Origin of the sequence: Bradyrhizobium sp. 190, from assembly GCF_023073415.1 — a bacterium.
GTDB lineage: Bacteria > Pseudomonadota > Alphaproteobacteria > Rhizobiales > Xanthobacteraceae > Bradyrhizobium.
The window spans coordinates 1-56,200 of sequence record NZ_JADPJL010000063.1; the positions used below are offsets into that span (position 1 = coordinate 1).

At 61.2% G+C, this 56,200-nt stretch carries 55 protein-coding genes and 3 pseudogenes (1 of these 58 cut by a window edge); 27 read left to right on the top strand and 31 right to left on the bottom strand.

Annotation, left to right across the window (positions count from 1 at the left end; all coding sequences use genetic code 11):
* The 3 genes and pseudogenes from IVB22_RS31035 to IVB22_RS31045 form a co-directional block, all read left to right on the top strand.
* Positions 1-327, top strand: a pseudogene (locus tag IVB22_RS31035) (hypothetical protein); the annotation flags it as partial.
* On the top strand, positions 306-494 hold the full coding sequence (locus tag IVB22_RS31040) for a carbamoyltransferase C-terminal domain-containing protein (protein ID WP_247521095.1): 189 nt from the start codon (positions 306-308) through the stop codon (positions 492-494). The pseudogene IVB22_RS31035 and the gene IVB22_RS31040, both read left to right, overlap by 22 nt.
* 426 nt (positions 495-920) lie before the next feature.
* The gene (locus IVB22_RS31045; protein WP_247520977.1) at positions 921-1,388 is read left to right on the top strand and encodes a VanZ family protein; all 468 of its coding nucleotides are present in this window, start codon (positions 921-923) and stop codon (positions 1,386-1,388) included.
* A gap of 131 nt (positions 1,389-1,519) precedes the next feature.
* Here the strand turns inward: IVB22_RS31045 and IVB22_RS31050 are convergent, their stop codons facing one another.
* The 6 genes and pseudogenes from IVB22_RS31050 to IVB22_RS31075 all read right to left on the bottom strand — a co-directional run.
* Entirely contained in the window at positions 1,520-1,792 is a 273-nt protein-coding gene (locus IVB22_RS31050) for a hypothetical protein (protein WP_247520978.1), read from the bottom strand.
* 153 nt (positions 1,793-1,945) lie between these two features.
* Complete coding sequence (locus IVB22_RS31055) at positions 1,946-2,548, bottom strand: DsrE family protein (RefSeq protein WP_247520979.1); 603 nt, start codon at positions 2,546-2,548, stop codon at positions 1,946-1,948.
* 33 nt (positions 2,549-2,581) lie between these two features.
* Positions 2,582-3,109 carry a hypothetical protein gene (locus tag IVB22_RS31060; RefSeq protein ID WP_247520980.1) on the bottom strand — a complete coding sequence of 176 codons (528 nt, stop codon included), beginning with the start codon at positions 3,107-3,109 and terminating at the stop codon, positions 2,582-2,584.
* A 104-nt stretch (positions 3,110-3,213) separates the two neighbouring features.
* Positions 3,214-4,218, bottom strand: coding sequence for a TAXI family TRAP transporter solute-binding subunit (locus IVB22_RS31065; protein ID WP_374207752.1), 1,005 nt, complete (start codon positions 4,216-4,218; stop codon positions 3,214-3,216).
* 38 nt (positions 4,219-4,256) lie between these two features.
* The gene (locus IVB22_RS31070) at positions 4,257-4,673 is read right to left on the bottom strand and encodes a hypothetical protein (RefSeq protein ID WP_247520982.1); all 417 of its coding nucleotides are present in this window, start codon (positions 4,671-4,673) and stop codon (positions 4,257-4,259) included.
* Positions 4,674-4,994: 321 nt separating this feature from the next.
* Positions 4,995-5,481, bottom strand: a pseudogene (locus tag IVB22_RS31075) (SDR family NAD(P)-dependent oxidoreductase); the annotation flags it as partial.
* Between the two features lie 481 nt (positions 5,482-5,962).
* Between IVB22_RS31075 and IVB22_RS41265 the strand changes: the two are divergent.
* The 3 genes from IVB22_RS41265 to IVB22_RS31080 all read left to right on the top strand — a co-directional run bounded on the left by IVB22_RS41265 (position 5,963) and on the right by IVB22_RS31080 (position 7,645).
* Positions 5,963-6,124 (top strand): thiamine pyrophosphate-dependent enzyme, encoded by a 162-nt coding sequence (locus tag IVB22_RS41265; RefSeq protein WP_253075349.1) that lies wholly within the window; start codon positions 5,963-5,965, stop codon positions 6,122-6,124.
* Between the two features lie 73 nt (positions 6,125-6,197).
* Positions 6,198-6,395, top strand: coding sequence for a thiamine pyrophosphate-dependent enzyme (locus IVB22_RS41270; protein WP_253075350.1), 198 nt, complete (start codon positions 6,198-6,200; stop codon positions 6,393-6,395).
* Between the two features lie 656 nt (positions 6,396-7,051).
* The gene (locus IVB22_RS31080) at positions 7,052-7,645 is read left to right on the top strand and encodes an NYN domain-containing protein (protein ID WP_247520983.1); all 594 of its coding nucleotides are present in this window, start codon (positions 7,052-7,054) and stop codon (positions 7,643-7,645) included.
* A gap of 176 nt (positions 7,646-7,821) precedes the next feature.
* Here the strand turns inward: IVB22_RS31080 and IVB22_RS31085 are convergent, their stop codons facing one another.
* The 3 genes from IVB22_RS31085 to mddA form a co-directional block, all read right to left on the bottom strand.
* On the bottom strand, positions 7,822-9,084 hold the full coding sequence (locus IVB22_RS31085; protein ID WP_247520984.1) for a CaiB/BaiF CoA-transferase family protein: 1,263 nt from the start codon (positions 9,082-9,084) through the stop codon (positions 7,822-7,824).
* A 301-nt stretch (positions 9,085-9,385) separates the two neighbouring features.
* On the bottom strand, positions 9,386-9,808 hold the full coding sequence (locus IVB22_RS31090) for a GFA family protein (RefSeq protein WP_247521096.1): 423 nt from the start codon (positions 9,806-9,808) through the stop codon (positions 9,386-9,388).
* Positions 9,809-9,836: 28 nt separating this feature from the next.
* Positions 9,837-10,613 carry a methanethiol S-methyltransferase gene (mddA, locus tag IVB22_RS31095; protein ID WP_247520985.1) on the bottom strand — a complete coding sequence of 259 codons (777 nt, stop codon included), beginning with the start codon at positions 10,611-10,613 and terminating at the stop codon, positions 9,837-9,839.
* Between the two features lie 172 nt (positions 10,614-10,785).
* Between mddA and IVB22_RS31100 the strand changes: the two genes are divergently transcribed.
* Positions 10,786-12,294 carry a winged helix-turn-helix domain-containing protein gene (locus tag IVB22_RS31100; protein ID WP_249805509.1) on the top strand — a complete coding sequence of 503 codons (1,509 nt, stop codon included), beginning with the start codon at positions 10,786-10,788 and terminating at the stop codon, positions 12,292-12,294.
* A gap of 21 nt (positions 12,295-12,315) precedes the next feature.
* Here IVB22_RS31100 and IVB22_RS31105 read toward each other — a convergent pair whose 3' ends face one another.
* Positions 12,316-13,368, bottom strand: a complete 1,053-nt coding sequence (locus tag IVB22_RS31105) for a hypothetical protein (RefSeq protein WP_247520987.1) — start codon at positions 13,366-13,368, stop codon at positions 12,316-12,318.
* A 236-nt stretch (positions 13,369-13,604) separates the two neighbouring features.
* Between IVB22_RS31105 and bamA the strand changes: the two genes are divergently transcribed.
* On the top strand, positions 13,605-15,950 hold the full coding sequence (gene bamA, locus IVB22_RS31110) for an outer membrane protein assembly factor BamA (protein WP_308200482.1): 2,346 nt from the start codon (positions 13,605-13,607) through the stop codon (positions 15,948-15,950).
* Here the strand turns inward: bamA and IVB22_RS31115 are convergent.
* Genes IVB22_RS31115 through IVB22_RS31125 form a run of 3 tightly spaced genes read right to left on the bottom strand, consistent with a single transcriptional unit; the run spans position 15,931 to position 17,256 of the window.
* Complete coding sequence (locus tag IVB22_RS31115; RefSeq protein ID WP_247520988.1) at positions 15,931-16,506, bottom strand: DUF6456 domain-containing protein; 576 nt, start codon at positions 16,504-16,506, stop codon at positions 15,931-15,933. The genes bamA and IVB22_RS31115 overlap by 20 nt on opposite strands.
* 46 nt (positions 16,507-16,552) lie before the next feature.
* Positions 16,553-16,723 (bottom strand): hypothetical protein, encoded by a 171-nt coding sequence (locus IVB22_RS31120; protein ID WP_247520989.1) that lies wholly within the window; start codon positions 16,721-16,723, stop codon positions 16,553-16,555.
* Positions 16,720-17,256, bottom strand: coding sequence for a GcrA family cell cycle regulator (locus tag IVB22_RS31125; RefSeq protein ID WP_247520990.1), 537 nt, complete (start codon positions 17,254-17,256; stop codon positions 16,720-16,722). Before IVB22_RS31125 ends, IVB22_RS31120 begins: the two co-directional genes overlap by 4 nt.
* A 130-nt stretch (positions 17,257-17,386) precedes the next feature.
* Here IVB22_RS31125 and IVB22_RS31130 point away from each other — a divergent pair, with 130 nt between their 5' ends.
* From IVB22_RS31130 to IVB22_RS31140, 3 genes and pseudogenes are all read left to right on the top strand, one after another.
* Positions 17,387-18,025 carry a S24 family peptidase gene (locus IVB22_RS31130; RefSeq protein WP_247520991.1) on the top strand — a complete coding sequence of 213 codons (639 nt, stop codon included), beginning with the start codon at positions 17,387-17,389 and terminating at the stop codon, positions 18,023-18,025.
* A 169-nt stretch (positions 18,026-18,194) separates the two neighbouring features.
* Positions 18,195-18,469: pseudogene (locus IVB22_RS31135) on the top strand (hypothetical protein).
* Between the two features lie 178 nt (positions 18,470-18,647).
* Positions 18,648-19,820 carry an OpgC domain-containing protein gene (locus IVB22_RS31140; RefSeq protein ID WP_374207749.1) on the top strand — a complete coding sequence of 391 codons (1,173 nt, stop codon included), beginning with the start codon at positions 18,648-18,650 and terminating at the stop codon, positions 19,818-19,820.
* Between the two features lie 40 nt (positions 19,821-19,860).
* Here the strand turns inward: IVB22_RS31140 and IVB22_RS31145 are convergent, their stop codons facing one another.
* On the bottom strand, positions 19,861-21,162 hold the full coding sequence (locus IVB22_RS31145) for a glycoside hydrolase family 3 N-terminal domain-containing protein (RefSeq protein ID WP_247520993.1): 1,302 nt from the start codon (positions 21,160-21,162) through the stop codon (positions 19,861-19,863).
* Positions 21,163-21,455: 293 nt separating this feature from the next.
* On the opposite strand from IVB22_RS31145, the gene IVB22_RS31150 reads away from it, so the two are divergent.
* From IVB22_RS31150 to IVB22_RS31160, 3 genes are read left to right on the top strand one after another with little or no spacing between them, the layout of a single operon-like run.
* A complete protein-coding gene (locus IVB22_RS31150; RefSeq protein WP_247520994.1) occupies positions 21,456-22,946 on the top strand; it encodes a DUF4173 domain-containing protein in 1,491 nt (496 codons plus the stop codon).
* Positions 22,947-22,980: 34 nt separating this feature from the next.
* Positions 22,981-23,685 carry a response regulator transcription factor gene (locus IVB22_RS31155; RefSeq protein WP_247520995.1) on the top strand — a complete coding sequence of 235 codons (705 nt, stop codon included), beginning with the start codon at positions 22,981-22,983 and terminating at the stop codon, positions 23,683-23,685.
* Positions 23,682-25,274 (top strand): ATP-binding protein, encoded by a 1,593-nt coding sequence (locus tag IVB22_RS31160; protein ID WP_249805503.1) that lies wholly within the window; start codon positions 23,682-23,684, stop codon positions 25,272-25,274. The genes IVB22_RS31155 and IVB22_RS31160 overlap by 4 nt, the downstream gene beginning before the upstream one ends.
* Positions 25,275-25,394: 120 nt before the next feature.
* Here IVB22_RS31160 and IVB22_RS31165 read toward each other — a convergent pair whose 3' ends face one another.
* From IVB22_RS31165 to IVB22_RS31210, 10 genes are all read right to left on the bottom strand, one after another.
* The gene (locus IVB22_RS31165; RefSeq protein WP_247520996.1) at positions 25,395-26,627 is read right to left on the bottom strand and encodes an acetyl-CoA C-acetyltransferase; all 1,233 of its coding nucleotides are present in this window, start codon (positions 26,625-26,627) and stop codon (positions 25,395-25,397) included.
* A 122-nt stretch (positions 26,628-26,749) separates the two neighbouring features.
* Entirely contained in the window at positions 26,750-27,607 is an 858-nt protein-coding gene (locus IVB22_RS31170; RefSeq protein WP_247520997.1) for a CoA ester lyase, read from the bottom strand.
* Positions 27,608-27,611: 4 nt separating this feature from the next.
* Positions 27,612-27,749: a hypothetical protein gene (locus tag IVB22_RS31175; protein ID WP_247520998.1), complete on the bottom strand. Its 138-nt coding sequence runs from the start codon at positions 27,747-27,749 to the stop codon at positions 27,612-27,614.
* Entirely contained in the window at positions 27,749-28,525 is a 777-nt protein-coding gene (locus tag IVB22_RS31180) for an enoyl-CoA hydratase/isomerase family protein (protein ID WP_247520999.1), read from the bottom strand. Before IVB22_RS31180 ends, IVB22_RS31175 begins: the two co-directional genes overlap by 1 nt.
* Positions 28,522-29,736: a CaiB/BaiF CoA-transferase family protein gene (locus tag IVB22_RS31185; protein ID WP_247521000.1), complete on the bottom strand. Its 1,215-nt coding sequence runs from the start codon at positions 29,734-29,736 to the stop codon at positions 28,522-28,524. The genes IVB22_RS31180 and IVB22_RS31185 overlap by 4 nt, the downstream gene beginning before the upstream one ends.
* A 24-nt stretch (positions 29,737-29,760) precedes the next feature.
* The gene (locus tag IVB22_RS31190) at positions 29,761-30,477 is read right to left on the bottom strand and encodes an ABC transporter ATP-binding protein (protein WP_247521001.1); all 717 of its coding nucleotides are present in this window, start codon (positions 30,475-30,477) and stop codon (positions 29,761-29,763) included.
* The gene (locus IVB22_RS31195; protein WP_247521002.1) at positions 30,474-31,232 is read right to left on the bottom strand and encodes an ABC transporter ATP-binding protein; all 759 of its coding nucleotides are present in this window, start codon (positions 31,230-31,232) and stop codon (positions 30,474-30,476) included. Before IVB22_RS31195 ends, IVB22_RS31190 begins: the two co-directional genes overlap by 4 nt.
* 2 nt (positions 31,233-31,234) lie before the next feature.
* The gene (locus IVB22_RS31200; RefSeq protein WP_247521003.1) at positions 31,235-32,251 is read right to left on the bottom strand and encodes a branched-chain amino acid ABC transporter permease; all 1,017 of its coding nucleotides are present in this window, start codon (positions 32,249-32,251) and stop codon (positions 31,235-31,237) included.
* Complete coding sequence (locus tag IVB22_RS31205) at positions 32,248-33,150, bottom strand: branched-chain amino acid ABC transporter permease (RefSeq protein WP_247521004.1); 903 nt, start codon at positions 33,148-33,150, stop codon at positions 32,248-32,250. Before IVB22_RS31205 ends, IVB22_RS31200 begins: the two co-directional genes overlap by 4 nt.
* Positions 33,151-33,248: 98 nt before the next feature.
* Positions 33,249-34,508: an ABC transporter substrate-binding protein gene (locus IVB22_RS31210; RefSeq protein WP_247521005.1), complete on the bottom strand. Its 1,260-nt coding sequence runs from the start codon at positions 34,506-34,508 to the stop codon at positions 33,249-33,251.
* 169 nt (positions 34,509-34,677) lie between these two features.
* Here IVB22_RS31210 and IVB22_RS31215 point away from each other — a divergent pair, with 169 nt between their 5' ends.
* From IVB22_RS31215 to IVB22_RS31235, 5 genes are all read left to right on the top strand, one after another.
* A complete protein-coding gene (locus tag IVB22_RS31215) occupies positions 34,678-36,174 on the top strand; it encodes an AMP-binding protein (RefSeq protein ID WP_247521006.1) in 1,497 nt (498 codons plus the stop codon).
* Complete coding sequence (locus IVB22_RS31220; RefSeq protein WP_247521007.1) at positions 36,171-36,827, top strand: TetR/AcrR family transcriptional regulator; 657 nt, start codon at positions 36,171-36,173, stop codon at positions 36,825-36,827. Before IVB22_RS31215 ends, IVB22_RS31220 begins: the two co-directional genes overlap by 4 nt.
* Entirely contained in the window at positions 36,817-37,590 is a 774-nt protein-coding gene (locus IVB22_RS31225; RefSeq protein WP_247521008.1) for an SDR family NAD(P)-dependent oxidoreductase, read from the top strand. Before IVB22_RS31220 ends, IVB22_RS31225 begins: the two co-directional genes overlap by 11 nt.
* A gap of 14 nt (positions 37,591-37,604) precedes the next feature.
* Positions 37,605-39,515 carry an NAD(P)/FAD-dependent oxidoreductase gene (locus IVB22_RS31230; RefSeq protein ID WP_247521009.1) on the top strand — a complete coding sequence of 637 codons (1,911 nt, stop codon included), beginning with the start codon at positions 37,605-37,607 and terminating at the stop codon, positions 39,513-39,515.
* Positions 39,516-40,060: 545 nt separating this feature from the next.
* Entirely contained in the window at positions 40,061-40,663 is a 603-nt protein-coding gene (locus tag IVB22_RS31235; protein ID WP_247521010.1) for a hypothetical protein, read from the top strand.
* A 130-nt stretch (positions 40,664-40,793) separates the two neighbouring features.
* On the opposite strand, the gene IVB22_RS31240 is transcribed toward IVB22_RS31235, so the two are convergent.
* The gene (locus IVB22_RS31240; RefSeq protein WP_247521011.1) at positions 40,794-41,969 is read right to left on the bottom strand and encodes a phosphotransferase; all 1,176 of its coding nucleotides are present in this window, start codon (positions 41,967-41,969) and stop codon (positions 40,794-40,796) included.
* A 309-nt stretch (positions 41,970-42,278) separates the two neighbouring features.
* Here IVB22_RS31240 and IVB22_RS31245 point away from each other — a divergent pair, with 309 nt between their 5' ends.
* Positions 42,279-43,472 carry an ABC transporter substrate-binding protein gene (locus tag IVB22_RS31245; protein WP_247521012.1) on the top strand — a complete coding sequence of 398 codons (1,194 nt, stop codon included), beginning with the start codon at positions 42,279-42,281 and terminating at the stop codon, positions 43,470-43,472.
* Between the two features lie 60 nt (positions 43,473-43,532).
* Here the strand turns inward: IVB22_RS31245 and IVB22_RS31250 are convergent, their stop codons facing one another.
* Both IVB22_RS31250 and IVB22_RS31255 read right to left on the bottom strand, forming a co-directional pair.
* Entirely contained in the window at positions 43,533-44,723 is a 1,191-nt protein-coding gene (locus IVB22_RS31250) for a CaiB/BaiF CoA-transferase family protein (protein WP_247521013.1), read from the bottom strand.
* Between the two features lie 30 nt (positions 44,724-44,753).
* Positions 44,754-46,052 (bottom strand): enoyl-CoA hydratase-related protein, encoded by a 1,299-nt coding sequence (locus tag IVB22_RS31255; protein WP_247521014.1) that lies wholly within the window; start codon positions 46,050-46,052, stop codon positions 44,754-44,756.
* Positions 46,053-46,181: 129 nt separating this feature from the next.
* Between IVB22_RS31255 and IVB22_RS31260 the strand changes: the two genes are divergently transcribed.
* The 5 genes from IVB22_RS31260 (at position 46,182) to IVB22_RS31280 (ending at position 51,180) form a co-directional block, all read left to right on the top strand.
* A complete protein-coding gene (locus tag IVB22_RS31260; protein WP_247521015.1) occupies positions 46,182-47,363 on the top strand; it encodes an acyl-CoA dehydrogenase family protein in 1,182 nt (393 codons plus the stop codon).
* A gap of 103 nt (positions 47,364-47,466) precedes the next feature.
* Entirely contained in the window at positions 47,467-48,225 is a 759-nt protein-coding gene (locus tag IVB22_RS31265; RefSeq protein WP_247521016.1) for an SDR family oxidoreductase, read from the top strand.
* Positions 48,226-48,240: 15 nt separating this feature from the next.
* Complete coding sequence (locus tag IVB22_RS31270) at positions 48,241-49,035, top strand: enoyl-CoA hydratase-related protein (RefSeq protein WP_247521017.1); 795 nt, start codon at positions 48,241-48,243, stop codon at positions 49,033-49,035.
* 46 nt (positions 49,036-49,081) lie between these two features.
* Positions 49,082-50,011: a 3-keto-5-aminohexanoate cleavage protein gene (locus tag IVB22_RS31275; RefSeq protein WP_247521018.1), complete on the top strand. Its 930-nt coding sequence runs from the start codon at positions 49,082-49,084 to the stop codon at positions 50,009-50,011.
* Positions 50,012-50,034: 23 nt separating this feature from the next.
* Complete coding sequence (locus IVB22_RS31280; RefSeq protein WP_247521019.1) at positions 50,035-51,180, top strand: acyl-CoA dehydrogenase family protein; 1,146 nt, start codon at positions 50,035-50,037, stop codon at positions 51,178-51,180.
* Between the two features lie 19 nt (positions 51,181-51,199).
* Here the strand turns inward: IVB22_RS31280 and IVB22_RS31285 are convergent, their stop codons facing one another.
* The 3 genes from IVB22_RS31285 to IVB22_RS31295 are packed head-to-tail and all read right to left on the bottom strand — an operon-like array spanning position 51,200 to position 53,707.
* The gene (locus tag IVB22_RS31285; RefSeq protein ID WP_247521021.1) at positions 51,200-52,384 is read right to left on the bottom strand and encodes an acyl-CoA dehydrogenase family protein; all 1,185 of its coding nucleotides are present in this window, start codon (positions 52,382-52,384) and stop codon (positions 51,200-51,202) included.
* Positions 52,377-53,258 carry a CoA ester lyase gene (locus tag IVB22_RS31290; protein WP_247521022.1) on the bottom strand — a complete coding sequence of 294 codons (882 nt, stop codon included), beginning with the start codon at positions 53,256-53,258 and terminating at the stop codon, positions 52,377-52,379. The genes IVB22_RS31285 and IVB22_RS31290 overlap by 8 nt, the downstream gene beginning before the upstream one ends.
* A complete protein-coding gene (locus IVB22_RS31295; protein WP_247521023.1) occupies positions 53,255-53,707 on the bottom strand; it encodes a MaoC family dehydratase in 453 nt (150 codons plus the stop codon). Before IVB22_RS31295 ends, IVB22_RS31290 begins: the two co-directional genes overlap by 4 nt.
* Positions 53,708-53,836: 129 nt before the next feature.
* On the opposite strand from IVB22_RS31295, the gene IVB22_RS31300 reads away from it, so the two are divergent.
* On the top strand, positions 53,837-54,850 hold the full coding sequence (locus IVB22_RS31300; protein WP_247521024.1) for an NADP-dependent oxidoreductase: 1,014 nt from the start codon (positions 53,837-53,839) through the stop codon (positions 54,848-54,850).
* An 11-nt stretch (positions 54,851-54,861) separates the two neighbouring features.
* Here the strand turns inward: IVB22_RS31300 and IVB22_RS31305 are convergent, their stop codons facing one another.
* Entirely contained in the window at positions 54,862-55,737 is an 876-nt protein-coding gene (locus IVB22_RS31305) for an SDR family oxidoreductase (protein ID WP_247521025.1), read from the bottom strand.
* A gap of 142 nt (positions 55,738-55,879) precedes the next feature.
* On the opposite strand from IVB22_RS31305, the gene IVB22_RS31310 reads away from it, so the two are divergent.
* On the top strand, positions 55,880-56,200 hold the 5' end (the start) of the coding sequence (locus tag IVB22_RS31310) for an enoyl-CoA hydratase/isomerase family protein (RefSeq protein ID WP_247521026.1). It continues 483 nt past the right edge of the window; 321 of the gene's 804 nt are visible here — the first part of the coding sequence; its start codon is at positions 55,880-55,882; its stop codon lies beyond the right edge, outside the window.

Consider the following 56,200-nt stretch of genomic DNA (forward strand, 5'->3'; position numbering starts at 1 on the left):
CTGCTCGATGACGCCGAGATGCTGGCCAGCATCGACGAAGTGATTGCGCTGCTCAAGCGGCAGTCCCGCACCCTTGAGGGCGAGATCGGCTCGATGATCGATGATGACCCTCTGTGGGCATGTCTCTCCGATACCTTCCGCTCCATCAAGGGCGTCGCCGACCGTGCCGTTGCCTGGATCATGGCCGATCTGCCGGATCGGAACCTATTCCAACAAGGCTATTGCCAAGCTCGTCGGTGTCTTCCCGATCGCCGGCCCGCGTGCAGACGATCAGCAAGAAGGACAATCCGGAATTCCACGCTTTGGTGCAGGCCGTCGGCAAAGTGACTGGTCGGGAAATGGTGCTGAACACGAGCTTCAACGTGAAGGGTCAGCCGATCGTCAAACACCAGTCATCGTTCACGAACGCAATGGCGGTCTACGCCGCAAACCTCACCACAACGGACGATCGGCTGCGCAACCTCGACCATCTATGTGAGTCTTTGCCTGGCTGAAATTCGGCATGCCGACCAGCGCGCTCGATGCTGACGTCATCGCGGTTTTCAACGCCCTCCCTCATCGCAAGCATGACGAAGAAGTTCAGTCTGCGCCTTCGACGTGCTGACCGTAGGCGGCAAGGGTCTCCGCAAGCTTCCCCTCTCGATGCGCAAGATGAACCTCGAACAACTGCTGGCGCGGCGCCCTGAGGGCGTCTTCATCAATCCATGGCGGGTTGCGATGGCGCCTGCGACGACCATAACCGGTGGAACTCAAGAGGAGTGCCCCTTTTTAGCAACTATTCCACCCGGTGTACTTGCGTAGGCTGGCCCCGCGTTCCGGCTTTACGGAGCGACCCCGGTCCGGAGAGCAGGCCGCCATGGCAAGCTCTGCGCTTGGGCTAGTTACGCAGGCAGTAGAGCGAAGCCGAGAGGAAAAACCTCATGTCTCAAAAACTACTTAAGTTCGCTGCATGGGCCGGTCTGTGTGTCATTGCTTATTCGACCCTGTCGCCGCTTAGAGATAGGCCGATTTTGCTGACCTCGTCGAATCTAGAACATCTTGCAGCATTTGCCATTCTCGGCACGCTCTTCTGCTTAGCCTATCCCCGACGCACTCTTGCCGTCCTACTCATCGTACTTGGCAGCGCCGCATTGCTTGAGCTTCTGCAGTTTCTTACTCCGGATCGCCACGCACGAACCATAGACGCACTCCAAAAAATGGCTGGAGGCGCCGCAGGCGTTTTCGCTGGCCTTGCTGTCCTACGTTTCGATCGAGCACGTTTCTGGTTGTTGCGTGCCTCAGACACCCACCCACGCCCTGAAATCCGTTGCGAGGCTATACCGCGTCGTGCTTCCCGAACTGTCGAGAAGGCCGCCAACATTAGACATCGTAGCAATTTGCACGATTGATCGACGCGTCGCCAAGCTGTCATGTGCGGCTGTTATCGCGAGATTGTCGTGGCGTCCTGGAAACTCGTCACGGCGACTTCATTCCCCGCTCGCGGTCCACCACGATAGTCCGGCCCCATCAAGCCGCCTGGTCAGATTTGCGAGCTGACGGCCAATGACGCCCTCTGGCGGTGGAGACCATTGCGCTGAAATCGATAGTCTATTACGCCAAAGTTAGTGACGCAGCGCTCCAGCAGCGCTTTCGTCTCTTTGATTCCTGCGGCGTCGGCCCTGGCATAGAGGTCTTGCGCTTTGCTCGCATCGCCGCGAGTGCGGTAAGTTCCCCATTTCGCAAGGATCAATGGATCGTAGGTTTCTGCGAACGCGAAGTTCGCCTGGGCGCTCCCCATCTCGACTGCGCGCAAGCCGCGCCGCGCTTATGTTGTCCTGCTGGAGTAGCGCGCTCGCGCGCGCAGCTAATCCTGTCGCAGAGGCCCTGCTGAAGCGCTAGGCGCGGCGGAGCACCATCGATGAGCATTGTGGGCGCTGGAGGCTGATCTCGTGATCCAGCACCTCGCTCACGGTTTCACATAGGACCATCCCTTCTCCTGCAACTCCATCACACGCACTACGCCTGATTTCACCACCTCTGCCTGAGGGACGATCGCGATGTCCTTGTTCTCGGCCTTGTGCATTTTTTCCTGGGTGTTGCCGCAGGCCTTGAACGACACCTCCGGCGTACTCAGCGTCATCTCCTCAATGCGCGCCTTTACCGGCGACGTGTCGTTGCGCAGCATATGCAGGCCGGGCCCAAACGTGACCACCTCAATTTTCACCTTCTCGCCGAGATCCTTGTAGTACTGCGCAACATTCGTTGCGTTGTTGAGCGCGAGGTTCATCGCGGCGGGGTCGTTGGTGTTCACCTGCAGGATCAAATGATGCGCTATAGAAGCGGGTGCAGCCCGGGCCATGGCGGCGAGAGGGGGTCGTTCCCTTTTATGTATGGCGACTTTATGCGTGGCGGCCCGCTTTACCGCAGTGCGCGGCTGGTACGTATCGGGATTCGTCGTTGTCGGTACCCAGTAGCGTCCGCCTTGCTCCGCTGCCGCAAACGATGCGGCGAACAAGACCGTGACGGCTCCTACCGCGGCTGCCTTCGCAATGTGCTGAAACATGTTCATCGGGTTCTCCTCCATGAAGTCCATCAAACACCATCACCTGTTCGGCTTCGCGACTGGGTGTGACCATTTGCACGCAGAAACCATCTTCGCGCGCACCCCTCCCCACCCGCCGAGCGAAAACGTTCCATCCACCGCGGTTCCTGTGCGGGGTGCAAGGTGGACGCTGAGGCTTCCAGCGTCCGGAAGGGACTGCAGCAAGCGAATAACGTCGCCCCCGAACGCGACCCCTGCCCCGGATGCCGGCAGCGCTGCCGCGATCTGCATCTGCTGACCGTCGTTAACACGATAGGAGATCGCGTAATCGTCGCCGCGGCCCGAAATGCCCGATCCTGCGACTACCAATTCGGTCCGCCCCCCGCGGCAGCGAATTGAAAGCTTCATTGCGGATTCGGCCGCCGCACCATCGTTCGACAAGGTCGTGGCGGTGGCGACTGGCGAATAGTCGACTGGCGAGGTCGTTTGGCTGATGACCCAGTTGTCTCCCTTGGAGTCCGCCTGATGCGCAGCCGCGATCGCCCGCGACACCTTGTCCAGGCACTTCATCCGTTCGGCGCGCTCCATCGGGATGCAATCGCGAAGCTGCGCCGCCGGATCTTCTGCCCCCTGCGTCCAGGCAATCCCGCTTGTGAGCGCGATTCCAGCTACAATTGGGATGGCTACGCCTCTCATTGCGATGCATGCGCTGCGCGCGGTTGGCGTTCGAGCCACGCTTGCGCCGCAGGGGAGCGCGCGAGGCCGGGAACTGTCGCCGCGAGATTGATCAATTTCCATTTCGGGTCGAAGCCGGGCTCCTGTAGCTTGCCGATCCGCGAGAACAGATGATCGACGAAACGTGCGATGCGCTGAAAGCGGTTCGATTTGGCTGGAAAGTTGAAGGCGACGAGAGCGGTCGGAACGGCAATCGTCGTTACTCGTTCGCCCGGCTTGATCAGATTGGGATAGTCCGCGGCATCGAGCGTGGCTGGCAGATAGTAGTCCTCGAACTTGCTGTCATAGGGGATTGGCAAGAACTTGAACCCCGGCTCCCAACGACCACGCACGAAAGCATCGACCGGTTTCGAGGTAATGAAGACGACCCCCGCTACCTCGCCCTTACGCATCTGCTCGAGCGCAACCTGATGCGGGATGAACGTCTTTTCCACTTCGAGGCCGAGCCGACTGAATATCAGTGGGCCCGAATAGGCCGCTGCGGTACCCTGGGTATTGAAGTTCACTTTCTTGCCAGCCAGATCGTTCAGACTCTGAATCTCGGGACGAACGAAGATATGAAGTTCGGACGGGAATAGATTCAGGACGTAGGCAAGCCGCTGCTGAATATCCGGCACCTGGCTCTTATATTCCTCCAGCGCGTCGGAATTGATGATCGCGGCATCGATGCCGCGCAAATAGAGCAGCGAGTTCACGTTTTCCGTGGCACCGCGTGTCACGACCGGCAGAACGTGCAGATTGCGTCCATCGTCTACGACACGAGCAATCTCCGCCGCCAGGCGGATTGGTGCTCCCTCAAGAAGGCCTCCTGCAATACCGACTGTCCAGGCATTCATCGCCATTTGCGGCTTTTGCATCGGGGGCTCGCGAGGCGGCAGACGAGCGCCTTGCATCCGGGCATTTTGAGTCTGCGCATCCGCAGTGAACGGCTGAATAATCACGGGCAACGAGGCCAATGCCATGAGCAAAAGTCGCGGAGCTAAACCAAAAGACCAGTTCATCAGCCAATTCCTTTCCAAGCTTTGTAGGCGCTGCCGATCCCCCGGTGTCGGAAGCCCTGTACTACGGATGTGGCGCCTCCATGCGAGCTCTTCATCGCGTGCTGCTCATCCGCCGCCGCGTATCGCGCCTGATCCGGGAAAGCCTGCGGTTGGGACGGCCACGTCATCACGGCGACAGCGGCAGCGATCCACACGGGCGCCGCTTGTCCCTCCGCTTGCAGGTGCATCAATGTATTCCGGGCAAAAAGCGTCCTGTCCGAATCGACGCGCAACGCGCCCGAGATCTCATAGGCGAGAGCTGCATCATCCTCGCCTGGGAATGACCGGTTTTTCATTAGGCGACCCATCTGCCCATCAACCGCCGCACGGCGAGATGGCCTTTTCCAATGCGTCATCACGAATGCGTCATCACGCATCTTATGCACTTCGCCTGCCCGCTGCTGGGAAACTCTTAAGGGGTACATCCAAGAAAGCTGCTCACAGCATCAGGCGACGCAATGGCCAACCAGATCGCGAGCTCGATTTCAGCAACCACCGTAGGTCGGCTGCGAATGCGCACAGCAGAACGTGGACGCCTGCATGAAGAAATCCGGAACGTTTTCGATTGAACCTGTCGTTTTCCAACTCCCGTACTCTTTGCTGCGCGGGAGGCTGCACGCGTTTCCGATAACTGGCTTCCATTCAAAGGGGCACGAAACGCAGTGCGCCGCGGGGGCGCAAGCCTGCCGTCGCGGCGGTCAAGCGGTGTTGCCGGCGTCCACAGTCAGAACCGTGCCGGTGATGTTCCGGCCGCCTTCTCCGAGGAGATACTCGACCATGGAAGCGACGTCGTCGGCCTCGGGCAAGCGGCGCAATGCGCTGCGGCCGGCGATACGCCGGCGGCCGTCGTCGTCCAAGGACTTGGTCAGTTCGGTGTCGAACGAAGCCGGGCGCAATCGCGTTCACGGTGATGTCGAGCTTGCCGACTTCGCGGGCCAGCGAACGGGTGAAGCCGCCGGCTGCGGCCTTGGACGCGGCGTAGACGGACAGGCCGTTGTAGCCGGTCGAGGCGATGATGGAGGAGATGTTGACGATGCGCCCGGCGCCGTCGGCCATCATATGGCGCACCACGTATTTGGTCAGAACGATCGGCGACAGTACGTTCAGACGGATCAACGCCTCGATCTCGGAATTGCGCATATTGGCCAGCAGCCCTTCGGTGCCGATCCCGGCATTGTTGATCAATTTCCGAACGATCACCGGCTCTCGATCGGGCACCTTGGCTTCTTCGCGTCGCCAGCCCATGTCAGGCTCTTTGAGTGAGCGGATCTGATCGTTGCGATCGGAACGCGGCTCGGCGACTTGTCTTCTCTGGGATTCCGGTTTCCGCGACAATCGCCGACGTCTCCGCCTCTTGTTCACATCTACCCCGATCCGAATGCGTTTCGGGACCCATTTCCATACGATGTTTGCGATCGTCGCGTCGGCGCATCCCTTCTCACGATCCCGGCTCGACCTGCCGGTCGTCGTACGCGAGCGCGGCGGGTGGATCGAAGCAATGGCGAAAGCTCAGGAAGCGGTGCACGCGTATCCCCAGCGCTGATGTCCTTGGCCATGCGGTTGCGGCCGTCGCCAAACTTTCAGAGCAGATGGTATCGTAACGACCGACTCGGGCAACTTCGCCGCCTGGATACACCGGATTTTCCGCCTCAAGACGTCAGCTCGACTGCTCGGCTCCACCTCCGGCGCGATGGGCAGTGGAGTTCCCTCCGCATTGAGCGCGAGCCTTCGTTATCCGGATCGTCAGGTACTCGCGTTTTGCGGCGACGGAGGCTTCCTGATGACCGGAAACGAGTTGGCAATGGCCGTTGCTCGCCGGCTCAAATGAAGATCGTGATTTCCAACAACCGGTCGTACGGCACCATCCGTTCACCTCAGGAGCGAGCATTTTCGAAACACCCTTGGGGTACGGACTTGTCCAACCCCGATTTTGCCGCCTCGCCCGTGCACTCGGCGCGCAGGGTTATACGATCACGACCGCAGCGCAGGCGGCCAAGATCGTCGCGGAAGCAATCTCGACGAACGGCGCCGTTGTGATCGAAGTTCGATCTGATGTACGCCAAACAATCGATCGATCCCTCGTTGCGGCGTCTGGCTGATGCCTCAGAGCGGCGCGCCTAGTCTGACGGCTTTGCTGCGCTCGGTCGCCGAGCTTCATCCGGCGTTCGTTGTATAAACAGCAGGATCAAAGGGTAGCTCGCATTGTAGCTTCATCTCAAGTTTGGACACGGCCTGAGGTGCCTCTTTGGGGGTAACCCCGCGTTGAGGACCCGTTGGGCGCGCTGCCTAAGCTGCTTGCGGCAAAGTGGCCCCTTCAGTTTTTTTGGGATAATCTGATTTTGCGGGTCACGGAAAAACAGCAGCCGCTACTAACGACACCGGGATCCTTTGAAGCCGTGCATACTCATTCAATCCGTGGAGGTCATCGACGTCGCTTGCGCTTATCGAAACCGGCCATTGCAATAATGGATCTCACCCTTCGCCGATCGAGCCATCCTGGATCCTTGAGGGCAGTCCGGAAGTCCGCTCGCGCTTGCTGTCGATCAGCGCATGCGGCACTACCAGCTCAAGCGGATGGTTTTCGTCCCCGGCGGGCGTCACTCCGCCCGACAACAAAGCCCTGCCCCACTCTATGATTTAATGGGCAAGACTTCTTACGATGCCGCTCCGGCCCGCTTTTCGTGGCGGCGCAAGACACACAACGTGAACTGATGTTTCTGTTGCCTTGCTGTCCAATTTGGGAGCCATTGCCCAAATGTCATCTGGCTGTACCAAGATCGCACTCCTCATCGATGGCGCCAATCTTCATGCGGCCAGCAAGACGCTTGGTTTCGATGTGGATTACAAGCGACTGCTCATGGAATTCCAAAGCCGCGGGACGCTAGTTCGCGCGTTCTACTACACCGCGATCATCGAGGATCAGGAATATTCGTCGATCCGTCCCTTGATCGATTGGCTCGACTATAACGGCTATACCGTGGTCACCAAGGCGACCAGGGAGTTCACCGACGCCAGCGGCCATCGCAAGGTGAAGGGCAGCATGGACGTCAAACTCGCTGTTGATGCCATGGAGCTTGCCGAGCATATCGATCAGATGATTCTGTTCTCAGGTGACGGCGACTTCCGCCCGCTGGTGGAGGCGGTCCAACGTCGCGGAGTTCGCGTCACCGTCGTCTCAACCATTGCCAGCCATCCTCCGATGATCGCAGATGAACTTCGGCGTCAGGCCGACGCTTTCATCGACCTCGTGGATTTGAAGCCCAAGCTTGGCCGCGACCCGTCCGAGCGACCAGCCTCGCGCGAGCCGCGCCATCATGCGTTACACTTGCAACGCGATCACAGCGGCTGACAACGACCTTCAATGATCAAGTAACGCTCAATGTCCTTGCTCATTTCATTTTGCCGAAACGCAGACGACTCCTGAAATGAAAAGACCGTCCAGCCGAGGAACACATCGGGTGTTGCGCAACGGAGACAGCATCGAGGACGTGCCCGCTGCGGATATTCAAACTCGATCGCCGCCGCTCAGGCCGTATTGCCCGGCTTCCCGAAAGCCCCCGCCTCGGCCAGGGCCGCGATACGCCGCTCATCATAACCGAGGGTCTTTCGGAGCACGTCCCTCGTATGCTCGCCAAGCAGCGGCGCCGCCACGGGATCGACGGTTGGCGTCAGGCTCATCTGCAGCGGCGTTTCAATATTGGGGACGGTGCCCGCGGTCGGATGCGTAATCCGGCTGAGACGATGGCGGTCGCGCACTTCCGGCGCGTTGAAACCTTCCTCTACGGTGCGCAGATAGCCGACCGGTATGTTGGCCTTCTTCATCTTCGCCATCCAGTGCTCGAGGCTGTCGCTGGCGAAGATACCGGCGATGATGGCACGCAACTTTTCCTTGTTGGCGGTTCGGCTTTTCCTGTGGGCGAACTCGGGATCGGTGACGAGGTCCGGTCGATCGAGCACGTCCACCACGAGCCGGCGGTACAGGCGGTCGTTGGCGCAGGCCATGTAAAGCGGCCCGTCGGATGCCTGGTACACACCGACGGTGGGCGAGCCGTTCGGCGAATTTCCAAAGCGGCCCGGGTTCGCGCCGCTGATTAGATAGGCCATGCCGTAGAAACCGGTCATCGACACGGCGGTGTCGATCAGCGCCACCTCGACCTGCTGGCCGCGGCCGAGCCGGTCGCGGGCGATCAGCGCCAGCAGGATTGCGTTACATGCCGACATGCCCGTCGCCATGTCGACGATCGGCGGACCGGTCCGCACCGGCTCCCCATCCGGAAACCCGTTCAGCGACATGAAGCCGCTTTCGGCCTGCGTGATCGGATCGAAACCCGGACGCAAGGCGAACTCGCCCTTGCGCCCATAGGCCGAGATCGAGCAATAAATCAGCTTCGGATTGGTCGGCGCGACGGAGGCATAGTCGAGACCGAACTTCTTCATTATGCCGCCGGAGAAATTTTCCACGACGACATCCGCTTTCGCGATCAGTTCGCGCGCGACTTCGAGCGCCGCAGGATTGTTGAAATCGAGCGCGATGCCGCGCTTGTTGCGATTGAGGCTGAGGAAGGCCGCGCTCTCGCCGCCGATTTCCGCGTGTTCATAATGGCGGGTATCGTCGCCCCCGTCTGGGTTTTCGATCTTGATCACTTCGGCGCCGAAATCGGCCAGTGTTTGCGTGCAGGCCGGGCCGGCAACGACCCGGGTGAAGTCGACGACCAGCAGCCCCTCCAGCGCAGTCGGTTCGCCCGTGACGCGCGGCGTTCGCTCCGGCAATTGCGGTCTGGCAGTCATCTCCGGCATTTCCTCTTTTATTTTGCCTGGCGAAATGAAGATTTTCACCGCGACTTCAAGGCTTTCTTACCGGAACCAGACGGGTAACGCCAAACCCCGATTTTGCAGGGCGGGACCTGCCGCTGACATAGCTCTCATGACGGCGCGCGGGACCGCGGCATTGCCCTCGCCTCCAAGGCTGGTACCCCAAAAAGACGTCGCCCGCCCCGGTCAGGTCTCCGGAGTCGAGCGACGCCTTATCGATGCGCAGATGCTGCGAACAGCGTTCGCAGCGCCGTTACTGCTGTGGAAACCCGTCTTCCTACTCGGCGATCACCTCACCGGAGCCGCCAAGCTCGGCGGGAAAGTCCTTCAGTTTGGGCAGCCCATCCCGCATTGGCAGCACCGTCTCGGCGTAATTGACATGCACGCCGGGCGCGAAGGGGAGTGTCGGGATGGTTGCGGCGAAGACATCGACCAGCCCGAGCGTCGGATGATTGGTCATCAGGTGACCGCCGCACTCCGCGCAGTATTTGCGCTGGCTCATCGGGGTCTTCTCGAACGTCGCGACGTGTTGCGCCCCCGCCGTGATCCGTACCGCTTCCGGCTTCCACAGGCTGAACGCGTTCACCGGTCCGCCGGACCACGAACGGCAGGAACTGCAATGGCAATAACCCATTCCTTCCGGCGCACCCGTGACCTGGACCTCGACCGCGCCGCAAAAACAGCTTCCGGTATGCTTCATCATTTCTGTCTCCTTAGTAGAGAAGTGATCAGGCCGGCCTGCGCCAGGGGAATAGCATGGAAACGCGTTCCCGATAACGGCGATATTCGTCGCCGAACATGCCGACGAGGTCGCGCTCTTCGAGCATGATGCCGACGAAGATGTAGGCCGTGGTCACCACCGCGAACAGCAAATGCCCGGCGCTCATCGTCGGGGTCGCCCAGAACGCGATGATGAAACCGAGATAGATCGGGTGCCTGACAAAGCGGTAGAAGAACGGCGCCCGGAAGACGGGCGCCGGCATCTCGCGACCTACGAGATTGTTGGCGACCTGATGTAACCCGAACAGTTCGAAATGATTGATCAGGAAGGTGCTCGTGAACACGATCACCCAACCAATGAACGACAGTGTGGCGATCACCACGGCCATTTCGGGTTCCTGGACGTTCCAGATGACGGCCGGCATCGGACGCCATTGCCAGAACAGCAACAGAAGCGCCAGGCTTGCGCACAGCACATAGGTGCTGCGCTCGACAGACTTCGGAATAAACTGCGTCCACCAGTGTTTGAACGATTTACGCGCCATGACGCTATGTTGGATGGCAAATAACGACATCAGGGCGAGATTGACGACAATTGCCTCGAATATCCCCGAATTCGCGCCGGTATCGATCGCCTTCGGCACGGCGAGCCCCGATACGAACCCGATGGCGTACAGAATCGTGAACACAAATGTGAGATAGGCCACACCTCCGAACAGAAATGCAGTGAATCTTAGCACCCGATTGCCCGGTGTCGCCGGGTGGATGGCTTGGGTTTCCGTCATGAAAATTGACTCCGCTACGGGAAATGGGATTGCAGCTCCCTGTTTTGGCAGGATGCACGGAGAACGGCACCAAGACTTTGCCTTCCGCTTTAGACGGACTTGATTGTTTCTTGAGAAAGCGCACGTGAAATTCAACTTCGATCATCACACCCTGGATACCGACCGTCGAGAGATGCGCCGTGGCGGCGAATTGGTGGCGATGCAGCCACAAGTATTCGACTTGCTGGTTCACTTGCTGAAACACCGCGATCGCGTGGTCAGCCGCGACGATCTCATTGCGCTGGTATGGGGAGGACGGATCGTCTCTGATTCGACGCTGGACAGCCGGATCAATGCCGCTCGAAGCGCGATCGGCGACAACGGCAAGGAACAGCGGCTCATCCGTACCATTCCCCGCAAGGGGATTCGCTTCGTCGGCGCCGTGAATGGGCCATGCGATGCACAGGCCGCTTCGCGTGCAGAAGCAGAACAGCCGCGTTCGGGGCTAGCGCTGCCCGACCGGCCGGCAATAGCCGTACTGCCGTTCGACAATATGAGCGGCGACCGGGAGCAGGAGTATTTTTCCGACGGGATCAGCGAGGACATCATTACTGCGCTGTCGAAATTGCGCTGGTTCTTCGTGATCGCGCGCAACTCGTCGTTCACCTACAAGGGCAAGGCGGTCCAGATGAGACAGATCGCCGCTGAGCTCGGGGTGCGCTACGTGCTCGAAGGCAGCGTGCGAAGGAACGGCGATCGCGTACGCATCACTGCGCAGCTTAACGACACCGCAACGGGTAGTCATATCTGGGCGGAGCGTTACGACCGCGACCTCATCGACGTCTTCGCCGTGCAGGACGAGATCACCGACGCCATCGTCACCGCGATCGAGCCGCAGATTTACGCAGCGGAGAACTTTCGCAGCCGGCGCAAGCCGCCCAACAGCGTGGACGCGTGGGACCTGGTGATGCGGGCGCTGTCACATCACTGGCGGGTGACACGGCCCGATAGCCTCGCGGCGCAGGCGCTGCTGGAACGCGCGATTGCGATCGATCCGAACTACGGCCAGGCGTTGGCCCTATTCGCAACCAACCATATGTTCGGCGTTCATCTGGGCTGGACTGACCTTGCAACCGCAGCGCCCGCCGCCGAGAAAGCGGCGTTGGCGGCGATTGCCGCCGATAGCGAGGATGCCTGGGCGCATACGGCCCTCGGCAGCGTATATTTCTCCACGCGCCGGCTCGAGCACTCGCTGGCCGAGTTCGAACAGGCACTCCAGCTCAACCCGAATTTTTCGCTGGCACAGGGGTACTACGCGCTGGCGCTCTCCTACACCGGACGGTGGACGGATGCCTATGCGGCGACGCAACGCGCGATCCGCCAGAGCCCGCGCGATCCCTCTTCCGCTATCTATTACGGCGTAGCGGCCTACGCCCAGTTCGTCGGAAGGAACTATCAGGAGGCGATCGCACTGGCGCAGGAGGCGACCCGCCAGCGCGGCGACCTCACCGGCGCCTACCGGGTGCTGACGGTCGCGGCCGGCATGACCGGCCAGATCGAACTCGCCCGGACCGCGCTTCACGAGTTGCGTCGGACCCAGCCCAATATTTCGCTCGCCTGGATCGCGACGCAGTTACCCTGGAAGCACGACGCCGATCGCGAGCACTATCTCGAGGGCTTTCGCCGCGCCGGGCTGGAATGAGCTGCGGCGACAGGTCCTGGGTTACTGCTGCTTTTCCCAGAACGACAGGAACCCTTGCGAGGCCGAGCCTCCAATCACGCAGGGAATGCCGACTGCGACCTGCCCCAGCGCAGCCGCAGAGACACAACCGAGCGCGACCGCGCCGACGCCGACCTGCCCCCAGAAGCTGAGGTCACGGCGGCTATCGGAACCCTTGATCTTGAGTTCGTCCACGGCGGCGAGCGCATCCTTGCGCAAGGCTGCGATCTGCACCGTGTCCGCCGCCTCGACCACTTCGGCGAGCGGCGCCTTGACCGCCGCCGGCTGTCTGGCAAGTTCGCTGCGGAGATATTCGCGCAAACCGGCATCGCGAATCGCGTAGCTTGCCAGCGTGTAGCGCGCCATGCTTCCGACCGTGAGCTTGTCCACCGTGTCGCGGCTCTTGCTCCACGGCAGCATCTGGATGATGCGCTGGATAGGCGCATGCGAGCCGGTCGCAAAATAGTAGCCCCACAGCGTATCCAGCAAATCCTGGTTGCTCGCAAACGTGAGCGTCGTGTTCAGCTTCCGCTCGTCCTTGGCGAACGGATTCTTGGTGAATGCTCCGCGCAGCTTGTCCATCATGCCGGGCTTTACTTCTTCCAGCGGGATGTCGGTCAAGGTCGGCAGCTTGCCTGCGAGATAGCTGTCGATCATGACCCGCCGGCCCGGCATTCGTGGCGCGACCCGGCGCAGAACGTTTCTCCAGTCGGGCAGCCCCGAGTACGCTATGGCGCGAACGATCACCCATTCGTCTTCCGGCCGGACAGGAAAGAAACCGGCAATGAGCTGCTCGGCCTTGGCAGGGTTTGAGCCGATCGCACCGGCGATGAAGCCGAGATAAATACCGGCATTCTCCGGTTCCTTGAACGTCTGCGAATGAAACAGCACACGCACGGCCGCCGGTACATGGGCATAGTCCGGCTTGGCCCGATAATTGTAGATCCATTGCTGGACCACGCCGAGCGAGGCGCGCGGATCGACCTCCGGCGTCTTCTCTGCATGCGCTGGCTGAATCAGCATGAGCGCGGCGGCAACGAAAGCTGCATAACGCATGTGATGCTCCTGCGAGCTTGGACGCATGCGCGGTTTGGTACGCGGGCGCCTTGAGCTCTCTTGGGCTCTCTCGATGGCGAAGCATGAAGCGCGCATTGCGACAATTCTGAGAATGTCCGCATTGAGAGAAGACGTCCAAATTGTGGCATATCGCCCGCAACTCACCTTATCCCAGACATTTTTTTGCCCCGCACGGGCAATCCCATCTTAGCCCGATCATAGGAGTCCGGCGGGACGTGGAGATCAGACGCATCACGCAGCGCAACCGATTATCACGATCGGGGCTGGCGGCTTGCCGGCTTGCCGGCGCCCTCGGTTTGATTTTAGCGACACCTGTCGTCGCCGAAATCGCATCGCCGCCGCAACGATCGATCATCGTCGAGGGGAACCGTCGCGTCGATGCTGAGACCGTGCGCTCCTACTTTCACGCAGCGCCCGGCGGGCATTTCGACGACGCCACGCGTGACGCGGCGTTGAAAGCGCTGATTGCAACAGGTTTGTTCGAAAAGGTTTCCATCGAACGCGCCGGAGATCGGCTTGTGGTGCATGTGTCCGAGGCGTCCGTGCTCGACCGCGTCGCATTCGAAGGCAACAGGAAGGTCAAGGACACCGACCTTGCCGCCGCCGTTGAATCGAAGCCGCGCGGCTCGCTGCAACGCGCCACCGTGCAGGCCGACGTCGGCCGCATCATCGAGGCATACCGGCGCGCCGGTCGCACCGAAGTGAGGGTCGATCCGCAAATCATCGACCGCGGCAATGGTCGGGTCGATCTCATCTACGCCATAACGGAGGGAGCAAAGACTCCGGTGCGGCAGATCGACTTCACTGGCAACAAGGCCTTCGGCAAACGGCAACTCAGCGCCGTAATCAAGACCTCCGCTACCCACATGTTGAGTTTTCTGACCGGCGGTAACGTCTACGATCCTGACCGCGTCGCGCAAGACCAGGAACAGCTGCGGCTTTACTACCGCAGCAAGGGCTATGCCGATGTCAGCGTCCCATCGGCAACGGCCGAGTATGATCCGGCCATGAAAGGCTTCACGCTGAACTTCGCAATCGACGAGGGCCCGCTCTATCGTTTCCGGGAAGTCAGCCTCGCCTGCAACGTTCCGGGCATGGATTGCGACAAGCTTCGTGCCCTCCCCACGGTCCACCCAGGCGCGGTGTTCGACGGCAACGCGCTGGACAAGACCACCGAGCTTCTGGCCATCGAAATGGCGAAGCTTGGCTATCCCTTTGCCCAGGCGACACCTCGCCTTACGCGCGATACCGCCGCGCAACGTATCGACGTCGCTTACGTGATCGAACAGGGGCCTCGCGCCTATGTCGAGCGGATCGAGATTCACGGCAACACGCGCACCCGCGATTACGTGATCCGGCGCGAATTCGACATCGCGGAAGGCGACGCCTACAACAAGACGCTGATCGACCGGGCCGAGCGGCGCTTGAAGAATTTGAACTACTTCAAGTCGGTGAAGATATCGAATAGACCCGGCTTGGCACCGGATCATGTCATCCTCGATGTCGAGGCGGTTGACCAGGCGACCGGCGACTTCAACGTGGCCGGCGGTTACTCGACCGTCGACGGCGCGCTCGTTGAGGTCAAAGTGGGCGAGCGCAATTTCTACGGCACGGGCAAGAACGTTCAGGCCACCTTTACCTACGGCCAGTATGCGCGCGGTATAAATCTGGCTGCATCCGAACCTTATTTCCTCGGCACCAAAGTCGCAGCCGGAATCGAACTCTTCGGCCGTCAAAACGACGCCAGCAGCTACCAATCCTATGGCAGCGCCACCTACGGTGCGAGACTGCAGCTCGGCACGCCGATTACCGAGGAAATTGGCGTGCAGTGGCGCTACTCGATCTACAATCAGAACATCACGCTTTCGCCGAACGCTTCGGGCCTGACGCCTTCGCTTGCCGTCCGGCAGGCGGCCGCCGCCGGTCCGACCTGGGTCTCCGCTCCCGGCAGTACGACGACCTACAGCACACTGGACAACACAAAGAGCCCGACCAGCGGAATCAGGTCGCAGCTCAGCCAGGACCTGGCGGGACTTGGCGGCGACGTGAAATTCCTGAAGACGACGGAAGACGTACGCTACTACAGATCGATCAACAGCGACCTCGTTGGCATGGTTCGCGCCCAGGGCGGTTACGTCACCGGTTGGGGCGGCCAGCAAGTGCCGCTGATGAACAATTTCTTCGGCGGCCCGACCATGGTGCGCGGCTTTGCCCCGAACGGTTTCGGCCCACGCGACCTGACGCCGGGCACCACGATGGATAATGTCGGCGGCAGCGCCTATTGGGCGACGACCGCCGAACTGCAGAGCGCTATCCCCGGCATACCCAACGAATACGGCCTCAGGGCCACAGCCTTCGTCGATGCCGGCAGTGTATTCCGCTACAGCGGATCAACAGCATCGCTTCAGGTCGCCAACAAGAATGTCGTACGTTCGTCGATCGGCGCAGGCCTGACCTGGGCCTCGCCGTTCGGCGCATTGACCGTCGACTATGCCGTACCGCTGAGCAAGGCTGCCTACGACGTAGTGCAGCCGCTGCGGTTCAGCGCGGGAGGGTTTTGACGGGAACGGGCTGCTCCGTCGCGAATCCATATAACAGCGCCAGCCGGTCGAGGCATTCGCGGAAGCGCCTTGAAAAATAGTCGCTCCAGCGTTTGGTACACAGTCCCCTCCGCTGGCCGACCTGCTCCATGGTCAGACCCTGGACCAGCACGTCATGCACCAGCGCCGAGCCGTCCGCGCCGAGTTCGCGTTCGGCCCGGTTCAACCGCAGCACGGCCTTGCGCTGGCCCTCGGTGATCGGCTCGCGGCTCTGCCCGCCATCGACATATTCCCGGGTCGGATCGACCGCGCGCGGCCCGCGCTCGGCCTTCTCCCAGTCGCTCTGGAACGCACGCCCCGCCTGATACTGCGCCTCGTCGACCTGGTGGCGGGAATGCAGGCGAGCGAGCGGATCGTTGCGGATCGAACGCAAGGCAACGATCTTCTCGCCCGGCTCCAACGCCAGGGGATTATCAACCTCGACGGTAGCGACTTCGGCATTGCGTAACAGATCGCGGGATCTCCGGTCATGTGCCGCGGCAGGGTTGTACGGCTTCCGGCGTTTGGCTCTCGGCATCTGGTGGGCTCCTCGAAAACAGTGGAATTCGGTTTCGACCGGAAATCTATTCGATTGATGCGTCCGCTATCTCCTCGCGCAGCAGTTCTGACAATTCGTCCCGACGGCCGCAGCCCAACGGCTGAAGCCCGATCAGCGCACGCAGATGAGCGATCCGATGGCGGCGCGGCAGCCGTTTCAGCCTGACGGCCACGCATGTGACAACAGTGTTCTTCATGCCTCCTCCACCACCCGCAGCGAAACGGTGCTCACCGTGCGTTCGGCGGGCACGATCGGATCGCGGCTCAGATGAAAATGCGGCGTGCAATAACTCGAGCCCGGGCGGCGCGGATGACCGCAGAAGGTGATGGCCTCGCCCTCTTCATCACCGCCGTAGGGATAGCGGCAATCGCCGCGCTCCAACTCGATCAGGGAGAGATGCCGCGGCTCAATCGCTATGCAGCGCAGCTTAAGCGGCTTGATCTCCTTGAACACCGGCGCCGTCGGCCAGGGAAGCGCAGGCGTCTTCAAATTGCCGGGACGGGGCTCCGCGATCTCGTGCAGCTCTGCAGGATTCGTGGGCATCGACGGTTGCTGGCGATCGTCCGGTCCCAGTCCCAGGCGCCGGGCGCGTCCGAGCGCAGCACTGCGGGAGTAGGACGTATTGAATCGTGAATTGATCGCGTGCGCGGCCTCCGAAAAGGACATGCCTTTGGCAATAAATTCCCGCAGCGCGTCCGAGTGCTCGGGCGCCCAGTTCGACAGTTCCATTTGTTGTCCTTGCTCTTGTCAACGCCGCCCGACGCCGGACCATCAATTTCTGATATTCCGAAATTAAAGTCAAGCTTGATTTCGGATAATCGGAACTGCTATTGTTTCTGAAATTCGGAAAGGTCTGACCATGCTGGACATCAGGTTGATCGAACGAGGGCTGGAGAAGCCGGGCAAGACCAAGGGTGGACTAGCCACCGCGATGGGCGTCCGCCCTGGCGCGGTTTCCGAGATCCTGTCCGGGATACGCCTGATCAAGGCGTCCGAAATCGCGCCGATCATCGAGTATCTCGAGCTGAACTCGGTGCTGATCATGGGCCGCGTCGGCGCTGGCGCCTCGATCGAGCCGGAACACGAGCAGGTACCGCCGGAAGGCCTCGGCGAGGTCGAACTGCCCTTCCCGATCGCCGAAGAGACCATCGCCTTCGAGGTGGCCGGCGATTCCATGCTGCCGAAATACGAGAATGGCGATATAATTGTGGTCTACCGCGAGCAGCAGCATCCGTTGTCGAGCTTCTATGGTGAGGAAGCCGCCGTGCGCCTGAAAACCGGCGAGCGTTATCTGAAGACGATCGAGCGGGGAAAATCACCGACCTCGGTCAACCTCACGAGCTTCAATGCCAAGCCGATCAGCGGCGTAAAGCTGGAATGGATCGGCGAGATCTGCGTCACCCTGCCCAGGGGCCAGATCGAGCGATTGCGTAACAAGGCGGCAGCCCGGGCACGCAAGGCGACAAGGACGACGGGCGGCCGCACGCCGGACAAATAGCAATCCCGCTGCGATTACCGAATCGACTGATTCTGTCGATTCCCGCGATTGCCCTGCCGCCCTCAAAGCGCAATTTCTGTTTTTCCGAATTTATACTTGACTTATTTCCGTTTTTCAGAAATACTGCCATCGTCGATACCGGCGCACGGGATGAGGTCAGATCGCCAGCATGCAGTATTTCGTCGTGATGATCGACTACGGCCGCCGCGGTCGCGAGGCCATCGTCGACCCGGAAATCACTAGGCGCGAGGTCATCCCCGGATCGCGTCGGGTGAATACAGGAATATCAGCTTCATCCATGAAATCGCGGATTGCTCGGTCGAGGATATCACAGCCGAGATTCTCAGCGAGGCGGCCCTGCCCGACATCGGCGCGACGGGCGCCGACCTGCAGGCCAACCATTTCGATCACATCCGTGATCTTCGCAAGCACGAGCGAGCGTGATCCTATTCCGTCGCTCTATTCCCTCAAAACATTGTGATTGTTGGGCGGGCTTTAATCGCCGACAACTTGCTTAATTATTCTTCACGCAAAGTCTATTCCGGCTGAGCGGACAGTCGCGCTAGATTCGCGATTCTATTCCTCCGACCTGCAAAGTTCTTAACCCACAATGTATCCGTCAATGAAGGCTGAGCTCGCTGCGCGCGACGGCGATCTCCGACTCTGTCTCCTGCTTGGTCTCGCGGCCTGGTTTCTCTTTCTGGATCATGTCCCGCACAATGCGGTCAGCCTGCTGACCATGCGCAATTTCGGGTTCAGCGGCGCCACCGACCTGTTCGTGTTTATCGGCGGCTATACTGCCGCGATCCTCTACGGCAGAATGATGCTGGAGCGCGGGTTCGTGGTTACGGCGACCCGGATCTTCAAGCGGCTGTGGCAGCTTTACGCCGCCTATATCGTCTTGTTCGTGATCTATATCGATCTGATCGGAAATGTCGCGCGCCAATCCGCCGCGCCCGCACTTATTGGCGAATTCAACGTCACGGGAATCGTCGACCATACGATCCGGACGCTGATTCATGGCCTGCTGCTTCGGGCCAAGCCGCTGAACCTCGATGTGCTGCAGTTGTTCATCGTATTGATGGCGGTCTTTCCGTTCATTCTGTTCGGCATGGTCCGCCGGCCGAACGTCACCATGGCCGGGTCAATTGGTCTCTACTTCGCAGCGCGACAATTCGACTGGAATTTTTCTGCGTTTCCGGACGGACGGTGGTATCTCAACCCGTTCTGCTGGCAACTCCTGTTTGTGCTCGGCGCCTGGCTTGCATTGAGCGGCGCCAATCAAATCCACGCCGTACACAAGCTTCAGGAACTCGCGGTGCTGCGTGGTGCGGCGTGGCTGTACCTGCTCTTTGCTCTGGCGGTAACGGTGGCAGGGAAGTTTCCCCAAGCTAGCATCGTCCCGGATCTCCTGCGCGATGCCTTTCCCAACGACCAGGAAAACCTCGCCCCTCACAGGGTACTTCACTTTCTCGCGCTGGCCTTTCTGTTTGCCTACATGGTGCCGCGAGACTGGTCCGGTTTCCGATGGCAGACGTTGCAACCGGTCATCAAATGCGGCCAGGAATGGCTGGCGGTCTTTTGCGCCGGGGTGTTTCTTTCGTTTGCCGGACACCTTGTCCTGATCACCGGCCCGGATTCGCTCGCCATGCACGTCCTGGTCAGCTTTGCCGGGATTTTGATCATGACGGCCGTGGCCTACTACGTGTCGTGGTCCAAACGGCAGGATCACAAGCCGGCATTCCGGACCCCCACAATGACGGGGCTTCCGGAGGAAGGCCGGTTCGCGAAGTAGTTCGCGCCGGTTTCCGCCCCCCGGGCACCCACGCCGCCTTTCAATCCACCGGGAATGCCCCTTTCAGCCGCATCTTGCTGTCTTCAAGCATGGCGGCGTCGAGCCTTCCTTCGGCCGACGCCGCCACGGCGCAGCTAAAGATGCGATAGAACTGCGCCCCGTCGAAGGCGACCAGCAGCAGATCGACACCGGCATTGAGCGCCTCGACCACCGCCGTACAGACATTGCGTTGATAGATCGCCCCCATCACGAGGTCGTCGGTCATGACGACGCCTTGATAATTCCATTTCTTGCGAACGATGCCGTCGACGACCCGCTTGGAATGCGACGCCGGGCGATCCGGATCAACTGAAGTCAGCGTCACATGCCCAATCATCAGTTGCGCTTTCGAGCCGGCCAGTATCTTCCTGAAGGGAATCCAGTCCGCCCTTTCAAGTTCGTCGATCGGCGTATCCAGCTCGGCGCTGAAATGATGGGTATCGGTTCGTACACGCCCGAGCCCTGGAAAATGCTTGACCGTCGCGCCGACGCCTGACGCTTCCAGCCCGGTTACGTAGGCCCGCGCGATATCGGCGACGATAGCCGGATCATCGGAAATCGCGCGCTGGCTGATCAGTGTGTTGAAGTCGAATCGGTTGCGCTTCAGTTCGGGGCGCAAATCCAGCACCGGCGCAAGATTCAGGTTGACGCCAAGCGCCGCCAACTCCTGCCCGTGAACACGCCCGAACGCCTCCGCCTTCGCGGCGCGAACATCCAGCGCCAGGCCCGCAAGCGTCGATAGCGCCGGCAACTTGGTCAGGGGCGGCGCCAGATGCGATACGATGCCGCCTTCCTGATCGGCGGCGACGATCAGGGGCGGCAGGCCGGCGGCACGCCGCTTTTCCTGCAGGGCCGAGATCTCTTCTTTCAGGCGCGCCGCCGACGATCGCACGACATTGTGCCTGGTGATGTAGACGCCGGAGATCAGGCCCTTCTCGGCGAGAGCCGCCACCTCGGCGAAGGACGAATATCCAACAACGAAATGTCGCCCAAGGCTTCGCGCCTGCGCAGCATCGGTTTGCAAGACGCTCCGCTTGCGCCATTCAAACGAAGCATGCGCGCCCAGCGTCGAGAGCGATGGCAGGCACCATAGCAGAATGAGCAACCGTCCGGCGATGCCTCGCCTCCAATAGCCGCGGCGAATGAGGACCACGACGGCGATGATGCTCGCTACGGCCAGAACGATGTTTCCCGTCCCCCGCAGAGAAACCAGATAGGGGTCGTTCTTGTTGACTGCTGCGAAAATGAAGACTGGTCCGGCGAGCCAGACGAGGATGATGCCGATACGCTTGAGGATTTGCATGAAAATGGATGGCGGCTTGCACGAGGAGACCGAACGAGACAATTGCCCGTATCAAACTTGTCTCGCCGACGCGAGCGCATAACCGCGCCTGCACGGAACTGCATAAAAATCCTGAACTCTTGCAGATGGCGCTCCAAGCAAATGCACACCGGCGCCAGATAGTTCGTCCTGCAAACTGGGGCGATCATCGAATGCCTGTTCCCACGAGACTAGCTAACGACGGGTGGTGGCTGTGCGAGCGGCCCGCAACGGCGCTGGTTTGCAATTTTCCTCTCCAGACAGGTAGTGCAATAATGGCTGATTTCACCGCGCCGGCATCCAATGCCAGCTCCGTTCAGGAAGGCACCTTTCCCGTCAAAGCAACAATTGTTCTTGCGCTGGCTGCGCTGGCCGATTGGCTGTTCTACGGACACGGCATTGGAATATCGGCCGCCATCTTTGCAGTCGCAGTGGCCTGCGGCTCGCTGCTCGCCAACCTCGCTACTTTGCACCGAAAGCAGGCGCTGCTGGCCGGGGTCCTCCTGCTGGTCGCCCTTGTCCCCGCCATCGAGGAATTCAACGTCGCGTCGCTGACCTTCGTGGTGCTGGCGCTCGGCGTTGGCCTGCTGCTGACGACCAATCGCGACCGGCATGGTCTCGGCGAGCGAGCCGCTGCGTTATGCGATCTTTATCTGGTCGGCCCGTTCAGATTTTTCCGCGACGCCATCGCTGCGTTCAATCTACCGACATTGAGGACCGGGTTTGTCGTGTGGTTCATTCCCGTAATTCTTAGCGGCATCTTCGTGTTTCTGCTGGTATCGGCCAATCCATTGCTCGAGAAGTGGATCAGCCTGCTGAACCCGGTTAACACGGCTTCTTACGTGAGTCTCGGACGCGTCCTGTTCTGGACTGTGGCGCTGTCGATCGTATGGCCCTTTATCCACGTCCGGTGGAGCGGCAAGCGGGAGATACCGGCAGGCTTGGCCGAAGCGGCAGCTCTGGCGCAGGGAATACCGTCGGGCCAGAACGACTTCTTCGGTGTGGCGACGATCCTGCGTTCGCTGATCCTGTTCAATTTGCTGTTCGCCGTTCAAACCGCTCTTGACGTGGCCTATCTCTGGGGCAACGCGACCTTACCCGCCGATATCAGCTACGCTTCATATGCGCATCGCGGCGCCTATCCCCTCATCGTCACGGCGCTATTGGCGGCAGGCTTCGTTCTGGCCGCCATGCGGCCCGGCGGGCCGGCCGAACAATCAAGGGTGATCCGGCCGCTGGTCTATTTGTGGGTGGCGCAAAATGTCCTGCTGGTGATGTCATCGATCCTGCGCCTCGATCTCTATGTTCAGATCTACCTGCTGACGTGGTGGCGCGTCGCGGCTTTCATCTGGATGGTGCTGGTTGCGTTCGGGCTCGTGCTCATCGTCGCCCGCATCGTTCTGAACCACTCGAATGGCTGGCTGATCCGCGCCAACCTCATCACCCTGACGGCAACGCTCTACATCTGCTCGCTGGTCAATTTCGCCGCCATCATCGCCGACTACAATGTCAGCCACAGCCGCGAAGCCGCCGGCAAGGGAGTCTGGATCGACATGAACTACCTGTTTTCCCTCGGACCACAGGCATTGCCGGCCATCGACCGGGCCATTGCGCTTCGCGGGTTCGATCCCACCCTTGTTTCCCGCCGTGGTTGCCTTGTAAAACAGCAAGTGAAAGCGGCAGCTTCCTGGCGTTCCTGGGGCTTTCGAAGCTGGCGCCTCCAGCGCGCCCTGGGCGCCGAACCGAAGAGCACGACCACAGGCTAGTTTGACCGACGCCAAATTGCGCCAGGAGAGACGTTTGACGCACCGCATTCTCATCGTTGACGACGACCTCCACATCCGAGAGGTCATTCGTGTCGCACTCCGGAAGGCCGGAATGACTGTCTTCGAGGCGCGCGACGGCAAGGAAGCGTTGACCCGCTTCGCCGCCGACAGGCCGGATCTGATGATCCTGGATATTGGCATGCCGGAATTTGACGGCCTGGACGTCTGCCGCGAAATCAGAAAGTCCTCGGACGTTCCGATCCTTTTTCTCTCCGCCCGCGACGACGAGATCGATCGCGTCCTGGGCCTGGAGATCGGCGGTGACGATTACGTCACCAAGCCCTTCAGTCCGCGCGAACTCGTGGCAAGGGTAAACGTCATCCTGCGTCGCATGGCTTCACGCGCGCAGGATGCAAAGGCGTCCATGGCCGCGCTGTCGCAAGGCAGGCTCTCCGTCGACCCCGAACAGCATCTCGCCGAGTTTGCGGGCACCCCGCTTCGGCTCACGGCCATCGAGTTCGGAATTCTCAGGGCATTTCTGACTCGGCCGACGCTCGTCTTCAGCCGCGAGCAGATCATGAGCGCCGCCTATCAGCTCAACATCCAGGTGTCGGACCGCACCATCGACAGCCACATCCGCAATATCCGCGCCAAGCTGTCTGCCGTGAACTGCGACAATGTCATCGAAACCATTCACGGCGTCGGCTTCAAGCTCGGGCGATGCGAGCCGCAGGCATGATACCCCGCGCACGCGAGAAATGGCGACCATCATTGGGACTGGTCATTTTCGCCGTGCTCGCCTCCGTGGCGACGCTGCCTTTGGTCGGACTGTTCTTCTTCCGCCTCTATGACAACCAGCTCATCCATCAAACCCAGGCCGAACTGATAGCCCAAAGCCGCGTGCTGGCGGCTGTCTATGCGCGCGAAGTTGAAGCCCGCCTCGCCGCCGGCATCGCGCTCGGCGCAGAAATTCCACCCGAGGCGCGCCCGGATCGGGAAGACCAGTTGACGCCGATCCGGCCCGCGCTCGATCTCGCCGCCGGCGCCGACTTGCTCCGACGACGGCCCAATGCTCTTCCGGCGAGCGCGCCTGCGTCACCGGCCTATATCGAGATCGGAACGCGGCTGATGCCGATCATTCTGGAAACGCAGAAAGTCACGTTGGCCGGCTTCCGGATCCTCGATCCTAGCGGCGTCGTGATCGCCGGCCGCGACGAGGTCGGCCAATCGCTCGCCCATATCGAGGAAGTGGCCGCGGCGATGCAGGGGCAATACCGAGCAGCCTTGCGAATTCGCAAACCCGACAAGCCGCCGCCTCCGATCTACTCGATCAGCCGCGGTGTCGGCGTGCACGTATTTTCGGCCATGCCGGTGGTCGTCAACAACCACGTAACGGGTGTCATCTATACGTCGAGAACGCCGAGCAACATCTTTGACCATTTCTATCAGGAGCGCCGCAAGTTCATCCTGGCAGGACTTACGGTCGTCTTGGCGACCGTTGCCATCGGCCTGATCTTTTCGCGAACCATCACCCGCCCGATGCGCGAGCTGGTCGATCGCGCCGCGCGTATCAGCCGTGGCGATCGCGACGCGTTTCAGCCGCTCGCCCATTACGGCACGCGCGAGTTTGCCCAATTGTCGCACAGCTTCCTCGAGATGGCCGAACAGTTGGCGCGGCGGTCGGACTACATCGCGACGTTTTCGTCGCATCTCACCCATGAATTGAAGTCGCCGCTGACATCGATCAAGGGCGCAGCTGAACTGCTGCTGGATTCGCTGCAAAGCAAGTCCGACAATCTAACCCGAATGGAACAGAAGAATTTCATATCGAACATTCTGGGCGACACCGGGCGCCTGGAAGCCATGACCCAGCGGCTGCGCGAACTGGCGCGCGCCGAGGCCGCGCCGCAGAACGAGAAAACCGAATTGTCACAGGTTGTCGGAGGATTGAAGAGCCGATTCCCGACGCGAGCGATCGAGGCAACCGGAAGCCTCGAGCGCCCAATCGGCATGTCCAGCGAAAAAGCGCTGATCGTGTTGTCGCATCTGACCGACAACGCCATCCGTCACAACGCGAAGACTGTGCGGCTGGAAGCCACCGAGGAAGCTGGATCCGTCAGGATGACGGTCAGTAATGATGGCGATCCGATATCCGAAGCGAATCGGGAAAAGATCTTCGATGCCTTCTTCACCACGCGCCGCGACACAGGCGGCACGGGAATGGGACTGGCCATCGTCCAGGCCGTTATGACCAGCCACGCCGGATCGATCCGGCTACTGCCGTCCGATCAAGGCGTTGCGTTTGAGCTCTTGTTCCCGGCTGCCTAGAGCCTTTTCCGTTCCGATAGAATCGGAACGGAAAAGGCTCTAGATTTTTGATTTGACGCGTTTTCTTGACGCGAACCGGTCGCCACTTCGCTGGAAAACGCTCTAGGTTGAGCAGTCGCCTCAGACCCGCTCGATAATGATGGCCGGCGCCATGCCGCCGGCGGCGCACATCGTCACCAAACCCCGCTTGAGATCGCGCCGTTCCAGTTCGTCAAGCACGGTGCCGATCAGGATCGAGCCGGTCGCACCGATGGGATGGCCGAGCGCGATCGAACCGCCATTGACGTTGACCTTCTCGCGGTCGAGCTTGAGGTCGCGGATGAACTTTTCGGCGACAACCGCAAAAGCCTCGTTGATCTCGAACAGATCGATGTCGTCGAGTGTAAGGCCTGCCTTGGCCAGCACCTTGCGGGCAGCCGGCACCGGCGCGTTCAGCATCAGGGTTGGCGAATCCCCCATATTCGCCATCGCGACGACGCGAGCACGCGGCTTCAGGCCATGGGCTTTTGCGTAACTCGGCGATGCCAGCAAGATCGCCGCCGAACCATCGACGACGCCGGAGGAATTACCGGCGTGATGGACAAAGTTGATGTCGAGATCGGGATACTTGTCGAGGATTAGTTTGCGGTAGGTCGTGCCCTTGTCGTCGAGCGCATAATCCGCAATCGCGGGAAACGCTGCCTTCAGGCCGGCCAGACCTTCGAGCGTGGTCTGCGGACGCGGGTATTCCTCGCGGTCGAGCGCGAGGCTGCCGTCCTCGCGGCAGACAGGCACGAGGCTCTTGTCGAAATGGCCGCCCTTGATGGCCGCCGCGGCCCGCTTCTGGCTTTCGAGGCCCAGTTCGTCGACGTCCTGCCGCGTGATGCCGTCCAGCGTCGCCACAGCGTCGGCGCAGACGCCCTGATGCGACTGAGGATGCCGGGCGCGCAGGCGAAGATTGCCGTTGTCCATCATGAACGGCCCCTCGCCGCGACGCCCTTCCATCGACATCATCTCGGTGCCGCCGGCGATCACGAGATCTTCGGACCCCGACATGATCGAGTTGGCCGCCATGTTGACGCTGGTGATGCCGGAACCGCAAAATCTATCCAGCGTGACGGCGCTGGCGCGCACGTCGTAGCCGGCATCGAGCGCCGACATACGGCCGAGATCGCCGCTCTGCTGGCCGCGTTGCGAACTGGTACCCCAGATGATGTCGTCGACATCGGCGGTATTAATGCCGGTGCGATCGGCCAGCGCGCGCAAAACCGTTGCGCCGAGCTGCTGCGGATGGATGCCCGACAAGGCGCCCTTGCCGGCCTTGCCGATGCCCCGCGGCGTCCTGCATGCGTCGATAATCAGCGCGTCAACCATGGTGTTTTCCTTAAGTCTGTTGATTGGCTGCATTTGCTGCCGATCAAGCTGCACTGTCAATCCGATCACGGCCGATTTGTAGCCCGGATTTCGCTGCGCTCCATCCGGGCTACAAGATTTCGCTACCGCCCGCGCAGCGCCAGGATTTTCTCCGCCGCGCGCAGATGCGGCTTGTCGATCATCTTGCCGTCGATCTTCACCACACCTGAAGTCGGATTGTCGTTGAAGGCCTTGACCACCTTCTCCGACCAGGCGATTTCCTCATCCGTCGGCATGAAGGCTGCATTGACGACGTCCACATGCTTGGGGTGGATCACCGCCTTAGCAAGGAAACCATCCTGACGTGCAGCGATAGACTCTTCCCTGAGCGCATTGAGATCGTTGATATCGGTCGCAATGGTGTCGATGGCGACGACGCCGGCCGCAACCGCGCTGATCAGGCAGAGGTCGCGCGCCAGCAGGAACGGGCCATGGAAGCGGCCTGCCGTTCGATTTCGCGACGCGCCGAGCGACGCCGCGAGATCCTCGGCTCCCCACATCATGCCCCACAGCCGCGGGCTCATGTTCTCGAAATCGAGCAGCTTGAGGACGGCCCTCGCTGTCTCCGTCGCCACCGTCACTATTCTCGTTGAGCCATGTTCAATCCCGGCGGCGGCCTCGAAGGCATCGAGATAGAGCGAGAGGCGATTGACATCGGCCGCGCCGGCGCATTTCGGCAGCACGATGCCGTCGGGCCGGCCCGGCATGACGCCCGCGAGGTCGCCAAGCGTCATGTCCGTGTCGAACGCATTGACGCGGACATACATCTTCTGGTTCGGATTCCGAGCATCGAGCATCTCGCGCACCGTACGCCGCGCACCGACTTTCTCGTCCGGTGCAATCGAATCCTCGAGGTCGAGGATCAGCGCATCAGCCGCAGTCTTCTTGGCGTTTTCGAACTTGCGCTGGCTGTCGCCGGGAACGAACAGGAATGATCGCATCGGCCTACGCTTTCGGTTTGCAGTGCATCAGGCCGGTACGGCGACAACTTGCCACCACCTCGCCGCGCTGATTGGTCATGGTGTGCTCGAATTCCACGATGCCCTGGTTCGGCCGCGACTCCTCGAAATGCAATCCAGCCATCAGCGCCCCCTGTAGTTCGGCGTCCGCTTCTCGACGAACGCATTCAGCCCTTCCTGACAATCTTCCGTCGTTGCGACGAGCGCAAAGCTCTCGGCCGCGTTCTCGACCGAGCGGCGGAAATCGGCGTCGACCGCCCGCATAAAGGCATCGCGCCCGATCTTCATGACGATGGGTGATTTGGCTGCGAACTTGCGCGCGATCTCCCGCGCCCGGTTCAGCGCGGTCCCCTTCGGCACCACTTCACTCAGCAGTCCCATGCGAAAGGCTGTCGCGGCATCGAAGGGCTCGCCCAGAAACAGCGGCCCGAAAGCCTGGTGCTTGCCGACCAGCCGCGGCAGTTGCACCAAGTGAATGGCCGGAATCAGCCCGACGTCGATTTCGGGATAACCGAAGGTACAGGCGTCGCCGGCGATGATCATGTCGCATGAGATGGCAATCGTCATCCCGCCGGCCCGCACAGCGCCATCGACGGCAGCGATGGTCGGCTTGCCCATGCGGTACTGGGTATCGTTGAGCGCGAAATACAGCCGTTCGAGAAATTTCTTGGTCTCGATGCCGGGCTTGCCGCGGACGATATCGAGATCGAGCCCGGCGCAAAACACCTTGTGCGCGCTGCCGATGATGACGGCGCGCACCGCTTCGTCGTCCCTCGCCTTCGCCAGCGCCGCCAGCAGCGCATCGATCAGGTCCATGCTGAGCGCATTGACTGGCCCGCGATCGAGCATGATCTCGGCAATATTGCCTGAGACGGAATAGCGAACGAGATCGATACTCATGCCGTGCCTCCCCTGGCCTGACGCACCGCGCCGGCGCTGACCAAATCGTCGATGGCGCCGCGCGCGAAACCCGCTTCCAGCAGCACCTCGTAACTGTCCTGGCCTATATCAGGCGCAGGGCGCAAGTCATCCTCCGAGAAGCTCGCAATGCCCGGCGTTCGCGGCGAGTAGACCGGCCCCACACCGGGCGTGTCCTGGCATACCGCTGCCCGTGTCGCCTCGACATGGAGGTTGCGCAGCCATTCGCCGGGATTGAGGATCCGTTCGGCGATCAGATCGGCGGCATGCAGGCGGGCAAGCCAGACATCTGTCGGCTGTTTCAGAAACACCTCCCGCAACTGCGGGATCAGCGCATCCACGGCGTCAGCGCGCCGGGCAAAATCGGCGAAGCGCGGATCGCTGGCGAGGTCGTCGCGGCCGATCGCCGCGCACAGCCGCTTGTACTGCGGCTCGTTCACCAGCGTGACCATCATCCAACCGTCGCCAGTCTGATAGGAGCCCGCCGGAACGTTGAGCGCGCGCGGCGCGCCGCCCTCCAGAACATGTTCGGCGACCTTGTGGCCGAGTAGTGCGGACGTCGATTGGCAAAGATTGACGTCGATCCAGCGCCCGGTGCCGACGGTCGCGCGCGCAAACAGCGTCGTCGCGATCGCCTGGAAGGCATAGACGCCGGTCACGACGTCGGAGATCGTGGTGCCGACCCGGTGCGGGGTCCCGTCGTTGCCGACATTGATCGAGACCAGGCCGGAGAACGCCTGCGCCACGGAATCAGAGCCCGGCCGCTTCGAATAAGGACCGCTCTGCCCGAACGCGCTGACCGAGAGATAGATCAGGCCGGGATTGTCGCGCGACAATTCCTCGTAACCGATCCCGAGCCGCGCTGCGACGCCGGGGCGGAAACCTTCGATCAGGACGTCGCAATCTCTCGCCAGCCTTCGGGCAATGGCGATGCCGTCCTTGTGCTTCATGTCAAGGCAAAGGCTGCGCTTGCCGCGGTTATAGACCGCCGAGAGTGTAGTATGGCTCCCATAGGTCGTGCCCAGAAACCGCGACCAATCCCCCTCCGGCGGCTCGACCTTGATGACATCGGCCCCGTAGACGCCCAGCAGCATCGCGCAATAGGGCGAGGCGATGCCTTGCCCGAAATCCAGCACGCGCAATCCGCGATACGGCGCCTCATGCGTCGGCGATAGCTTGCGTTCCCTAGTCATTTCGTCCCCCGGTCGGGCCGAAAGCTACAGCGCGAGGTAGCGCTGACGAATGTTTTCGTTGGCTTTCAGCTCTTCGATCCCGGATGTGTAGACGATCTGGCCCTTGTCGATAACCGTCGCGTGGCTCGCAAGGCCAAGGCAAAAATGCATGTTCTGTTCGGCGATCAGCACCGTGGCGCCGGTGCCGCGGAGTTGTCGCAGCAATTCGCCGATCCGCTGCACGATGATCGGTGCCAGCCCCTCGCTCGGCTCGTCCAGCAGCAGCAGCGCGGGATTGCCCATCAGCGTGCGGGCAATCGCCAGCATCTGCTGTTCGCCACCCGACAGCCTTCCCGCGATTCGGTTGCGCAGCGGTTCCAGCAACGGAAACACGTCGTAAACGCGCCGGATCGACCATTCGTCCTCGCCATCAGGCCCCTTCTTGGCGCCGATGACCAAATTGTCCTCCACCGTGTGCTCCGGAAATATCTGGCGATCCTCCGGCACGAAGCCGAGACCGGCGCGCGCGATGTGGTGTGGCTTTAGCCCGGACACTACTTTGCCGCGCAAGGTGACTTTGCCGCGGCGTGCGGGAGCGAGCCCCATGATCGCCTTCATGGTCGTGGACTTGCCGGCACCGTTGCGGCCGAGCAGCGCCATGGTTTCGCCCTGCCGGACCGACAAGCCCACGCCGAACAGGATCTGGCTGGTGCCGTAATAGACGTCGAGATCCTCGACCTGAATGACCGGTTGCGCACTCATACCGCTGCCCCGGCGTGATGTTCGGTACCGAGATAGGCCTCGATCACGGCCTCGTTCCGGCGGATCGCATCCGGCGTGCCGGTTGCAAGAATGCGGCCGTAGCACAGCACGACGATCTCCGGCGCGATCTTGAACACGATATCCATGTCGTGCTCAATGAACACCACGGTGATCTTCTGCGTCTCCCAGAGCTCCCTCACCTTGTCGATCATCCGCCAGCGCTCTTCAGTGCCCATGCCGGCGGTGGGCTCATCGAGCAGCAGCACCTTGGGATCGAGCACCAGCGCCAGCGCGATATCGAGCAGCTTTTGGTCGCCATGGGAGAGCGTTGCCGCAGTGCGATTCCGTTTGCTCGCCAGCCCCAGCAATTCCATCGCGTGTTCGGCGCGGTCGCGCGTCTCGGCAAGAGGGAAACGACGGTGAAGCACGCTGGCGCGGCGCTGATCGGCGCAAACTGCCGCCAGCATCGTCTCCTGCACCGTCAGCGAGGGAAAAATGCTAGCGACCTGAAACGCACGGCCGATGCCGTGACGCACGATATCCGGCGGCGACCGCCCGGCCATGTCGACGCCATTGAGCAGGATCTGTCCGGAGTCGGGCTTCAGTGCACCGGTGATCAGGTTGAAGAATGTGCTCTTGCCGGCGCCATTGGGGCCGATCACGGCGGTGAGCGAACCGTCGGCAAAGTCGAGCGTGACATTGTCGGTCGCCTTGACGCCGCCGAACGATTTCGAAAGGGAGCGTATCTCCAGCATGGCTACTCCCCGGAACCATCGCGGCGTCGCGCATACCACTCGACCACAAAATCCATCAGGCCTTTCCGCAGGCCGATGGCAAAGAACAGGATCACGATGCCAAGCACGATACCGTAATATTCGGTCAGCCGCGTCACAGTGTCGTTGAGGATCAGCAGCAGCACGGTCCCGACCATCGGACCGAGGAACGTCGTGACGCCGCCCAGCATGTTGATGAAGATGCCCTCACCCGAGATCGTCCAGTAGGCGAACTCGGGATAGGCGCCCGACACGAACAGCGCCATGATGATGCCGCCGGTGGAGGCAAACAGTGCCGCCAGCACGAATATCGTGAGTTTTGCGCGCCAGACATCGATACCGATGAAGCTGGCGCGGGTGGCGTTGTCGCGGATCATCCGCAAGGTATAGCCGAACGGCGATTGCGCGATCTGGCGCATCAAGAGAAGTCCGATCACCAACAGCGCGCAACTCGTGATGTACAGATGCACATGGTTCGACAAATCGACGCCGAAAAAGGCCGGACGCGGAATGCCTCCGCGCAAGCCCTGGTCGCCGCCGGTCAACGACACCCAGGACAGAATCGTGCTGTGGATCAACATCTGGAACGCCAGCGTGACAAAGGCGAAATAGATCTCCTTCAGCCGCACGCAGATCGCGCCGATGACGGCAGCGATGAGGGTGGTAATAACGAGCGTTGCAACAAACGCGACGGGCACCGGCAGGCCGCTGCGCTGCATGATCAGGCCAAAGCCGTAGGCACCGAGGCCGAAGAACATGCCATGGCCGAACGAGACCATGCCCGTAAAACCGACCAGCAGGTTGAGCGAGGTTGCGAACAGTCCGAACGCCGAGCAACGGATGACAAAATCGAGCAGCGCCTTGCTGCCGGTGAGCATCGGCAGGATCGCCAGCACGGCAAAGGCCGCCAACGCGATCAGCACGTCGCGATAGCGCGAGCGCTGCGATTGGGATTCGATCCGCGGCACCACGGCGGCCTGTTCGGCCTGCAGCTCGGTCATGCGACCTCCTTGCCGAACAGACCGGTGGGCCGGGACACCAGCACGATCACCATGAACAGGTACATCAGCCCTTCCGTGAACAGGGGAAAGCCGAGCGATCCGAACGAGCGGATCATGCCGATCAGGATGGCGCCGATCAGCGCGCCGAGGATCGAACCCATGCCGCCGATCACCGTGACGATGAAGGATTCGATCAGGACCGAGAATCCCATGCCCGGCGTCAGCGAACGCACGGGTGCTGCGAGCGCCCCCGCAAGTCCCGCCAGCATGCCGCCGAGCGCAAACACCCCGCCATAGATAAGACCTGTATTGATACCGAGCGCAGACACCATGCCCGGATTATGTGCGGCCGCGCGGATCACCTTGCCGATCCTGGTGCGGGCCAGGCCGAGCCCGAGGATCACGGCTGCCACCAGCGCGACACCGATCAGGAGTAGATAATACGGCGGCACCACGCCGCCGGCGATGAACAGCGGCGCCACCTGGAACGCCGCCGGCATGCCCATCGACTTGAATTCCGGCCCCCAGATCATCCGCACGACATCATCGAAGATCAGCACGAAGGCATAGCAGACGAGCAACTGCATCAGCACGTCGGAGCCATAGACCCGGCTCATGAACACGCGCTCGAAGATCAGGCCAAGCAAGGCCGTGCCGGCCGCCCCGCACAGCATCGCCAGCGCAAAACTGCCGGTGACCTGATAGGCCGTCATCGCGAAATAGGCGCCGAACATATAGAAGGCGCCATGACTGAAGTTCACGACCTTGAGCACGCCGAAGATCAGCGTCAGCCCGACGGCGACCAGAAACAGCAACATGCCAATGATGAAGCCGCTGGTGGTCTGCGTCACCAGGCAGGCAGAACTGGCGAGACAGCCGGTAAGTGCGTCGAGGTCCAAGGGAAGCATCCATTACAGCACGCCGGAAAGGGCGACGCGCGAAAAACATTCGGCAGCGAACGGAGGCGGCCTACGCCACCTCCGCCTCCGCCGATCGATCAGGTGTAACCCTTGCTCTTCTTCCACTCGGCTTCGAGCTCGAATATCGTCTTCCAGTCCCCGGCCTGAACCTGCGGCACGTAAGGCTCCTGCGGGATCGTCGTTCCCCAGCCGATCGCATAGCCGACCAGCGTCTGGTCCTCGGCGCGCATGGTGACGGTGCCGTCGGCACCGAACGGCGACTTGATCTTCAGGCCGCGCAACGCCTCCGCAATCTTCTTGCCGTCGGCTGAATTCGCCTTCTTCGAAGCTTCCGCCAACAGCATGATTGCAGTTGCATTTTCCCATGACCAGTTGGTGGGATATTCGTTGTACTTCGCCTTGTAAGCGTCACCCCATGCTGCGTTCTCCGGTGTTGCCGGATAGGTCTTGATGTAGCGGTTACCGGAGTGAATGCCCTTCGGCAGGTTCTTCACGACCGTCAGGGCGGTGTAGTCGGCCATGTTGACCGCAAACACCTCCATCTGACTGAACAGCGCGTAGATATTGGCCTGATCGATATAGGACGTGAGGTCGCCGCCCCAGAGGCAGGAATACAGAGCCTGCGGCTTCGCCTGCAGGATTTTCGTCACCACCTCGGTGTAATCAGGCTGGAAGAGCTTGGGCCAGGACTCGCTAATGATCTCAACGTCAGGCGCGAAGCGCTTGAGATACGTCACATATTCGCCGGTGGTGTCGCGGCCATAGGCATAGTCGGGCGAGCAAGTCGCCCATTTCTTCAGCCCCTTGGCCTTGGCAATCGCCGCTGCGTAGCTGCCGCCGACGATCGAGTCGTGCACGCCCTGGCGTGCGGTGCGGAACGCGTTGGGAATGTGCTGCTTGGGATCGGCAGTCAGCGCCGAGGTTTCCGAATTGGTGTGGATGCAGAGCACGCCGAGATCGCGCGCCACCTCATGCACCGCGAAGGCGCCCGATGATGCTTCCGCGTCGATCAATATTTCGCATCCATCGGTGTTGACGAGTTCGCGGGCGACGCGGGCGGCTTCCTGCGGCTGTCCTTTGGAATCGCGGATCACCATCTCGATCTGCCGGCCGGCCAGCCCGCCGGCAGCATTGACCTTTTCGATTTCCAGCATCACGGCGTTGCGCGACGAGGTTCCGAGCTGCGCCACGCGGCCGGAGAGAATGGTCGGCATGCCGATCTTGATGGTCTTGGCTTGCGCGCGCGCCACCCAGGGCGTCGCAAATGTCACGGCCCCGGCGCTCATCATCGCCAACGTTGCACGCCGGCTTACGCCCGGTTTGCGGGTTCTCGTCATTGCTTCCTCCCTGTGGGGTTGGCGTTCCCAAATCCCTGGCGGAGATCGTATCGCCTCCGTACTCACAAGGATTTCAGAGCAAGGGGGGTGACGTCAAGCCAAAGATGAATTACGACTCATAATTCATCTAGGGAGAAACGGACCCGGAAACCGGGCTTTTGGGCGGATAATGATCAATCTATCCAGCTTCATCGCGTTTCACGCCCGGCGGACGCCGGATCGCTGTGCGCTGAAATACCGCGGCGAGGACGTCTCCTATGTTGATTTCGACTCCCGCATCCGTCGGGTTGGCGGGTGGCTGGCTGGGCGTGGAATCGGCCCGGGCGACGTCGTTGCGGTGCTGATGAAGAACAGCACCGCCTTTCTCGAACTGGTATTTGCAACCAGCCACATCGGCGCTGTGTTTCTGCCGATCAACTATCGCCTCTCCGCCGATGAAGTCGGCTACATCGTCGGCAATTCCGGCGCGCGCATCCTGATTGCAGATGAAGAACTCGCGGGTATCGCTGCAGGCGGCGCGCCGGTGGTGCTGCTCGATAAAGCCGCACAAGCCGCCGCTACTCAGCTCGCGCCCGACATCGCGCCCGCCCCGATGCACGTCCGTCAACCGCGCGACCTGATGCGGCTGATGTACACGTCAGGCACGACCGATCGGCCCAAGGGCGTCATGCTCACTTACGAGAACCTGTACTGGAAGTCGGCCGACCAGACGCTCGTGCTCGGATTGAACGGCGACACGCGATTGCTGGTGGTCGGTCCGCTCTACCATGTCGGCGCTCTCGATCTGCCGGGCATCGCGGTGCTCTGGCACGGCGGCATGCTTTCCATCCACCGCAACTTCGAGCCTGAGCAGGCGCTCGCCGCCATCGAGACGGAGGAACTCAACGCCGCGTGGTTCGCACCCGTGATGACGACCGCGATCCTTACCTGCCCCACCCGCGACCGCTACGATGTCTCCAGCCTGCGCTGGGCGATCGGCGGTGGCGAGAAGACGCCGGAAATGCGCATCCGCGCCTTCTCCGATTATTTCAGAAACGCCCGCTACATCGACGCCTATGGGCTGACCGAGACCTGCGGCGGTGACACCTTCATGGAAGCCGGCCGCGAGATCGAGAAGATCGGCTCGACCGGCCGCGCCATCGCCCATGTCGAAATCGAAATCCGCGACGATGCCGGCAACCGGCTGCCGTCTGGCGAGAATGGCGAAATCTGTCTGCGCGGGCCCAAGGTTACTCAGGGCTACTGGAAGGATCCCGAGAAAACCGCGGCCGCGTTCTTCGGCGACTGGTTTCGTACCGGCGACGTCGGCTACCTCGATGAGGACGGCTTTCTCTACCTGACCGACCGCAAGAAGGACATGATCATTTCCGGCGGTGAGAATATCGCATCCTCCGAAGTCGAGCGCGTCATTTACGAACTGCCGCAGGTGCGCGAAGTCGCCGTTGTCGGCATATCAGACGCGCGCTGGGGCGAAAGGCCTGTCGCGGTTGTGGTGCTGGGGGATGGCGCCACGCTGGAGCTGCCCGATCTCGCCGATTACTGCCGCGCACGCCTCGCAGGCTTCAAGGTACCGAAGCAACTCATCATCCGCGACAGCCTGCCGCGCAACCCTTCAGGAAAAGTCCTCAAGCGCGTGCTGCGCGCCGAACTGGAATCCCACGCATGACGCAATCATCGCAAGCCGCACCGGGCAAGGTGACAAAACTCAATCGGGCCGAGCGCAACGCCTGGACCAAGCGCAACATCTTCGACGCCGCCACCAAGGTCGTCGGCAAAGTAGGTTATGCCGAGGCTTCGGTTGCCCGCATTACCGAGGAGGCCGGTGTCGCGCAGGGAACGTTCTACAATCACTTTGAAAATCGCCAGGAACTGCTCGATCAATTGCTGCCGAAGGTCGGCACCGACATGGTTTACTTCATCCGCGGGCGTACCGGAAGCGCACACGCGGCAAGGCAGGAAATCGAACGCTTCAGCGCTTTCTTCGATTTCATCCGTGAGGTGCCTGAATTCCTGCGCATCCTAAACGAAGCCGAATATTTCGCGCCGATCGGCTATCAGAAACACCTCGATAACATCGCGACCGCCTATGTCCGCATCCTCCGGCGTGCCCGCCATGCCGGCGCAATCGTGGATTACAGCGATGAGGAGTTCGAAGCTATCGTCCACATACTAATGGGCGCGCGCGGTTACCTGAGCCGTCGCTACTCCTATGTTGGCGGCAACGTCACCGCAGCGCCTGAGCATGTCATCTCTGCCTACCGAAAGCTGGTCACGCGCGGGCTGTTTACCTCGAGCAAAGGCAACAACCATGACCGCTGAGGGTATCGTCCTCGTCACCGGCGGCAGCCGCGGCATTGGCGCCGCCACTGCGACGCTGCTGGCCGAACAGGGCCGGCGCGTGGTGATATCAGACATCGCGCCGGAGCCGCTGGCTGGAACGCAAGTCGTCCTGTGGCCGGCCCCCTTCGACGTCGCAAACGAAAGCGCCGTCGTCAGCGGCATCGACGACATCGAGGCCGCACATGGACCAATTACGGGGCTGGTCAACGCCGCCGGCGTCTTCGGCAAGATGCACCGGATCGAGCGCGTGCGGATGGATCAATGGGACCGCGAGGTCAACATCGATCTGCGTGGCACCTTTCTGGTCGCCCGCAGCGTCGGGGTGAAGATGGCCGAGCGCCGGCATGGCGCGATCGTCAACGTTGCCTCCGTTGCCGGCATGACGTCAGGTCCGATCCATGCCTATACCGCCGCGAAAGCCGGCGTCATCCAGATCACGCAGACGCTGGCCGCCGAATGGGGCCGCAGCGGCGTGCGCGTCAATGCGGTCTCGCCGGGCTTTACGCGCACCGTCATGCTTGAAGCCGGTATTGCCTCCGGCGCACTGAACAAGAAATGGCTGGAAAGTCCGACCGCGATGAACCGGCTGGTGGAGCCGGTCGAGGTCGCGCACGCAATCGCCTGGCTGCTTTCGCCACTGAGCAGTGGCGTCACCGGGATCAACCTGCCGGTCGACGCGGGATATATCGCGGGCACCACATGGGCCGCCTATGGCGGCCTACCGGAAGCACCAATCGCATAAACGAGGACATCAGCATGAATATCGAGCTATCGCGCAAGAAACTCGATCTGTCTTCGGCCATCGCCGAGGGCGACATCCGCGTGCTGTTGATGGTGCTGGTCCATATGACCGGCGACGAGCGCTGGCTAGAGCCGCCCTACAGGCCCAAGCGCGACGTGCGCCTGATTCCAGATCCGCAAGCCGGCATGCCCCAGGAAATCCAAGCCGAAATCCGCGCCGCCGTTCTGAAACTGTTCGCAAACGGCGAACCAAAGCCCGTCATCACCGACCCCGGTGACGAATTGATGCTGAAGATGATGCGCGCCACGCTTGGCGAAAGCGTCGCGCCGGAGTATGCGCCGCTGATGCGCGAAGAAATGGGTTTCATTCCCCGGGAGGCGCGCTGGACCAAACCGCCATCGAACGAGAAGTTGACGCAGCAACATGTCTTGATCGTCGGCGCCGGCGTCTGCGCCGTCGCGTTGGGTGTTGCCCTTGGCCGGCTCGGCATCCCCTACACCATCGTCGAGAAGAACGACGAACTCGGCGGCACCTGGTATGTCAACCGCTATCCCGGCTGCGGCGTCGATACGCCGAACCATTCCTATTCCTTCTCGTTCGGCGCGCGCAACCCGTGGACGCGTTATTTCGCCCAGCGCCAGGAGCTGCTCGACTACCTCAAGAAGGTCGCGCTCGAATACGACATCCGGAAACATCTGCGTCTCAACACCGAACTGAAATCGTCGCACTGGGACGAGAACAAGCGGCGCTGGATCTCCAAATTGAAGACCGCCAATGGCGAGGAGATCTTTGAATCGAGCACGCTGGTCAGCGCCATCGGCCAACTCAACGACCCCTCACCCGCGCACTTCAAGGGCGAGGAGGATTTCAAGGGTGAGATGCTGCACTCAGCCTTGTGGACCGACGACGTCAAGCTCGACGGCAAACATGTCGCCGTCATCGGCACCGGCGCAACCGCGATGCAGCTGGTGCCGTCGATCGCTGACCGCGTCGCGTCGGTCACCGTCTACCAACGCACCGCGCAATGGGCGCGCCCGGTGGCAGGCTATTCCGACCCCATCAGCGAAGGCGCACGGTGGCTGCTCGCAAACCTGCCGTTCTACGTGCAGTGGTATCGCTTCAATATGTTCTGGCGCTACGGCGACGGCCTGTTGCCGTTCCTCCGCAAGGACCCGGAATGGCCGCATCCCGAGCGCGCCGTGAATAAGGGCAACGACCGGCATCGCGAGGAGCTGACGGATTTCATCCTGTCCGAATTGAAGGACCGTCCCGACCTGATCGAGAAATGCGTCCCGACCTATCCGCCCTATGGCAAGCGCATCCTGCTCGACAACAACTGGTTCAAGACGCTGACGAAGCCGAATGTCGAACTGGTCACCGACAAGATCGATCATTTCGCAGCGAACGGCATCGTTGCTTCGGACGGCAAGTTGCGGCCGGCCGATGTCATCGTGATTTCGACGGGATTCAAGGTCACGGAGATGGCGGCACGTCTCAACATCAGCGGGCGTGACGGCAAGAATCTTAGGGTGGCCTGGGCCAACGACAACCCGACAGCCTATCTCGGTCTCACCGTGCCGGACTTTCCGAACTTCTTCGTGATGCTCGGTCCCAATTCAGGCCCCGCGCATGGCGGCAGCGTGATCTTCCAGTCGGAATGCCAGAGCCGCTACATCTCCACTTGCCTCGTCGAAATGATGGAGCGTGATATCGCCGCCATCGATGTTCGCTCCGAAGCGCACGATCAATACATCCGAAAAGTGGATGCCGAGCACGAGCAACTGATCTGGACTCATCCCGGCATGACAACTTACTACCGCAACGGCCAGGGCCGGGTTTTCTCGGCGATGCCATGGCGATTTGTGGATTACTGGGCCATGACCCACGATCCCGATTTACGTGATTACCGCCAGACCAAGCTCTGACATTTGTTCCCAGCGGAACCGGTGCATGAGTGCCTATGGGATAGCTTGACACCAGCCCGTATCTGCCGCAGCATTTCGGTGCTGCACCTGTTGGAGCACGGAGCGGGTGGCTCCCCACTTCGCAGGCATTGACGCCCCCGGTCAGATGATCAAGGCGACACGCAGCGGGTGCGGACGAAAGTCCGTCGGCCAACTCTTGAGGAGGAGCATGACGCCACCGGATCAGTCTGGTGACCTTGCTCATCGCAAGGTCCAGGTGCGGTCGAGGTCATAAGCAGCTGCCAGCCTCGTTGCGCCTTCAACAATTCGAACATATACGCGGGACTGGAGCGCAAAGGCCACGCGCTGTCGGATCCTGAGATACATACTGGTGTCTACCAGAAACCCTTCGCCTATAACGAAGATGTAGGGCCCCGCGATGCTCTCATGCACCGGGGCCCATTCGTTTTCGGAATATCAAAACCTTCGGAATAACAAAGCCGCGCCGCATGGTTCCATGCTCTGTTCGGATCGGTGATACCGATCTGATCGAACAAGGACACGCCATGGAAGGAGCGCGCGTACGGATCTACACCGATTACAAAAGCCCCTATGCGTTCGTCGCCGACAAGCGGCTGTTCGAACTCGAGGAAATCTGTGACGCCGAATTGGAATGGCTGCCCTACACGCTGCGCATTCCAGAATTCATGGGCACGGTGGAAGAGCGCACACCACATTTCTGGCGCAAGGTGCGCTACGCCTATATGGACGCTCGCCGCTACGCCAATGCGCAGGGCCTCACCATGGAGGGGCCGCGGCGACGCTTTCTATTCCAGCGCCGGCATCAAAATCAGCTTGATCATCTAACGATTTCAAGGCGCATTTGGAGAAAACGGCCAAAACGCTCTCTGGCAATTCCAATAGCTTGGCAGCCATTTCCAAAATATGGAAGCAGTCGCTGCAGGAAGAAGCAGTCCGAAAAAATCTGGGCGGCGGGTTCCGCCCACACGCTCAAGAGCTTCGGTGTCGAGGGGATCAGCATCGACGCTCTTCTTGCGTTTGCGATGCGCGACCCACAGGCAACCGACTGTTCCAACTCTGCCTTCGCTGCAAATGCGTCGAGCTTGGCGCCATTAAGATCGACACCTGTCACCGGTGCCCCAGGTTGATCGCCAAGCTCGTTATCGCCGGCCTGCCCCCTGCGCCGCCGCGGTAACGACAATCGCTTTTTCGTTCCAATGACATCACTTCTTGCGTGGATACTCTTTCCGGCATTCCTGACCCGCTGAAATCAGCATCCTATAGACTGTCGATCGAATCCAGATCCGCCATCGCAGTCGTTATTCGTTCGATCATAATCAGCGTCGTCTCCTCGGGCTGCATGTTCGGCAGCAATGGGGAGTGACACAGCGTAATCGTCCACATCAGGAGCGCGTGCACCATCTGCTCCCTGTAATGTCGAAAACTCTCGTCAAAATCCGGCCTTGAGCCCGTGAGTTCGGTAAATCGTTCGAGATAGCGAACCAGCAGATCCTTCTCCCACATGCGGCGATCGGCCGGCGTCAGCGCCGCTGTCACCGCGTAGGCAAAGTCCCGTGACCAATGGCCGCGCGACAGGCACTGCCAGTCGCACAAACCCATCTTTCCCGCCGCTGTCCGGTACCAGTTTCCGATGTGCACATCGGAGTGGATCAGGCCCTGCCCCTCGCCTTCGTGGACGGCAAGTGCGCGCATTGCCGCCGGCCACACCGCATCGCGTTGCGCCATTACCTTCCCTGGAATAACGTGCGAGGCAGCCTCGAATGCCTTTCGGGTGTAATACTCCAGGCTCATCTTTTCGGCGCCGATCGTGAACCACCTCGGATAGCCGGCAACCCAGCGATATCGCGTCGCAAGCTCGCGATCGCCGTGAAAGCGCGCATGCAGCGCGGCCAGCACATCAATCATGTCATCCGCCATCTCGCGGGTGACATAGGTCCGGTGATTGCAGAATGTCGCGGACTTTGTCGCGACCAGATCTTCCAGCAGCAGAATCGATGCAAATGTCCGGCGGTCGAATGCGGCGTGGTAACCCAGCGGCGCCTCGATCTGCAGCAATGACCGAAGCTGCGTGAAGAACTGACCCTCCACCCGCGCCGTGCCGTTGAAGCCGCCGATCATGCGCGTGACGACGCTCGGCAGCGACTTCGTGAAGATCGAACCGGGCAAGCCGGCGCGACGACCTGCTTCGTTGTAGCTGACGATCAGCCGGTGCCGCTCGTGCGTTCCAGCACTGGCTGGCTTGATCTCGACCGCCACGACCGCAGCGCCCGGGTGGCTTTCGCAAAGTACGGCCGTCAGCCATTCGGGCGTGATCGCGTTCGGCGCGCAAGGCACGTCGTCACGTTGCCGCGCCTTCGGCCTGATGAGGCGCTCAAACGCAACGCGTCCTCCGATTCTCAGCGCGGCCAAAGCCGTCGTGCTTGATGCACCCATCATCCCTCCTCCGGCCGACAGCATCGCCATCCAGCCCGCATTCTGCTTGGCCCGCAAAACGACAGTCGATTTAAATTAGTACGCTTTAGTACGATCTGTATCATGACCGGATCGACAGTCAAAGCTCCGACCACCTCGACGCGAGATAATCGTCGATTGCCTTCTCTTTGCGGCGCAACAAACCACACCCGCGAATTCCGCTTGGGATAGCACAGTGTTATAGTATATGATACACTGGTGTACGGACGGAGGAGCCGCATTCGGGCGCCGTCCATGAACGGAAAATAAAATCGGCATCGGAGGGGAAGCATGAAGTTCTCAACACTGAGCATCGTCTCGACTCTGCTAATGGGCGGCTTCGCAGTCGAAGCCGTGGCGGCTGAAAAGAAGTACGGCCCGGGCGTTACCGACACCGAAATCAAGATAGGCCAGACCGTGCCCTACAGCGGACCGGCCTCGGCCTTTTCGAGCTATGGCCGCGTCATGACCGGCTATTTCCAGATGCTGAACGAGAAAGGCGGCATCAACGGCAGGAAGGTGAATTTGATTTCGCTCGACAATGCGTTCAGCCCGCCGAAGGCCATCGAACAGACCCGCAAGCTGGTCGAAAACGACGAAGTTCTCGCGGAAGTCGGCACCGTCGGCACCGTCCCCAACATCGCCGTTCAGAAGTATCTCAACCAGAACAAGGTTCCTCACGTCTTCATCTCGGCCGGCGGCCGGCGGTTCAACGATCCCCAGAACTTCCCCTGGACGGTGCCGTTCTATCCGCCGTTCGAAATGGAAGGTGCCACCTTCGGACAATTCATCCTCAAGAAGATGCCGAATGCAAAGATCGCCGTCCTCTATCAGAACGACGACTACGGAAAGGACTATCTTGCAGGCTTCAAACGAGGACTGGGAACCGGCACCGCAAAGATCGTCGCGGAAGCCACGTACGAGATCAGCTACCCCACCGTCGATTCCGAGATGATCCAGCTCAAAACCTCTGGCGCCGATACGCTGATCCTTTTCACGACGCCAAAATTCGCCGCCCAGGCCATCAAGAAGGCAAACGAGCTGAACTGGAAGCCGACGCAGCTCTTGGCCAGTCCGGTGAACTCGGTGCAGGGCGTGCTGACACCTGCCGGGCTGGAGAACGTTCAGGGCGCCTTCACGACGCAGTTCACAAAGCAGGCCGGTGATCCCGCCTGGGCACAGGATCCAGAGGTCGTCGACTATATCGCCTTCATGAAGAAGTGGGCGCCGAATGACAGTCCGAACGATTTCATTGCGCTCTCGGGTTACGTCAACGCGCAGGCCATCGCGCTGGGGCTGAAGCGCTGCGGCGACAACCTGACGCGGGAAAACCTGCTGGCCCAGGCGACGACCTTCAACAAGGAACGGATCGGCATGCTGCTTCCGGGGATCGAGCTGACCAATTCGAAGGAGAACTACGCCCCCTATCGCACACTGCGCATGGCCGTCTTCGAGAAGACGTCATGGAAGCTGCTCGAGGAATGATTGCAGTGCCGAGGGCGGGACCCGGAGCGTCTCGCCCTCGATCGATCGACCGCCGCCCGCTTAGCCGATCACTTGCTCGCGGCGCAATTCGTCGATGGCTGCCGGCGACAGGCCTGTCTCCCGCAGGATCTCGTCGGTATGTTGTCCCGGCATCGGCGGCGGCAGGCCTGCGCTGCGTTCCTCCCCGACGAACGTCACGGGGTGACCCACGCAGTGGAGACGACCGGCTGCGGCGTGATCGTACTGCATGATTAGCGCATTCGCCCTGGTGTGCGGATGCGCTAGAAGTTGAGCGATCGTATTGATCGGCGAACAGGGAATGCCGACCTCGTTGAGCGCCGTATTCCACTGCTCGACCGTTCGCGACGCGATCGCTAACTGCACATGACCCAGCGTTTCGGCGCGATGGACGACACGGTCGGCATTGGTGCGAAACCTGGGGTCGTCGACGATCGCATTCAGGCCCGCCACCGCGCAGAACTTGCGCCAGAGATTGTCGTTGGCCACGCCGATCATGATCGGTCCATCGGACGCCTCGAACGCCTGGTAGGGACAGAGCGATTCATGGCTGGAGCCGCATTTGGCGGGCTGCACCCCGCGCTCCCAGAAGGTCTGCAGATTGTAGCCCAAAAGCCCGAGCGCGGTGTCGAACAAAGACACTTGTATGGATGCCCCCTTGCCCGACTTCTCTCGCGCCAGCAGGCAGGCCAAAATGCCACTGAAGGCGTGCACGCCCGTCATCTGGTCAATCGGCGAAATCGGGCTTCGGATGTAACCGCCACCCTCATCCCCCGTCATCGACATGATGCCGCTGAAAGCCTGCAGAATCACATCGTAGCCCGGTGAATTCTTCAGCGGCCCGGAACGGCCAAATCCGGAGATGCTGCAATGGATCAGCCGGTCGTTCAGCGCGCGAAGACTGTCGGCGTCGATCGCCAGCCGTTCGGCGACGCCCGTGCCAAAACTCTCGATCGCAACATCGGCCGATCGTGCAAGTTCGTGGACGAGCGCACGCCCCTTCTCCGATTTCATGTTGATCGCAATGCTGCGCTTGTTGCGGTTGGCGCTCAGGAATACCGTACCCAGCCCCGGCGCTGGAAAGGGCGGCCATCCGCGCGTCTCGTCGCCCTGCCCGACCGCCTCGACCTTGATCACTTCTGCACCGAGGTCGCCGAGATACTGGGCGCAGAGCGGGCCGGCGAGAACCTTCGAAAGATCAAGAACCCTGACACCATCGAGCGGCTTTGCCACGATTTCTCTCCTTTCGGGTGCGCGCTTCGCCTAACCAACTCCGGCGGCCAACAAGCCACCGAGGTAAGCGGGAAAGCCTTCCTTTGTTACGAGCAGGTAATCGGCGGCCCGGCGCTCAGCCTCGTCAAGCTGGGACCGCCAGCCTGCCGCCACGTCTTCAGCCTCAGCGAGGCGAGCGCGCAGGAGCTCCTTCCCCCACGTCTTCGGCTCGTCGTCGAACCAATAGCTTGAACCCGAGATCCGACCATCAAAGACAGGCTTCTGCGCCTGGTCGATACCAAATCCCGCCCGCGCGAAGGATTGCGAGAGCTCTTCGCCTCTTTCCGATTGGACACCCAGTACGCGTGAGATCGCCGCGACAGCATCGACGACCCTGGGATTCATCCCGTTCTTTTTCAGCCGCTCATAGTCGAGCCTTCCAAGGAACAGCGTGCGGATCATGTTGCGGGGCTCCCGCCGCTGGATCAGCTTTGCAAAGATGTTCATCTCAGTCCGGATCGCAGCGTCGAAGCTTTGCGGAAGTCCCTGTTCGACGCAGTCGAGAATGGCGAGCGGCGCGGGATAGTGCCCCAGTGTCTCGGCCAGAACGCTCGCGCGCCGTTGTCCGATCTGCGCCGCGAAACGTTCTGCATCCTTTGCGCGCCAGTCGGGCCAGTCCCATGGCTGCGTGGCAGGCGGGCGCGACAATACCCAACGCTCCGCAGCCGCCACCTCCTCGCCCGGCGCCACCAATGCGTCCGCAAGGCCGACCGCGATAGCTGCCGCGCCGCCAATCCTGGCACCGTCGAGCAGAACCGGCAGTGCCGCCTCGACGCCGATCAGGCGCGGAAGGCGCTGGGTCCCTCCTCCTCCCGGCAACAATCCCACCAGCGATTCGGGCAGGCCAAACATGCTCTGCGGCTGATCGGTGATGACCCTGTAATGCGCCGCAAGCGCGAATTCGGCGCCGCCTCCCAGCGCCAATCCCGCGATCGCTACCGCGATCGGCTTGCCCGCGGTTTCGAGCTTGCGCAATCCCCGGCTCAGCCGGAAGAAATGATCGAACGCGACGCGGTCGCGTTCGGCCGCGGGCGCCGCCATGATCATATCGTAGGCGGTCTCCAGCTCGGCCAGATCGGCGCCGGCGCAGAACGCGGAAGCCTTGCCGGAGCGGATGACAACGCCCGCCACGTCACTTTGCGGCAGCCAGTCGGCAAACCTGCCGAGTTCCTCGATCGCTGCGTTCGAGAAGACGTTCATCGAACGGCCGGGCATGTCGAAGACCAGGTGAACGACCCCGCTCAGTGACCGTTCGGTCCGAAATTGCTTCAGCTCCGGCGCTCCCGGCATCGTTTCCTCGTTGCTTAAGTTACCGTTCGTTGGTGTACTATCGTGCTTGCGCAACGCCAGCCTTGCGTTGTATACCCATCCCAAAGATAGTACACTAGCAAACTAAATCAGACAGGACGCGTTTTGACAATGATCGAGCGCACGATCTTTCGCGAAGAGCATGAAATTTTCCGGGAAACGGTCCGGCGCTTCGTCGATCGCGAGATCGTGCCCTTCCACGCCAAATGGGAAGAGGACGGCATCGTTCCGCGTGACCTGTGGCTGAAGGCCGGCGCCGCCGGCCTGCTCTGCTGCACCGTCCCTGAGGAATATGGCGGGATGGGGCTCGATTACCTCTTTGACGTCGTTGTCTTCGAGGAGTTGTGGCGGTCCGGCGCCAGCGGGCCTGGCTTTCTGATCCATACCGACCTGGTGGCGACGTATCTTCTGTCCTTCGGCACCGAGGCGCAAAAGCGCACATGGCTGCCCAGGATGGTCTCGGGCGAAGCGATCGGATCGCTCGGCATGACCGAGCCTCATGCCGGCAGCGACCTCAAGGCGATCCGGACCCGCGCCGTGCGCGACGGTGACGACTTTGTCATCAACGGCCAGAAGGTCTTCATTTCCAACGGCCAGCTTTGCGACTTCGTCGTATTGGCGACCAAGACCGACAGCCATGCCGGGGCAAAAGGGGTTACGCTGTTCATCGTCGAGAGCGACCGGCCTGGCTTCAAGCGTGGCCGGAATCTGGAAAAGCTCGGCATGAAGGCGCAGGATACGTCGGAACTGTTCTTCGACAATGTCCGCATTCCCGCAAGCAACCTGCTGGGCAAGGAAGGCAAGGGATTCGCTCAGATGATGACCAAGCTGTCGCAGGAGCGCCTCGCCCAGGCGATCCGTTCGGCTGTTGTCACCGAGACGGTGATCGACTGGACGTTGCAATATACGGCCGAGCGCAGCGCGTTCGGTCAGAAGATTGCCGATTTCCAGAACACCCAGTTCAAGCTGGCCGATCTCAGGACCAAGGCGGCCGTCGCACGCGTCTTTACCGACAAATGCATCTCGCTTTTCATGGAAGGCAAGCTCGATCCCGTGGACGCCGCGATGGCAAAAATGTTCACCTCCGAGCTTCACTGCGAAACGGTGGATGAATGTCTGCAGCTATTCGGCGGCTGGGGATATATGTGGGAGTATCCGATTGCGCGGGCCTACGCGGATGCGCGGATCGTAAAAATCGCCGGAGGTTCGATCGAAATCATGAAGACGATCATCGCGCGGCAGATGTATTCGCATCACGGATTTACGCTGCAGAAGAACGGCGCGGTCTCGTGAGCTGAGCGCCGCTGGTGCGCGCTGAGACACCGGCAGCGCCATATTTCGGCTTGATCGGGCCACGCGCGCCAACAACAATGACAAACGACAAGGGAGATTTGCGTTGAAGGGCCTATCTGGAAAAGTCGCCGTGGTCACCGGCGGAGGACAAGGAATCGGTCGCGGGCTGACGCTGCGTCTCGCCGAAGAAGGCTGCAAGGTCGCAGTGTTCGACATCAACCCGCAAGCCGGCGAGGAAACCGCAAAGCTCGCGCCGCAGGCGGTCATCAAGACCTATGCGGTGGATGTCGGAGATGCCTCCTCCGTCGGCGACGCGGTAGCGAAGGTCGAAGCCGATCTCGGCCCGATCTGGCTCCTGGTCAACAATGCCGGTTGGGACCGGCCGATGCCGTTCCTGAAGACGGACAAGGACCTCTGGGACAAGATCATCCGCATCAACCTCTATGGACCGCTCAACACCCACAAGGCGGTTGCTCCACTGATGGCCGAACGCGGTGGCGGGCGAATTGTCAACATCGCCTCCGATGCGGCGCGGGTCGGAACCAGTGACGAGGCCGTCTATTCCGCCTGCAAGGGCGGGCTGATCTCCTTCACCAAATCGCTGGCCCGCGAGCTGGCGCGCAAGAACGTCCTGCTCAACGCCATCTGCCCGGGTCCGACCAACACGCCGATGATGGCCACCGTCCTTGGCGAGGGCGAGCAAGCCGTTAAATGGAAGGACGCGATGGTCAGGGGAATCCCACTGCGGCGAATGGGCGAGCCCGAGGACTATGGCGGGATCGTTGCCATGCTCGCTTCCGACGATGGAAAATATATCACCGGACAGACCATTTCCGTCTCCGGCGGAATGAACATGATCTAAGCGCGAGGAAACGCCATGACCGATCCCAAGCAGTTCACCGACGTCATCTATGAAGTTCGCGACCGCGCGGCGTGGATCATCATTAACCGTCCAAAAGTGTACAACGCGTTCCGCGGACAGACATTGGAGGAACTGATCCAGGCCTTCCATCTCGCAGCCAACGATCGGCAGGTCGCGAGCATCGTCCTGACCGGCGCCGGCGAAAAGGCCTTCTGCACCGGAGGCGATCAATCGGCGCATGAGGGCCAGTATGACGGCCGCGGCGTGGTGGGACTGCCGATCGACGAACTGCAGGGACTGATCCGCGACGTTCCGAAGCCGGTGATCGCCCGCGTCAACGGTTTCGCCATTGGTGGCGGCAACGTGCTCGCCACGCTCTGCGACCTTACCATTGCGGCCGACACCGCCCAGTTCGGACAGGTTGGTCCGAAAGTCGGATCGGTCGACGCCGGCTGGGGTACGGCCTTTCTTGCGCGCCACGTCGGCGACAAGAAGGCCCGCGAGATCTGGTTCATCAACGATCGCTACACCGCCGAGCAGGCGCGCGAAATGGGCCTGGTCAACAAGGTCGTGCCGGCGGCAGAGCTCGACGCTGCCGTGAAGGACTGGACCGACAAGCTGGCGCAGCGGTCGCCGACCGCGATTGCGCTCGCCAAGCGGTCCTTCAACGCCGATTCAGACAACATCCGCGGCATCAGCAACTTCGCCCTTCACGCGGTGAAAATGTTCTACGACACCGCCGAATCAAAGGAAGGCGTCTCGGCGTTCAACGAGAAGCGCGAACCGAACTTCCACAAGTTCGTGACCTGACGATTACCGTCTGTCACGCATCGGCTTGCAAGCTGAGAGAGGGATCATGGCGTCGTACAAGGTCATCATTTCCTGCGCGGTAACCGGATCGATCCACACGCCCTCGATGTCGCCGTATCTGCCGGTAACGCCGGCCGAGATCGCCGAGTCCGCCCTGGGCGCCGCGCAGGCGGGAGCGGCGATCGTTCACCTTCACGCGCGCAATCCGGTCGATGGGCGGCCGGATCAATCGCCGGAGGCTTTTGAGCCGTTCCTGCGCATCATCAAGCAGAGCTCCAACGTTGTCGTGAACCTGACGACCGGCGGCTCGCCCTATATGACCGTCGAGGAGCGTGTGCGGCCGGCGGCGACCTGGAAGCCGGAGGTCGCGAGCCTCAACATGGGGTCGATGAATTTCGGCTTGTTCCCGATGCTCAAACGCTACAAGTCGTTCAAGCACGACTGGGAGCCGCAGATGCTGGAGGGCTCCCACGATCTCGTCTTCCGCAACTCCTTCAAAGATATCCGCTACGCGCTGGAGACGCTGAACGGCTCGGGCGCGCGCTACGAGTTTGAATGCTACGACACCAGCCATCTCTATAACCTGCACTATTTCTGGACCGAAGGCCTCGTCAAGGCGCCGCTGTTCATCCAGACATGCTTCGGGCTGCTCGGCGGCATCGGCGCACACCCGGATGACGTGATGCACATGAAGCGTACGGCCGACCGCCTGTTCGGCGACAACTACCGCTGGTCGGTTCTCGGCGCCGGCCGCGCCCAGATGCAGGTCGCCGCCATGGCGGCGGCGATGGGCGGCAACGTCCGGGTCGGGCTCGAGGACAGTCTGTGGATCGGCGCGGGCCGCCTCGCCCAGACCAATGCCGAACAGGTGACGCAGGTCCGCAAGATCATCGAAGGCCTGGGGCTCGAGATCGCCAGCCCGGACGAGGCACGCGAAATTCTCCAGCTCAAGGGCGGCGACAAGGTTGCCTTCTAGCTTTCAACCGACGGCACAAAAACATGCTGCACAATCGCCCAGTATTCGATGAAGAGCACGCACTGTTGCGCGAAAGCGTACGCCGCTTTGCGGCAACTAAGATACAGCCGCACTTTCGGGAATGGGAAAAAGCAGGGATCATTGACCGCTCGCTCTGGCCGGCAGCCGGCGAGGCGGGCCTGCTCTGCCCCCAGGTGCCGGAGCAGTATGGCGGCATCGGCGGTGATTTCCGTCACAACGCCATTGTCATCGAAGAGCTTGCCTATTCCGGGTTTGCGGGACCTGCGACCGACTTTTCAGTGCATAGCGACGTCTGCTGCGGTTATCTGCTGCATTACGGCACTGAGGACCAGAAGAAGAAATGGCTGCCGCGCATGGTCGCCGGCGAGACCGTGTGCGCCATCGCGATGACCGAGCCCGGCACCGGCAGCGACCTGCAGGGCATTCGCACGCGCGCGATCCGCGACGGCGACGAATACGTCATCTCCGGCCAGAAGACGTTCATCTCGAACGGACAGATGTGCGATCTCGTCATCGTGGTCGTCAGGACCAACCCGGACGGCGGGTCGCGCGGGATGAGCCTCATTCTGGTCGAGACCGAGCGCGAAGGCTTTCGCCATGGCCGCAACCTCGACAAGCTCGGCCATCTCTCCTCCGATACGTCAGAACTGTTCTTCGATCAGGTTCGAGTTCCCGTCAGCAACCTCCTCGGATCGGAAGGCGGAGCCATGGCCGCGCTGATGAGCGAGTTGCCGCAGGAGCGCCTGACGATCGCGCTTCACTCGATCGCCTCCGCACAAAAGGCGTTCGACATCACCAAGGATTATGTCGGAGAGCGCAAGGCGTTCGGGCAAGCTATCGGAACTTTTCAGAACACGCGCTTCAGGCTGGCCGATCTCAAGGCCGATCTTGCGGTCGGATGGGCCTATGTGGATCAGTGCCTAGCCCAACATGTTCGCGGGGAACTCACGACCTATGCCGCCTCGACCGCAAAGTTATGGACTACCGAGATGCACGGAAGGCTGGTCGATCAGTGCCTGCAGTTCTTCGGCGGTTACGGCTTTATGCGCGAATACGAGATTTGCCGCCTGTTTGCGGATGCGCGGGTGCTGCGCATCTATGGCGGGACGTCGGAAATCATGCGCGAGCTGATTTCGCGCAACCTCTGACGCGCGCGCGGCTGGCGGATCAATAGCTCTTCGGCAAGTCGAGCACTTTCTCGGCGATGAAACTCAGAATCAGTTGCTCCGTGATCGGCGCGAGGCGGGTAATCGCGACTTCGCGGAACAACCGCTCGACGTGGTACTCCTTGGCGTAGCCGAAGCCGCCATGGGTCATGATGGCCTGCCACGCCGCGTCGTGACCGGCGCGCGCGCCCAGAAACTTCGCGCTGTTGGCTTCGGCGCCGCACGGCTTGCCGTTGTCATAGAGCCAGGCGGCACGCGCCGCCATCTGCCATGCCGCCTCCAGATACATCCAGCGCTCGGCCAGCGGATGTTGAATGCCCTGGTTCTGACCGATCGGACGATCGAACACGATGCGTTCCCGCGCGTAACGCGTCGCCCGACGTAGCGAATCCTGCCCGATCCCGATCGCCTCGACCGCGATCAGTATCCTTTCAGGGTTGAGGCTGTGCAGGATGTAGGAAAAACCCTTCCCTTCTTCGCCGATCCGGTCCGCTTCCGGAATAAACAGGCCATCGATGAAGATCGCGTTGGAGTCCACCGCCTTGCGGCCCATCTTCGGAATACGGCGGACTTCGATCTTCGAACGATCGAGATCGGTGTAGAAGATGGTGATGCCGTCGGTCGGCCGTTTGCAGTCCTCGAACTTGGTGGTCCGCGTCAGCAGCATGATCTTGTTGGCCACCTGCGCGGTCGAGGTCCAGACCTTCTGCCCGTGAACGCGGTAGCCACCGGGGACCTTTTCGGCAAAGGTCTTGATGCGGGTGGTGTTCAACCCAGCATCCGGCTCGGTGAAGCCGAAGCAGCATTGGTCTTTGCCTGAAACGAGCGGCGGCACCCAGCGTCGTTTCTGGTCGTCCGTTCCCTTCACGACAATCGGATGCGGTCCAAACAGGTTGATATGCACTGATGATGCCGACGTCATGCCGCCGCCGTGGCTTGCCACCTCATGCATCATGATGGCGGCCTCGGTCACGCCCAGACCGGAACCGCCATATTCCTCCGGCATGGTGATGCCGAGCCAGCCGGCATCCGCCATGGCACGGTGGAATTCTTTAGGAAACTCGCCGTCGTCATCGCGCGCCAGCCAGTATTCGTCATCGAAGCGGGTGACAACGGCACGGACGCCCTCGCGAATGGCGGCATGATCTTCCGGTACATCGAGCTGGTTGGAGAACGATCTATCCATTGGGACTGCCCTCCCCGACGGAAGCCAGCGTTCGGCGCGCGGCGACCAGATGCGGCATGTCGTACATCTTGCCGTCGATCCCAACCGTTCCGATCTCGGGATTAGCGGCGAATGCGGCGACGACGCGGCGCGCATGTTCGAGATCGGCTTCCGACGGCGTGAAGCAGGTATTGATGGTTGCGACCTGATCGGGATGAATCGCGATCCGACCGACAAATCCGTCACGGCGTGCGATCTTGCAGCTTTCCGCAAGTCCGTTCTGATCCTTGAAATCCGCATACAGGGTTTCAAGCGCTGCGGCGCCGGCCGCACCGGCAGCGAACAGACATTGCGCCCGCGCCACCTGATAAGGGAACGTCCAGCTTCCGTCCGCTTCCTTGTTGGTGAGCGCGCCCAATGCCGCGCCCAGATCCTCCGCGCCCCAGGTCATCGCCACCAGGCGCTTGTTCTTGCGCGCATAGCCGTTGAATCCGATCATGGCGGCCGGCGTTTCGGTCGCGACGACCAGCAGCTTGACATGGCCGGGCGTGATGCCCGTGGCCACCTCCAGGACGTCGACATAGTGCGAGACGAGATCGACATCCTCGATGCCGTTGACCTTGGGAACCAGAATGCCGTCGAGCCCCGGGCGGACCACCGCCGCCAGATCTTCAAGCGTAAGGCCCGTGCCGAACGGGTTGATCCGAACCAGGAACGACCAGTCCGCCTCCCCGCTCCCCAGAAGCGCCTTGACGGCATCACGGGCAAAGGCCTTTCGGCCCGGCGCAACCGAGTCCTCCAGATCGAGGATCAGCACGTCGGCGCCGACGCCGGTGGCCTTGGCGTATTTCCGTTCGCTGTCGGCCGGCACGAAGAGAAGCGAGCGCAGCCTCATTTTGGTTGCCTCATCATCAACGCGTTCCTGCGGCAGTAGACCACTTCCTCATCGCGCTGATTGAACCCGCGATGCTCGAACGTCACGATGCCCTGCGTCGGACGCGACTTGCTTTCGCGCAAGGATACGACCTTGGTCTCAGCGCGCAACGTATCGCCGCCGAATACGGGCCGCGGAAACTTCGTGTCCTCCATTCCCAGATTTCCGACGGTGGTGCCCAACGTCGTATCCTGCACCGACAATCCGATGATGAGGCCTAGCGTGAAGATCGAGTTCATCAGCGGTTTGCCGAACTCGGTTCCCTTGGCATATTCGTGGTCGATATGAACCGCCGCCGGATTGTAGGTCAGCGACGAGAACAGGATGTTGTCCATGTCAGTCACGGTGCGCCGGATTTCATGGACAAACGTCTGTCCGACAGAAAATTGTTCGAAGTAGAGCCCCGCCATTTGTTGCCTCTTGCTGGATCTCGGGGGTGAATAAGACGGCCTGCGCCGCGCAAGGACTTCCTTGTCTTCGACCGGTTTTCTATCGTATTGTCAATTCGTACACAAGTGTACTATTTGGGAGGATCCGCTATGCACGCCGACATGAACCGGCAGGTGCGGCTCGTCGCGCGGCCACAGGGGATACCGCAGGCCGAGCACTTTGCGCTGGTAACGGAGCCGGTGGCCGCTCCCGGCGCCGGAGAAATCCTGATCCGGAACCGCTACCTCTCCGTCGACCCGGCCCAACGCGGATGGGCCAATGATGAAGGAAACTACAGCGCGCCGGTGCCGCTCGATACCCCGATGCGCGCGCTCACCGTCGGTGAAATCATCGAGAGCAACGCGCCAGAGTTTCAAACCGGCGAATTCGCGTATGGTTGGTTCGGCTGGCAGACCTACTGCGTTGCAACACCGGGCGCCGTGCTACGCCGCGTTCAACCTTCAGCCCTGCCCCTCAGCGCCAATGTGAGCCTGCTCGGCATCAACGGCCTCACGGCCTATCTCGCCTTGCACGGTCTTGGCGACCCAAAGCCAGGCGAACATGTTCTGGTATCCACCGCGGCCGGCAGCGTAGGCAGTTTTGTCGGGCAACTCGCGCAGATCGCGGGTTGCCGCGCTGTCGGGCTTACCAGTTCGGCTGAGAAGGCTGCGCTCGCACAAGCCCGCTACGGCTATCAGGACATGATCAACTATCGCGAAATCGCCGACCTTCCGGCGGCGATCCGCGAGGCATGCCCTGATGGCAACGACATCTTCTTCGACAACACCGGTGGCTCGATCGCCGATGCCGCCATCCGCTCCATGCGGCTGCGCGGCAGGATCATCCAGTGCGGCACGGCGGCCAACGCCTCCTGGACACCTGTTCCCACGGGCCCGCGTCCCGAGCGGGAGGTCCTGACCCGCCGCCTGCGATGGTCGGGCTTCATCATCTTCGATCACCTCAGTGAATTCGAAACCGCGGCGGCTCGCCTGACGCAGTTCGCACTCGACGGGAAGATCGTCCACGACGAGGAAATCCTCCCTGGACTCGAACATGCTCCCGGCGCGATTGCCCGGCTCTACCGAGGAGAAAACCACGGCAAGCTGATCATTGCCGTCGACTAGGTAACTGGATGCTACGCGCTCGCCTTCCGCTTCATCACTTCGGGCAGCGTTGAACGATGGAAGCCTTCAAACGGCACGCTGCGGCTATGTGGTTCCAGCTTCCATGTCGTGCGCGCATTCGGCGTTCCGCCATCGACGCGAAGGCAGGAGCCGGTGATATAGGCGCCTGCCGGCGAAAGCAGGAAGATGATGGCGGCGGATATTTCCGCCTCGGTTCCGAAACGCTGCAGCGGCACGCGCTCGGTGAAGTCGTGCAGTTTCTTCTGCATTTCCGGCGTGTAGGTATCGAAGCCGCTCGACACGATGCCGCCGGGCGCCACCGCATTCACGCGCACCCCCGATCCCGACCATTCGCAGGCGGCCGTTTCGGTCAGAGTCAGCATGCCGCCACGCGCCGCCGCCGAATGGCCGAACTCGGGCCAGCCATGCCAGATGTCGGCGATGATGTTCACAATCGCGCCGCCATTGGCCTCCATCCAGCGGTTATAAACTTCGCGCATGAAAATGAAGCCGCCGGTCAAATTGTTGCGCACGACCGCCTCGAAGCCCTTGGTGGAGATCGCCTTCAGCGGCGAACGAAACTGACCGCCGGCGTTGTTGACGAGGCCGTCGATGCGGCCGTATTTCGCGAGCACCGCGTCGATGGCGGCCACGACCATCGCGTCGTCGCGGATGTCGCAGGCGTGAGCCATCACCTGCCCGCCATCCTCCTCGATCTCCCGCTGTACTTCCGCAAGCTTCTCGACCGTTCGACCCAGGATCGCCACGTTCGCGCCGAGCGCGGCGAGTTCGTGGGCCGTGCAGCGCCCGATTCCGCTGCCACCGCCGGTCACGATGATCGTCTGCCCCTTGAACAGATCCGGCCTGAACACGGACTGATATGGCATCGTCTCGTCTCCCTGACGTCTTGTCGCTATCTTGCGGCCTTTGTTGCCGGCGCCGCTGGAGGCTCCACCGAGCATTGCGCTCGATTATGGTACACTATATTACTATCTGTCATCAAAGACAATGAACGATGGGAGCGCAGCCGTGACGCAACCGAAAACGATCAAAATCGAGGCCCGTGGCGCGATCGAGATACTGACCTTGAACCGCCCCGACCAGCTCAACGCCGTCACACCAGACATGATCGCGGAACTGACCGACCATTTCTCGGCGCTTCATGACCGGCCGACGACGCGCGTCGTGATCCTGCGCGGCAACGGACCGGAATTTTCCGCCGGAGCCGAACTCGGATCGGACGCATTTTCCGCACCCGGCAAGGGACGGCCGCAGCGCCAGCTCAAGATGCAGCAAAACTATTCCGGCGTGATCCGCTTGATGCGATCCTGCCCGCAGCCGATCATCGGC

Bases quoted from the DNA above. Each gene is read 5' to 3' on its own strand.
- IVB22_RS31185 (WP_247521000.1), bottom strand. From the start codon at position 29,736: ATGACTAGGGAACGCAAGCTATCGCCGACGCATGAGGCGCCGTATCGC.
- IVB22_RS31120 (WP_247520989.1), bottom strand. From the start codon at position 16,723: ATGAAGAACACTGTTGTCACATGCGTGGCCGTCAGGCTGAAACGGCTG.
- IVB22_RS31255 (WP_247521014.1), bottom strand. From the start codon at position 46,052: ATGCCGGGAGCGCCGGAGCTGAAGCAATTTCGGACCGAACGGTCACTG.
- IVB22_RS31305 (WP_247521025.1), bottom strand. From the start codon at position 55,737: ATGCCATATCAGTCCGTGTTCAGGCCGGATCTGTTCAAGGGGCAGACG.
- IVB22_RS31190 (WP_247521001.1), bottom strand. From the start codon at position 30,477: ATGAGTGCGCAACCGGTCATTCAGGTCGAGGATCTCGACGTCTATTAC.
- IVB22_RS31065 (WP_374207752.1), bottom strand. From the start codon at position 4,218: ATGGCATTGGCCTCGTTGCCCGTGATTATTCAGCCGTTCACTGCGGAT.
- IVB22_RS31275 (WP_247521018.1), top strand. From the start codon at position 49,082: ATGGCGTCGTACAAGGTCATCATTTCCTGCGCGGTAACCGGATCGATC.
- IVB22_RS31070 (WP_247520982.1), bottom strand. From the start codon at position 4,673: ATGCGTGATGACGCATTCGTGATGACGCATTGGAAAAGGCCATCTCGC.
- IVB22_RS31150 (WP_247520994.1), top strand. From the start codon at position 21,456: ATGGCTGATTTCACCGCGCCGGCATCCAATGCCAGCTCCGTTCAGGAA.
- IVB22_RS31285 (WP_247521021.1), bottom strand. From the start codon at position 52,384: ATGGATAGATCGTTCTCCAACCAGCTCGATGTACCGGAAGATCATGCC.
- IVB22_RS31270 (WP_247521017.1), top strand. From the start codon at position 48,241: ATGACCGATCCCAAGCAGTTCACCGACGTCATCTATGAAGTTCGCGAC.
- IVB22_RS31195 (WP_247521002.1), bottom strand. From the start codon at position 31,232: ATGCTGGAGATACGCTCCCTTTCGAAATCGTTCGGCGGCGTCAAGGCG.
- IVB22_RS31200 (WP_247521003.1), bottom strand. From the start codon at position 32,251: ATGACCGAGCTGCAGGCCGAACAGGCCGCCGTGGTGCCGCGGATCGAA.
- IVB22_RS31100 (WP_249805509.1), top strand. From the start codon at position 10,786: ATGCGCCGTGGCGGCGAATTGGTGGCGATGCAGCCACAAGTATTCGAC.
- IVB22_RS31230 (WP_247521009.1), top strand. From the start codon at position 37,605: ATGAATATCGAGCTATCGCGCAAGAAACTCGATCTGTCTTCGGCCATC.
- IVB22_RS31235 (WP_247521010.1), top strand. From the start codon at position 40,061: ATGGAAGGAGCGCGCGTACGGATCTACACCGATTACAAAAGCCCCTAT.
- IVB22_RS31105 (WP_247520987.1), bottom strand. From the start codon at position 13,368: ATGCGTTATGCAGCTTTCGTTGCCGCCGCGCTCATGCTGATTCAGCCA.
- IVB22_RS31055 (WP_247520979.1), bottom strand. From the start codon at position 2,548: ATGAACATGTTTCAGCACATTGCGAAGGCAGCCGCGGTAGGAGCCGTC.
- IVB22_RS31140 (WP_374207749.1), top strand. From the start codon at position 18,648: ATGAAGGCTGAGCTCGCTGCGCGCGACGGCGATCTCCGACTCTGTCTC.
- IVB22_RS31045 (WP_247520977.1), top strand. From the start codon at position 921: ATGTCTCAAAAACTACTTAAGTTCGCTGCATGGGCCGGTCTGTGTGTC.
- IVB22_RS31280 (WP_247521019.1), top strand. From the start codon at position 50,035: ATGCTGCACAATCGCCCAGTATTCGATGAAGAGCACGCACTGTTGCGC.
- IVB22_RS31130 (WP_247520991.1), top strand. From the start codon at position 17,387: ATGCTGGACATCAGGTTGATCGAACGAGGGCTGGAGAAGCCGGGCAAG.
- IVB22_RS31170 (WP_247520997.1), bottom strand. From the start codon at position 27,607: ATGCGATCATTCCTGTTCGTTCCCGGCGACAGCCAGCGCAAGTTCGAA.
- IVB22_RS31260 (WP_247521015.1), top strand. From the start codon at position 46,182: ATGATCGAGCGCACGATCTTTCGCGAAGAGCATGAAATTTTCCGGGAA.
- IVB22_RS31090 (WP_247521096.1), bottom strand. From the start codon at position 9,808: ATGAAGCATACCGGAAGCTGTTTTTGCGGCGCGGTCGAGGTCCAGGTC.
- IVB22_RS31060 (WP_247520980.1), bottom strand. From the start codon at position 3,109: ATGGAGCGCGCCGAACGGATGAAGTGCCTGGACAAGGTGTCGCGGGCG.
- IVB22_RS31220 (WP_247521007.1), top strand. From the start codon at position 36,171: ATGACGCAATCATCGCAAGCCGCACCGGGCAAGGTGACAAAACTCAAT.
- IVB22_RS31175 (WP_247520998.1), bottom strand. From the start codon at position 27,749: ATGGCTGGATTGCATTTCGAGGAGTCGCGGCCGAACCAGGGCATCGTG.
- IVB22_RS31210 (WP_247521005.1), bottom strand. From the start codon at position 34,508: ATGACGAGAACCCGCAAACCGGGCGTAAGCCGGCGTGCAACGTTGGCG.
- IVB22_RS31225 (WP_247521008.1), top strand. From the start codon at position 36,817: ATGACCGCTGAGGGTATCGTCCTCGTCACCGGCGGCAGCCGCGGCATT.
- IVB22_RS31295 (WP_247521023.1), bottom strand. From the start codon at position 53,707: ATGGCGGGGCTCTACTTCGAACAATTTTCTGTCGGACAGACGTTTGTC.
- IVB22_RS31215 (WP_247521006.1), top strand. From the start codon at position 34,678: ATGATCAATCTATCCAGCTTCATCGCGTTTCACGCCCGGCGGACGCCG.
- IVB22_RS31080 (WP_247520983.1), top strand. From the start codon at position 7,052: ATGTCATCTGGCTGTACCAAGATCGCACTCCTCATCGATGGCGCCAAT.
- IVB22_RS31165 (WP_247520996.1), bottom strand. From the start codon at position 26,627: ATGGTTGACGCGCTGATTATCGACGCATGCAGGACGCCGCGGGGCATC.
- IVB22_RS31290 (WP_247521022.1), bottom strand. From the start codon at position 53,258: ATGAGGCTGCGCTCGCTTCTCTTCGTGCCGGCCGACAGCGAACGGAAA.
- IVB22_RS31145 (WP_247520993.1), bottom strand. From the start codon at position 21,162: ATGCAAATCCTCAAGCGTATCGGCATCATCCTCGTCTGGCTCGCCGGA.
- IVB22_RS31300 (WP_247521024.1), top strand. From the start codon at position 53,837: ATGCACGCCGACATGAACCGGCAGGTGCGGCTCGTCGCGCGGCCACAG.
- IVB22_RS31115 (WP_247520988.1), bottom strand. From the start codon at position 16,506: ATGCCGAGAGCCAAACGCCGGAAGCCGTACAACCCTGCCGCGGCACAT.
- IVB22_RS31180 (WP_247520999.1), bottom strand. From the start codon at position 28,525: ATGAGTATCGATCTCGTTCGCTATTCCGTCTCAGGCAATATTGCCGAG.
- IVB22_RS31245 (WP_247521012.1), top strand. From the start codon at position 42,279: ATGAAGTTCTCAACACTGAGCATCGTCTCGACTCTGCTAATGGGCGGC.
- IVB22_RS31240 (WP_247521011.1), bottom strand. From the start codon at position 41,969: ATGGGTGCATCAAGCACGACGGCTTTGGCCGCGCTGAGAATCGGAGGA.
- mddA (WP_247520985.1), bottom strand. From the start codon at position 10,613: ATGACGGAAACCCAAGCCATCCACCCGGCGACACCGGGCAATCGGGTG.
- IVB22_RS31085 (WP_247520984.1), bottom strand. From the start codon at position 9,084: ATGACTGCCAGACCGCAATTGCCGGAGCGAACGCCGCGCGTCACGGGC.
- IVB22_RS31160 (WP_249805503.1), top strand. From the start codon at position 23,682: ATGATACCCCGCGCACGCGAGAAATGGCGACCATCATTGGGACTGGTC.
- IVB22_RS31125 (WP_247520990.1), bottom strand. From the start codon at position 17,256: ATGGAACTGTCGAACTGGGCGCCCGAGCACTCGGACGCGCTGCGGGAA.